This is a genomic window from Streptomyces sp. NBC_01176 (assembly GCF_045039825.1).
GTDB lineage: Bacteria > Actinomycetota > Actinomycetes > Streptomycetales > Streptomycetaceae > Streptomyces.
Genome location: NZ_CP108600.1, coordinates 1,775,009 through 1,830,087, shown reverse-complemented (window position 1 = coordinate 1,830,087; position 55,079 = coordinate 1,775,009). Strand labels below are relative to the sequence as shown.

54 protein-coding genes and 3 pseudogenes (2 of these 57 running past the window's edge) are annotated in these 55,079 nt (G+C 71.5%); 24 read left to right on the top strand and 33 right to left on the bottom strand.

Features of this window, described 5'->3' with window-relative positions; translation table 11 throughout:
- The 3 genes in view from OG199_RS07690 to OG199_RS07680 are tightly spaced (at most 58 nt apart) and all read left to right on the top strand, a layout consistent with a single transcriptional unit that may run on beyond the window.
- On the top strand, window positions 1-661 hold the 3' portion of the coding sequence (locus OG199_RS07690) for a LacI family DNA-binding transcriptional regulator (protein WP_405828726.1). The gene continues 374 nt to the left of window position 1, outside the view; the window shows 661 of its 1,035 coding nt (coding positions 375-1,035); its start codon lies off the left edge, out of view; its stop codon occupies window positions 659-661.
- A gap of 58 nt (window positions 662-719) precedes the next feature.
- Complete coding sequence (locus tag OG199_RS07685; RefSeq protein WP_405828725.1) at window positions 720-1,898, top strand: 4-hydroxybenzoate 3-monooxygenase; 1,179 nt, start codon at window positions 720-722, stop codon at window positions 1,896-1,898.
- A gap of 38 nt (window positions 1,899-1,936) precedes the next feature.
- Window positions 1,937-3,373: an aldehyde dehydrogenase family protein gene (locus OG199_RS07680; RefSeq protein ID WP_356803399.1), complete on the top strand. Its 1,437-nt coding sequence runs from the start codon at window positions 1,937-1,939 to the stop codon at window positions 3,371-3,373.
- A gap of 60 nt (window positions 3,374-3,433) precedes the next feature.
- Here OG199_RS07680 and trxA read toward each other — a convergent pair whose 3' ends face one another.
- Window positions 3,434-3,823: a thioredoxin gene (trxA, locus tag OG199_RS07675; protein WP_356803397.1), complete on the bottom strand. Its 390-nt coding sequence runs from the start codon at window positions 3,821-3,823 to the stop codon at window positions 3,434-3,436.
- A gap of 128 nt (window positions 3,824-3,951) precedes the next feature.
- Between trxA and OG199_RS07670 the strand changes: the two genes are divergently transcribed.
- The gene (locus OG199_RS07670; RefSeq protein WP_356803396.1) at window positions 3,952-5,385 is read left to right on the top strand and encodes an NAD(P)/FAD-dependent oxidoreductase; all 1,434 of its coding nucleotides are present in this window, start codon (window positions 3,952-3,954) and stop codon (window positions 5,383-5,385) included.
- Between the two features lie 288 nt (window positions 5,386-5,673).
- Here OG199_RS07670 and OG199_RS07665 read toward each other — a convergent pair whose 3' ends face one another.
- Both OG199_RS07665 and OG199_RS07660 read right to left on the bottom strand, forming a co-directional pair.
- Window positions 5,674-7,260, bottom strand: coding sequence for an ABC-F family ATP-binding cassette domain-containing protein (locus OG199_RS07665; RefSeq protein ID WP_405828723.1), 1,587 nt, complete (start codon window positions 7,258-7,260; stop codon window positions 5,674-5,676).
- A gap of 323 nt (window positions 7,261-7,583) precedes the next feature.
- The gene (locus OG199_RS07660) at window positions 7,584-8,237 is read right to left on the bottom strand and encodes a peptide deformylase (protein WP_356803390.1); all 654 of its coding nucleotides are present in this window, start codon (window positions 8,235-8,237) and stop codon (window positions 7,584-7,586) included.
- Between the two features lie 203 nt (window positions 8,238-8,440).
- Here OG199_RS07660 and OG199_RS07655 point away from each other — a divergent pair, with 203 nt between their 5' ends.
- From OG199_RS07655 to OG199_RS07645, 3 genes are read left to right on the top strand one after another with little or no spacing between them, the layout of a single operon-like run.
- Window positions 8,441-9,832, top strand: coding sequence for a PepSY-associated TM helix domain-containing protein (locus OG199_RS07655; protein WP_405828720.1), 1,392 nt, complete (start codon window positions 8,441-8,443; stop codon window positions 9,830-9,832).
- 36 nt (window positions 9,833-9,868) lie between these two features.
- Window positions 9,869-10,297, top strand: coding sequence for a BlaI/MecI/CopY family transcriptional regulator (locus OG199_RS07650; RefSeq protein ID WP_168531381.1), 429 nt, complete (start codon window positions 9,869-9,871; stop codon window positions 10,295-10,297).
- 6 nt (window positions 10,298-10,303) lie between these two features.
- Window positions 10,304-11,266: a M56 family metallopeptidase gene (locus tag OG199_RS07645; protein WP_405828719.1), complete on the top strand. Its 963-nt coding sequence runs from the start codon at window positions 10,304-10,306 to the stop codon at window positions 11,264-11,266.
- A gap of 339 nt (window positions 11,267-11,605) precedes the next feature.
- On the opposite strand, the gene OG199_RS07640 is transcribed toward OG199_RS07645, so the two are convergent.
- From OG199_RS07640 to OG199_RS07630, 3 genes and pseudogenes are all read right to left on the bottom strand, one after another.
- Window positions 11,606-11,953: a tetratricopeptide repeat protein gene (locus OG199_RS07640; protein WP_405828717.1), complete on the bottom strand. Its 348-nt coding sequence runs from the start codon at window positions 11,951-11,953 to the stop codon at window positions 11,606-11,608.
- Between the two features lie 114 nt (window positions 11,954-12,067).
- Window positions 12,068-12,508 carry a MarR family winged helix-turn-helix transcriptional regulator gene (locus tag OG199_RS07635; RefSeq protein ID WP_405828715.1) on the bottom strand — a complete coding sequence of 147 codons (441 nt, stop codon included), beginning with the start codon at window positions 12,506-12,508 and terminating at the stop codon, window positions 12,068-12,070.
- 152 nt (window positions 12,509-12,660) lie between these two features.
- Window positions 12,661-13,134: pseudogene (locus OG199_RS07630) on the bottom strand (MarR family winged helix-turn-helix transcriptional regulator); the annotation flags it as partial.
- 188 nt (window positions 13,135-13,322) lie between these two features.
- Between OG199_RS07630 and OG199_RS07625 the strand changes: the two are divergent.
- A complete protein-coding gene (locus tag OG199_RS07625) occupies window positions 13,323-14,288 on the top strand; it encodes a pirin family protein (RefSeq protein ID WP_356803386.1) in 966 nt (321 codons plus the stop codon).
- Between the two features lie 52 nt (window positions 14,289-14,340).
- On the opposite strand, the gene OG199_RS07620 is transcribed toward OG199_RS07625, so the two are convergent.
- From OG199_RS07620 to OG199_RS07595, 6 genes are all read right to left on the bottom strand, one after another.
- Window positions 14,341-15,144 (bottom strand): Cof-type HAD-IIB family hydrolase, encoded by an 804-nt coding sequence (locus OG199_RS07620; RefSeq protein WP_405828713.1) that lies wholly within the window; start codon window positions 15,142-15,144, stop codon window positions 14,341-14,343.
- Between the two features lie 134 nt (window positions 15,145-15,278).
- Window positions 15,279-15,746, bottom strand: a complete 468-nt coding sequence (locus OG199_RS07615) for an MSMEG_6728 family protein (protein WP_401805372.1) — start codon at window positions 15,744-15,746, stop codon at window positions 15,279-15,281.
- 77 nt (window positions 15,747-15,823) lie between these two features.
- A complete protein-coding gene (locus OG199_RS07610; protein WP_356803380.1) occupies window positions 15,824-16,171 on the bottom strand; it encodes a hypothetical protein in 348 nt (115 codons plus the stop codon).
- 174 nt (window positions 16,172-16,345) lie between these two features.
- Complete coding sequence (locus OG199_RS07605; RefSeq protein ID WP_356803414.1) at window positions 16,346-16,819, bottom strand: hemerythrin domain-containing protein; 474 nt, start codon at window positions 16,817-16,819, stop codon at window positions 16,346-16,348.
- Window positions 16,820-17,118: 299 nt separating this feature from the next.
- On the bottom strand, window positions 17,119-17,568 hold the full coding sequence (locus OG199_RS07600; RefSeq protein WP_356803379.1) for an ATP-binding protein: 450 nt from the start codon (window positions 17,566-17,568) through the stop codon (window positions 17,119-17,121).
- 221 nt (window positions 17,569-17,789) lie between these two features.
- Window positions 17,790-18,359 carry a TetR family transcriptional regulator gene (locus tag OG199_RS07595; RefSeq protein ID WP_356803377.1) on the bottom strand — a complete coding sequence of 190 codons (570 nt, stop codon included), beginning with the start codon at window positions 18,357-18,359 and terminating at the stop codon, window positions 17,790-17,792.
- A gap of 449 nt (window positions 18,360-18,808) precedes the next feature.
- On the opposite strand from OG199_RS07595, the gene OG199_RS07590 reads away from it, so the two are divergent.
- From OG199_RS07590 to OG199_RS07580, 3 genes are all read left to right on the top strand, one after another.
- Window positions 18,809-19,276 carry a lamin tail domain-containing protein gene (locus OG199_RS07590; RefSeq protein ID WP_405828692.1) on the top strand — a complete coding sequence of 156 codons (468 nt, stop codon included), beginning with the start codon at window positions 18,809-18,811 and terminating at the stop codon, window positions 19,274-19,276.
- Between the two features lie 332 nt (window positions 19,277-19,608).
- Window positions 19,609-20,397: an acetoacetate decarboxylase family protein gene (locus OG199_RS07585; protein ID WP_405828711.1), complete on the top strand. Its 789-nt coding sequence runs from the start codon at window positions 19,609-19,611 to the stop codon at window positions 20,395-20,397.
- 220 nt (window positions 20,398-20,617) lie between these two features.
- Window positions 20,618-21,103 carry a hypothetical protein gene (locus OG199_RS07580; protein ID WP_405828709.1) on the top strand — a complete coding sequence of 162 codons (486 nt, stop codon included), beginning with the start codon at window positions 20,618-20,620 and terminating at the stop codon, window positions 21,101-21,103.
- Between the two features lie 109 nt (window positions 21,104-21,212).
- Here OG199_RS07580 and OG199_RS07575 read toward each other — a convergent pair whose 3' ends face one another.
- The 4 genes from OG199_RS07575 to OG199_RS07560 all read right to left on the bottom strand — a co-directional run bounded on the left by OG199_RS07575 (window position 21,213) and on the right by OG199_RS07560 (window position 24,549).
- Window positions 21,213-21,809 carry a cysteine hydrolase gene (locus tag OG199_RS07575; RefSeq protein WP_356809649.1) on the bottom strand — a complete coding sequence of 199 codons (597 nt, stop codon included), beginning with the start codon at window positions 21,807-21,809 and terminating at the stop codon, window positions 21,213-21,215.
- The gene (locus OG199_RS07570) at window positions 21,806-23,284 is read right to left on the bottom strand and encodes an MFS transporter (protein WP_405828707.1); all 1,479 of its coding nucleotides are present in this window, start codon (window positions 23,282-23,284) and stop codon (window positions 21,806-21,808) included. The genes OG199_RS07575 and OG199_RS07570 overlap by 4 nt, the downstream gene beginning before the upstream one ends.
- On the bottom strand, window positions 23,281-23,751 hold the full coding sequence (locus OG199_RS07565; RefSeq protein WP_356809647.1) for a MarR family transcriptional regulator: 471 nt from the start codon (window positions 23,749-23,751) through the stop codon (window positions 23,281-23,283). Before OG199_RS07565 ends, OG199_RS07570 begins: the two co-directional genes overlap by 4 nt.
- A gap of 183 nt (window positions 23,752-23,934) precedes the next feature.
- On the bottom strand, window positions 23,935-24,549 hold the full coding sequence (locus OG199_RS07560; protein WP_405828705.1) for a TetR/AcrR family transcriptional regulator: 615 nt from the start codon (window positions 24,547-24,549) through the stop codon (window positions 23,935-23,937).
- Window positions 24,550-25,262: 713 nt separating this feature from the next.
- On the opposite strand from OG199_RS07560, the gene OG199_RS07555 reads away from it, so the two are divergent.
- Window positions 25,263-26,147, top strand: a complete 885-nt coding sequence (locus tag OG199_RS07555; RefSeq protein WP_405828703.1) for an MBL fold metallo-hydrolase — start codon at window positions 25,263-25,265, stop codon at window positions 26,145-26,147.
- A 122-nt stretch (window positions 26,148-26,269) separates the two neighbouring features.
- Complete coding sequence (locus OG199_RS07550; RefSeq protein WP_405828702.1) at window positions 26,270-27,226, top strand: SDR family NAD(P)-dependent oxidoreductase; 957 nt, start codon at window positions 26,270-26,272, stop codon at window positions 27,224-27,226.
- 101 nt (window positions 27,227-27,327) lie between these two features.
- Here the strand turns inward: OG199_RS07550 and fumC are convergent, their stop codons facing one another.
- The 4 genes from fumC to OG199_RS07530 form a co-directional block, all read right to left on the bottom strand.
- Complete coding sequence (fumC, locus tag OG199_RS07545) at window positions 27,328-28,788, bottom strand: class II fumarate hydratase (protein WP_401810551.1); 1,461 nt, start codon at window positions 28,786-28,788, stop codon at window positions 27,328-27,330.
- Window positions 28,785-30,458 (bottom strand): NAD-dependent malic enzyme, encoded by a 1,674-nt coding sequence (locus tag OG199_RS07540; protein ID WP_356808237.1) that lies wholly within the window; start codon window positions 30,456-30,458, stop codon window positions 28,785-28,787. The genes fumC and OG199_RS07540 overlap by 4 nt, the downstream gene beginning before the upstream one ends.
- A 328-nt stretch (window positions 30,459-30,786) precedes the next feature.
- Window positions 30,787-31,626 (bottom strand): RNA polymerase sigma factor SigF, encoded by an 840-nt coding sequence (locus OG199_RS07535; RefSeq protein WP_401810549.1) that lies wholly within the window; start codon window positions 31,624-31,626, stop codon window positions 30,787-30,789.
- A 206-nt stretch (window positions 31,627-31,832) separates the two neighbouring features.
- Window positions 31,833-32,414 carry a DUF2231 domain-containing protein gene (locus tag OG199_RS07530; RefSeq protein WP_405828700.1) on the bottom strand — a complete coding sequence of 194 codons (582 nt, stop codon included), beginning with the start codon at window positions 32,412-32,414 and terminating at the stop codon, window positions 31,833-31,835.
- A gap of 412 nt (window positions 32,415-32,826) precedes the next feature.
- Here OG199_RS07530 and OG199_RS07525 point away from each other — a divergent pair, with 412 nt between their 5' ends.
- The gene (locus OG199_RS07525) at window positions 32,827-32,982 is read left to right on the top strand and encodes a DUF6131 family protein (protein ID WP_248002543.1); all 156 of its coding nucleotides are present in this window, start codon (window positions 32,827-32,829) and stop codon (window positions 32,980-32,982) included.
- Window positions 32,983-33,270: 288 nt separating this feature from the next.
- On the opposite strand, the gene OG199_RS07520 is transcribed toward OG199_RS07525, so the two are convergent.
- The 6 genes from OG199_RS07520 to OG199_RS07495 form a co-directional block, all read right to left on the bottom strand.
- Window positions 33,271-34,011: a glycosyltransferase gene (locus tag OG199_RS07520; RefSeq protein WP_401810544.1), complete on the bottom strand. Its 741-nt coding sequence runs from the start codon at window positions 34,009-34,011 to the stop codon at window positions 33,271-33,273.
- Window positions 34,008-34,625 carry a class I SAM-dependent methyltransferase gene (locus OG199_RS07515; RefSeq protein WP_356809095.1) on the bottom strand — a complete coding sequence of 206 codons (618 nt, stop codon included), beginning with the start codon at window positions 34,623-34,625 and terminating at the stop codon, window positions 34,008-34,010. Before OG199_RS07515 ends, OG199_RS07520 begins: the two co-directional genes overlap by 4 nt.
- Window positions 34,622-35,386, bottom strand: a complete 765-nt coding sequence (locus tag OG199_RS07510) for a PIG-L family deacetylase (RefSeq protein WP_356809096.1) — start codon at window positions 35,384-35,386, stop codon at window positions 34,622-34,624. Before OG199_RS07510 ends, OG199_RS07515 begins: the two co-directional genes overlap by 4 nt.
- Window positions 35,383-36,444 carry an acyl-CoA dehydrogenase family protein gene (locus tag OG199_RS07505; RefSeq protein ID WP_405828697.1) on the bottom strand — a complete coding sequence of 354 codons (1,062 nt, stop codon included), beginning with the start codon at window positions 36,442-36,444 and terminating at the stop codon, window positions 35,383-35,385. Before OG199_RS07505 ends, OG199_RS07510 begins: the two co-directional genes overlap by 4 nt.
- Window positions 36,445-36,690: 246 nt before the next feature.
- On the bottom strand, window positions 36,691-36,957 hold the full coding sequence (locus OG199_RS07500) for a DUF5133 domain-containing protein (RefSeq protein WP_356809098.1): 267 nt from the start codon (window positions 36,955-36,957) through the stop codon (window positions 36,691-36,693).
- Window positions 36,958-37,178: 221 nt separating this feature from the next.
- Window positions 37,179-37,532: a PRC-barrel domain-containing protein gene (locus OG199_RS07495; protein WP_356809099.1), complete on the bottom strand. Its 354-nt coding sequence runs from the start codon at window positions 37,530-37,532 to the stop codon at window positions 37,179-37,181.
- Window positions 37,533-38,211: 679 nt separating this feature from the next.
- Between OG199_RS07495 and OG199_RS07490 the strand changes: the two are divergent.
- Window positions 38,212-38,399: pseudogene (locus OG199_RS07490) on the top strand (alcohol dehydrogenase catalytic domain-containing protein); the annotation flags it as partial.
- A gap of 38 nt (window positions 38,400-38,437) precedes the next feature.
- Here OG199_RS07490 and OG199_RS07485 read toward each other — a convergent pair.
- Window positions 38,438-38,720: pseudogene (locus OG199_RS07485) on the bottom strand (aldehyde dehydrogenase); the annotation flags it as partial.
- Window positions 38,721-38,805: 85 nt separating this feature from the next.
- On the opposite strand from OG199_RS07485, the gene OG199_RS07480 reads away from it, so the two are divergent.
- From OG199_RS07480 to OG199_RS07450, 7 genes are all read left to right on the top strand, one after another.
- Window positions 38,806-39,294: a DUF5709 domain-containing protein gene (locus OG199_RS07480; protein WP_405828694.1), complete on the top strand. Its 489-nt coding sequence runs from the start codon at window positions 38,806-38,808 to the stop codon at window positions 39,292-39,294.
- 249 nt (window positions 39,295-39,543) lie between these two features.
- Complete coding sequence (locus OG199_RS07475) at window positions 39,544-39,870, top strand: plasmid stabilization protein (protein WP_356809394.1); 327 nt, start codon at window positions 39,544-39,546, stop codon at window positions 39,868-39,870.
- A 431-nt stretch (window positions 39,871-40,301) separates the two neighbouring features.
- Window positions 40,302-40,769, top strand: coding sequence for a lamin tail domain-containing protein (locus OG199_RS07470; protein WP_405828692.1), 468 nt, complete (start codon window positions 40,302-40,304; stop codon window positions 40,767-40,769).
- A gap of 729 nt (window positions 40,770-41,498) precedes the next feature.
- Window positions 41,499-41,684 (top strand): DUF5808 domain-containing protein, encoded by a 186-nt coding sequence (locus OG199_RS07465; protein ID WP_356809325.1) that lies wholly within the window; start codon window positions 41,499-41,501, stop codon window positions 41,682-41,684.
- 181 nt (window positions 41,685-41,865) lie between these two features.
- Window positions 41,866-42,168, top strand: coding sequence for a hypothetical protein (locus OG199_RS07460; RefSeq protein ID WP_401810537.1), 303 nt, complete (start codon window positions 41,866-41,868; stop codon window positions 42,166-42,168).
- A gap of 289 nt (window positions 42,169-42,457) precedes the next feature.
- Entirely contained in the window at window positions 42,458-43,189 is a 732-nt protein-coding gene (locus tag OG199_RS07455; protein ID WP_405828690.1) for a dienelactone hydrolase family protein, read from the top strand.
- A gap of 201 nt (window positions 43,190-43,390) precedes the next feature.
- Window positions 43,391-47,236, top strand: a complete 3,846-nt coding sequence (locus tag OG199_RS07450) for a S8 family peptidase (RefSeq protein ID WP_405828688.1) — start codon at window positions 43,391-43,393, stop codon at window positions 47,234-47,236.
- A gap of 78 nt (window positions 47,237-47,314) precedes the next feature.
- Here the strand turns inward: OG199_RS07450 and OG199_RS07445 are convergent, their stop codons facing one another.
- From OG199_RS07445 to OG199_RS07435, 3 genes are read right to left on the bottom strand one after another with little or no spacing between them, the layout of a single operon-like run.
- Entirely contained in the window at window positions 47,315-48,112 is a 798-nt protein-coding gene (locus OG199_RS07445; RefSeq protein ID WP_401810533.1) for a phosphatase PAP2 family protein, read from the bottom strand.
- Window positions 48,113-49,066, bottom strand: coding sequence for a YihY/virulence factor BrkB family protein (locus OG199_RS07440; RefSeq protein ID WP_356809446.1), 954 nt, complete (start codon window positions 49,064-49,066; stop codon window positions 48,113-48,115).
- Window positions 49,067-50,809 (bottom strand): diacylglycerol kinase family protein, encoded by a 1,743-nt coding sequence (locus tag OG199_RS07435; protein WP_405828685.1) that lies wholly within the window; start codon window positions 50,807-50,809, stop codon window positions 49,067-49,069.
- A gap of 329 nt (window positions 50,810-51,138) precedes the next feature.
- On the opposite strand from OG199_RS07435, the gene OG199_RS07430 reads away from it, so the two are divergent.
- Window positions 51,139-51,309, top strand: coding sequence for a hypothetical protein (locus tag OG199_RS07430; protein WP_054229772.1), 171 nt, complete (start codon window positions 51,139-51,141; stop codon window positions 51,307-51,309).
- A gap of 281 nt (window positions 51,310-51,590) precedes the next feature.
- On the opposite strand, the gene OG199_RS07425 is transcribed toward OG199_RS07430, so the two are convergent.
- Both OG199_RS07425 and OG199_RS07420 read right to left on the bottom strand, forming a co-directional pair.
- Entirely contained in the window at window positions 51,591-52,016 is a 426-nt protein-coding gene (locus tag OG199_RS07425; protein WP_356804454.1) for an SRPBCC family protein, read from the bottom strand.
- Between the two features lie 32 nt (window positions 52,017-52,048).
- Window positions 52,049-53,062, bottom strand: a complete 1,014-nt coding sequence (locus OG199_RS07420; protein WP_356804455.1) for an aldo/keto reductase — start codon at window positions 53,060-53,062, stop codon at window positions 52,049-52,051.
- A gap of 141 nt (window positions 53,063-53,203) precedes the next feature.
- Between OG199_RS07420 and OG199_RS07415 the strand changes: the two genes are divergently transcribed.
- A complete protein-coding gene (locus tag OG199_RS07415; protein WP_401810384.1) occupies window positions 53,204-54,103 on the top strand; it encodes a LysR substrate-binding domain-containing protein in 900 nt (299 codons plus the stop codon).
- Between the two features lie 278 nt (window positions 54,104-54,381).
- Here the strand turns inward: OG199_RS07415 and OG199_RS07410 are convergent, their stop codons facing one another.
- Window positions 54,382-55,079, bottom strand: partial view of an ABC transporter ATP-binding protein gene (locus OG199_RS07410; RefSeq protein ID WP_356804482.1) — the end only. The gene runs 1,180 nt beyond the window's last position; only the last 698 of its 1,878 coding nucleotides appear in the window; its start codon lies beyond the right edge, outside the window — the gene reads right to left on this strand; it ends in the stop codon at window positions 54,382-54,384.

Sequence of the window (55,079 nt, the reverse complement as noted above, 5' to 3'; positions counted from 1 at the left end):
CGCCCGGGCCTGGGCGGAGCTGCGGCCGGTCGCCGTGCTGGTGCCCGGCAGTGGTCTCGGCCCGCAGGGCGTGGCCGTCCTCAAGCGCTCCGGGGCCCGGGCCGTGGTCACCCTGGGCCCCGAGCGGGTCGAGGGCGCGCACGCGCTCCTGATGGACCACGAACGGGTCGGCCACAGCGCGGGGGCCCATCTGGTGGCCCGCGGCCGGCACCGCGTCGGCGTCGTGGTGCCCGAGGAACCCGGCCTGGAGATCTTCTCCAGGCCCCGCCTCGAAGGCGTACGCCGCGCCCTGCGCGGCACCGGCGCCACGGTGACCGAGTTGCCGCTCGCCTACGAGGAGGAGGCCGCGACGCGGCTCGCGGACCGCTGGCGCGCGCTCGGCCTGGACGGGGTGTTCGCCTACAACGACGAGTACGCCATGCTGCTGATGAGGGCGCTCCAGGACGCGGGCATCGTGGTCCCGGACGAAACGGCCGTCGTCGGCGCGGACGACCTGATGCTCGGGCGGTTGCTGCGGCCCCGGCTCAGCACCGTCCACCTCGAACTGCCGTCCGGTCGGGACCTCGCGGAGCTGGTCGACCGCGCGGTGCGCGAACCCGGCGCGGCGCCCGAGACCCACGAGGTGCTGGGAGCCAGGATCGTGCACCGCGACTCGAGCTGAGAGAGGCTGTAGCTGGTCGCCGCCCGAAGCGGACCAGACCGGAGACGGGAGGCGCGTCATGCGGACCACGGTCGGCATCGTGGGCGGCGGCCCCGCCGGGCTCCTGCTGGCCCGGCTGCTGCACCGCGCGGGCATCGGCTGCGTCGTCCTGGAAGGCAGGTCGCGCGCCTACGTCGAACGCCGCCAGCGTGCCGGGATGCTGGAGCAGGGCACGGTCGACGCGCTGCGGGAATGCGGCGCCGGCGACCGTCTCGACGTCGAGGGCCTGCCCCACAGCGGCATCGAGCTGCGCTTCGAGCGCGAGCGCCACCACATCGACTTCCCCCGACTCACCGGCGGCCGCGGCGTAATGATCTACCCGCAGACGGAGATCGTGAAGGACCTGATCGCTCTCCAACTGGCCGACGGGCCACCGCTGTTGTTCGAGGCCGAGGCGCTCGCCGTCGAGAGTCCGCTGAGCGACTCACCCGTCGTGCGTTTTGCGCACGGGGGCCGCGAACAGACCCTGGACTGCGCCTACGTGGTGGGCTGCGACGGTGGTCACAGTGTCGCCCGCGAGGCCTTCCCCGCCGGGACGCTCCACACCTACGCCCGCGACTACCCGTACTCCTGGCTCGGGATCCTCGCCGATGCGCCGCCCTCCGGACAGGATCTGGTCTACGCGCGCGGCGCGACCGGTTTCGCCCTGCAGAGCATGCGCTCGCCCACGGTCTCGCGGCTCTACTTGCAGGTCCCGAACGGCACCGATCCCGACGACTGGTCGGACGAGCGCATCTGGGACGAGCTCGCCGCGCGCTTCGCGGTCGACGGCGACTGGCGGCTGAACCGCGGCCCCATCACGGCCAAGTCCGTGACGCCGTTGCGCAGTCGTGTCCACGAGCCGCTGCGCCACGGCCGGCTCCTCCTCGCCGGGGACGCCGCCCACACCGTGCCGCCGACCGGCGCCAAGGGACTCAACCTGGCCGTCTCCGACGTAGGGGTGCTGGCCGACGGCCTCATCGAGCTGCATCGCACGGGTTCCACCCAACTCCTCGACCGGTACTCGCAGTTGTGTCTCGACCGGGTCTGGCAGGCCACACGGTTCTCGTACGACATGACTAGGATGTTGCATGCTCAACCAGATGGGGATGTCTTCGACCACCGGATCCAGCTCGCCCGGCTCCGGCGGATCACGACTTCCCGCGCCGCGGCCGCCGAACTGGCCGCGAACTACACGGGACTGCCATTGGGACGGTGAGCCCCGCGTGCTGATCAGCGAACGATCGGAGCCCCGACATGCCGCTGCTCGACCCCCGGACCTGGCAGTCCCGCACCCTGGCGGGCGGTGAGCACGCCGTCACCGAGCCCGCCACCGGCGAGACGCTCGCCACCGTCACCCTCGCCGCCGCCGAGGACGTCACGACGGCCGCGCGGGAGGCACACGCGGCCCGGTCCGCCTGGGCCGCCGCACCGCACTTCGTCCGCGCCGCGGTCCTGCGCAGGGCCGGCGACCTCTTCGCCGCGCACGCCGACGAACTCCGCGAATGGATCGTGCGGGAGTCCGGCTCCATTCCGGGCAAGGCCGACTTCGAGCTGCACGTCGCCGCCCAGGAGTGCTACGAGGCCGCCGCCCTCGCCTCCCGCCCCACGGGCCAGATCCTGCCCTCGGAGGCGCCGCGGCTGTCGTACACACGGCGCGTCCCGGTCGGCGTCGTCGGCGTGATCGCCCCCTTCAACGCCCCGCTCATCCTCTCCATCCGCTCCGTGGCCCCGGCGCTCGCGCTCGGCAACGCCGTGGTGCTGAAGCCGGACCCGCGCACCGCGGTCTGCGGAGGCCTCGCGCTCGCGGCCGTCTTCGCCGAGGCGGGCCTCCCGGAAGGACTGCTGCACGTCCTGCCCGGCGGCGTCGAGGCGGGCCGGGCGCTGGTGGCCGACCCGCTGGTCCCGGTGATCTCCTTCACCGGCTCGACGGCCGCCGGACGCGCGGTGGGCGAGGCGGCCGGCCGGCTCCTCAAGCGCGCCCACCTGGAACTGGGCGGCAACTCGGCCCTCGTCGTGCTGGAGGACGCCGACATCGACGCGGTCATCTCGACGGCGGCCTGGGGCTCGTTCTTCCACCAGGGCCAGATCTGCATGACGACGGGCCGCCACCTCGTCCACGCGTCGCTGTACGAGGAGTACGTCGAGCGGCTCGCCGCCAAGGCCGACTCGCTCGCCGTGGGCGACCCGCACCGTGCGCGGGTACACCTCGGGCCCGTCATCGACAGCGCCCAACTCGCCAAGATCCAGGGGCTGGTGGAGTCCAGTACGGCGCGCGGGGCGAAGCTGGCGGCGGGCGGCACGCACGAGGGGCTGTTCTACCGGCCGACCGTGCTCGCCGGGGTCGACGACACGACCCCCGCGTACGCCGAGGAGGTCTTCGGCCCGGTCGCGCCGGTACGGTCCTTCGCGGACGCCGACGAGGCCGTGGCCCTCGCCTCGGCGGGACCGTACGGCCTCTCGCTCGGCATCGTCACCCGGGACACCGCGCGCGGCCTGGACCTGGCCGAGCGGATCCCGACCGGGATCGCCCACATCAACGACCAGACCGTCAACGACGAGGCGGTCGCCCCGTTCGGCGGCACGGGCGCCTCCGGCACCGGCGCCCGCTTCGGTGGCGAGGCCAACCTGGAGGCCTTCACCGAGGTGCGCTGGACGACCGTGCGCGGGGACGTGGCGCCGTACCCGTTCTGATCCGTACGAGGGCCCCGGCCGGAAAGGTACCGACCGGGGCCCGAGGGGCCTGCCCCGAGCTCACTCGCCCTGCTGGGCCTGCTGTCCCTGCTGCTGGTCCGCGATGGACTTGCGGACCTCGTCCATGTCCAGCTTCCGGGCCTGTCCGATGACGTCCTCCAGAGCGGCCTCGGGCAGCGCTCCGGGCTGGGAGAAGATCGCGACCTGGTCGCGGACGATCATCAGGGTCGGGATGGACTGGATCTCGAAGGCCGCGGCCAGCTCCGGCTGCGCCTCCGTGTCCACCTTGGCGAAGACCAGGTCGGGGTTGGCCTCGGCGGCCTTCTCGTAGACCGGGGCGAACTGACGGCACGGCCCGCACCACGAGGCCCAGAAGTCGATCAGGACGAACTCGTTGTCCGTGACCGTCTGGTCGAAGTTCTCCTTGGTCAGCTCCATCGTCCTGCTCATGGCGTGACTACCTCTCCCTGCTCTCGGGCCTCGGGGCGAAGCCGGTGTCCACAACACCGTCTCCCAGCGGCGTATTCCGCGCACGTACCCGTGTGGCCACGGCGCACACCAACAACCAGACTGGGCGCATGACGGAAACGGAATCCATCGCCTACGACGTAGTGGTGCTCGGCGCCGGCCCCGTGGGGGAGAACGTCGCCGACCGCGCCCGCGCGGCCGGCCTCTCCGCCGCGATCGTGGAGAACGAGCTGGTCGGAGGCGAGTGCTCGTACTGGGCCTGCATGCCCAGCAAGGCCCTCCTGCGCCCGGCCATCGCCCGCGCCGACGCCCGCCGCGTGCCCGGCCTGAGCGGAGCCGTGCAGGGCCCGCTCGACGCCCCCGCGGTGCTCGCCCACCGTGACTACTACACCTCCAACTGGAAGGACGACGGACAGGTCGCCTGGCTCGACGGCATCGGAGCCGATCTCTACCGCGGACACGGACGTCTCGCCGGGCCGCGCCGGGTGAGCGTCGAAGGCCCGGACGGCGAGCTGCGGTTCCTCACCGCGCGGCACGCGGTCGCCGTGTGCACCGGCACCCGCGCGCTGCTGCCCGGCCTGCCCGGACTCGCCGAGGTCAAGCCCTGGACCAGCCGCGAGGCCACCAGCGCCCACGAGGTGCCGGACCGGCTCATCGTGGTCGGCGGCGGGGTGGTCGCCGTCGAGATGGCCACGGCCTGGCAGGCGCTCGGCTCCCGGGTCACCGTCCTCGTCCGCGGCCACGCGCTGCTGCCCAGGATGGAGCCCTTCGCCGGTGAGCTGGTCGCCGACGCGCTCAAGGAGGCGGGCGCCGACGTCCGCACCGGAACCTCGGTGACCGGGGTGACGCGCGAGGGCTCGACCGTGGTGGCCCTGACGGACACCGGCGACCGCATCGAGGCGGACGAGATCCTGTTCGCCACCGGGCGGGTGCCCCACACCGAGGACATCGGCCTCGACACGGTCGGCCTGGAGCCGGGCTCGTGGCTCGACGTCGACGACAGCCTGCGGGTGACCGGCAGCGAGTGGCTGTACGCCGTCGGAGACGTCAACCACCGCGCGCTCCTCACCCACCAGGGCAAGTACCAGGCGAGGATCGCGGGCGCCGCCATCGCCGCCCGCGCCGCCGGCGTCCCGCTCCTGGAGAGCGATCCCTGGGGCGCGCACGCCGCGACCGCCGACCACGCGGCCGTCCCCCAGGTCGTCTTCACCGACCCGGAGGCCGCGGCCGTGGGTCTCTCCCTCGCCGAGGCCGAGAGCGCCGGCCTGCGGGTCCGCGCCGTCGACGTCGACATGTCCTCCGTGGCGGGGGCGGGCCTGTACGCCGACGGCTACCGCGGCAAGGCCCGCATGGTCGTCGACGTCAACCGCGAGATCGTGGTCGGCCTCACCCTCGTCGGACCCGGCGTGGGCGAACTCATCCACTCGGCGACGGTCGCGGTCGCCGGCGAGGTGCCGGTCAGCCGCCTGTGGCACGCCGTGCCCTCCTATCCGACGGTGAGCGAGGTGTGGCTGCGGCTGCTGGAGGCGTACCGGGACGCGTAGGACCGGTCGTTCGGACCAGGCGGCGGGACGCGGGCCTGGGCACGCGCACCGCGGCGTTGTCGTCGGTCGCCGACTCCCCCCCCGCTCGGCTTCGCTCGAGCGGGGGGACCCCCATCGCCTCGTCGCCCTCCGGCGCCTCGCAGCCGTACGCACCCTGCCCCGCTGGGCGGCCGGCATAGCCGTACGCACCCTGCCCCGCCCGGCCGGGCCGACGAGGGACCGCGCGCCGGAGCCACCTGATCCGGCCGCCGCACCCGGGCCCCGGCCGGCACGCCGGTGGCACCGGCATCACGCCGGCGCCACCAGCTCCAGGTACTCCTCGCTCCACAGGTCCTCGTCCGCGTCCGGGAGCAGCAGCACCCGGTCGGGGCGCAGGGCCCGGAGCGCGCCCTCGTCGTGGGTGACCATGACGATCGCGCCCGGATACGTGCCCACCGCGGCAAGCACCTCGGCGCGGGAGGCCGGGTCCAGGTTGTTGGTGGGCTCGTCGAGCAGCAGGACGTTGGCGCCGGAGTGCACCAGCCCCGCCAGGGCGAGGCGGGTCTTCTCACCGCCGGACAGGACGTCGACGCGTTTGCCGGCGTCGTCCCCGGTGAACAGGAACGCGCCGAGCACGCGCCGCACCTCCCCGTCGGTGAGGTGCGGGGCGGCCGCGGCCAGATGACCGCGGACCGTGTCCGTCGGGTCGAGCGTGTCGTGCTCCTGCGCGAAGTAGCCGATCCGCAGCCCGTGACCGTGGACCACGCGGCCGTCGTCCGGGGTCTCCCGGCCGGCGAGCAGCCTCAGCAGTGTCGTCTTGCCCGCGCCGTTGGGACCGAGGACCACCAGCCGGCTGCCCCGGTCGACCGCCAGGTCGACGCCGCGCAGGACGCGGTGCTCGCCGTACGACTTGGTGAGGGCGACCGTGCCGAGCGGCATCCGCCCGCAGGGGGCGGGCTCCGGCAGCCGGATCCGGGCGACCTTGTCCCGCCTCCTGACCGGTTCGAGCCCGTCCAGCAGGCGGTCGGCGCGCCGGGCCATGTTCTTCGCCGCCACGGCGGTCGCGACGTTCGCGCGCATCCGGTCCGCCTGGGCGTGCAGGGCCGAGGCCTTGCGCTCGGCGCCGGCCCGCTCCCGCGCCCGGCGCCGCTCCTCGGCGTCCCGTTGGGCGAGGTAGGTGTGCCAGCCCGTGTTGTGGACGTCGAGCGTGGCGCGGTGCGGGTCCAGGTGGAAGACGCGGTTGACCACGGCCGCCAGCAGCGAGGTGTCGTGACTGATCAGGACGAGACCTGCCTGATGACTCGTCAGGAAGCCGCGCAGCCAGCCGATCGAGCTGGCGTCCAGGTGGTTCGTCGGCTCGTCCAGGAGCAGGGTGCCGTGGTCCGCGAAGAGGATGCGGGCCAGTTCGACCCGGCGGCGCTGCCCACCGGACAGGGCACCGAGCGGCCGGGCCATCACCCGCGTCGGCAGCCCGAGGCCCGCGGCGACCCGGGCCGCCTCCGCCTCGGCCGCGTAGCCTCCGCGTGCCTGGAACTCCGCCTCGGCGCGCACATAGGCGTTCATCGCGCGCTCGGTCCCGTCGGCCAGCGCGGTCTCCGCCGCGCGCAGTGCGCGGACGGCACGGTCGAGGCCGCGCGCCGACAGGATCCGGTCGGTGACCGTCACCCGCGGGTCGGCGGCCCGGGAGTCCTGGGCGAGGTGGCCGACCTGCCCGGTGACGGCGACGGACCCGGCCGCGGGGCGTACGCGTCCCGTGAGGGTGTTCAGCAGGGTGGTCTTGCCCGCGCCGTTGCGGCCGACCAGGCCGATGCGGTCGCCGGGGGAGACGTGGAAGGAGAGGTCGGACAGCAGCAGTCGTGCGCCGACGCGCACGTCGACACCGCGCACGGTGATCATGGGAGATGCTCCGGGAATCAATCGGCAGAAGGACACACGTGTGGCGTGGAAGCGGGTCCTGGAGCTAAGAGATTCGGGGCGTGGACATGCGGTCAGGCTAGCGGGGCGTTCGGATCGGCGCCTTTGAATTTCGGGGCGGGGGAGGGGCTTTCGGTCGGCGTCGGGGTGGACCCTGAGGGGGGGGCGAGTCCGACGGGGGTGAACTCCGGGGCGTGGGAACGCCGGGGTGCCCGAGCTCCGCAAGACCGGCCTCGGAGCGTCGGAGCCTCGGAGCCTCGGAGCCCTGGGGCCCCGGACTCCCGGACTCCCGGAGTCGCGGGGCCTCAGTCCGGCAGCGTGAAGCCCAGGGCCGCCGCCGCCTCCGCCGGGGTCGGCTGTGCCCAGCGTTCCGCCATCTCCTGGTTCGAGGACAGCGAGCGCACCTCCGCGCGGTCGAGATACAGCACACCGTCCAGATGGTCCGTCTCGTGCTGCACGATCCGGGCCGGCCAGCCCGTGAACACCTCGTCGACCCCGCGGCCCAGCTCGTCGAGCGCCGTCAGCCGCACCTCGGCGTGCCGGGCCACCACGGCCTGCCACCCCGGCACGCTCAGGCACCCCTCGAAGAACACCGCCCGACCCGCGCCGACCCCCTCGTACACCGGATTCACCAGCACCCGGAACGGCTGCGGGACCCGTCCGCGTACCACCCGCACCTCCTCGGACACCGGCGCCGGATCCTCGATGACCGCGAGCCGCAGCGGTACGCCGACCTGGGGCGCCGCGAGGCCCACCCCCGGCGCCGCGTGCATGGTCGCGCGCAACGCGGCGACGAAACGGCTCAGCAGCCCCGGGTCCAGCTGACCGTCGAACGGCTCGGCGGGGCGGCGCAGCACCGGGTTCCCGGCGGCCACGATCGGCAACGGGCCTTCCCGGTCCAGCAGTTCCTCGACCAGGTCGTTCAGCGGGCGGGAGGCGAGATCACGTTCGGATGCCATCGCGCCAGCATGCCAAGAGGGAACGCGCCGTGCGAGGCGGCGCAAGCCGCACCGCACGGATCCTCATCTGTGACCCACACCACATCGTCGCCCGGGAACTCGGCGCACCCCTGTCCCGACTTCTGGACCACCACCGGCCGGGAAGCCCAACTCCCCGGCCCACGGCCCGAGTCCGTCCCCACCCCCACCGGAGAAGCCCGCCGATGCCCACCGCTCCCACGATCACGACGGACGACACTCCGCGCCCTGTCGCCCCGGTCCCCGCCCGAAAAGCCGCCCTGCGCCCCCTGATACTGCGCCTGCACTTCTACGCGGGAGTGCTCGTCGCCCCGTTCCTCCTGGTCGCCGCCGTGACCGGACTGCTCTACGCCGCCTCGTTCCAGGCCGAGAAGATCGTCTACGCGCACGAGCTGACCGCTCCGGTGGGCGACCGTGCACTGCCGCTCTCCGAGCAGGTGGCCGCCGCCCGCAAGGCCCACCCGCAGGGCACGGTCTCCGCCGTACGCCCCTCGCCCGCGGCGGACGCGACGACCCGGGTGCTTCTCTCCGGCGTACCGGGCGTCGACCCGGACCACACCCTCGCGGTGTTCGTCGACCCGTACACCGCCCAGGTGCGCGGAGCCCTCGAACAGTACGGCTCCACCGGCGGGCTCCCGCTGCGCACCTGGATCGACGGGCTGCACGCCAACCTCCTGCTCGGCCAGACCGGGCGCCTGTACAGCGAACTCGCGGCCAGCTGGCTGTGGGTGATCTCGGGCGGCGGCCTCGTGCTGTGGTTCGGACGCAGGCGCGCCCGGCGCAAGGTGCGCGGCACGTCCGGGCGCCGTCGCACGCTGGGCCTGCACGGCACCGTCGGCGTCTGGGCGGCCGCCGGGCTCTTCTTCCTCTCCGCGACCGGGCTGACCTGGTCGACGTACGCCGGCGCCACCATCGACGAGCTGAGGACCTCCCTCGGGCAGGCGACGCCCTCCGTGTCGGCGGCGGGCGCCGGTGAGCACGCGGGCCACGGCGGCACGGAGGCCGGCGGGAGTGTCACGCCCCGGCCCGCCGACATCGACAGGATCCTCGGGGCCGCCCGTTCCGAGGGCCTCGGAGACCCCGTCGAGATCGTCCCGCCCGCCGACGCCTCCTCCGCGTACGTGGTGCGGCAGATCCAGCGCAGCTGGCCCGAGAAACAGGACGCGGTCGCCGTGGACCCGGCCACCGGCGAGGTCACCGACGTGCTGCGGTTCGCCGACCACCCGGTGCTCGCCAAGCTGACCCGCTGGGGCATCGACGCCCACACCGGTGTCCTCTTCGGCCTCGCCAACCAGATCGCCCTGACGGCGCTCGCACTCTGCCTGATCCTGCTCATCGTGTGGGGCTACCGCATGTGGTGGCAGCGCGGTCGCGCCGCCGCGTTCGGCCGGCCCATCCCGCGCGGTGCCTGGCAGCAGGTGCCGCCCACGGTCCTCGTCCCGCTGATGGCGGCCGTCGCCGTTCTCGGCTACTTCGTTCCGCTGCTCGGCATCCCGCTCGTGGCGTTCGTCGCCGTCGACGTCCTGCTCGGCGAGATCGCCCACCGGCGGGGCCGGGGCACGCCCGCGGCCAGGTAGCGTGATCGTGGACGCGAACGGCGGAGGGAGACGGACATGGCGCAGCGCAACCGCGAGGTCCCGGACCGGCCTTCCAGACGGCGCGGGCAGGGCGAGCTGGAGGGCCAGGTCCTCGGCGCGCTGCGCGAGGCGGACGCCCCGGTGACCGCCGCCTGGGTGCAGGAGAGCCTCGGCGGCGACCTCGCCTACACGACCGTCGTCACCATCCTGACCCGGTTGCTCGCCAAGGACGCGGTGGCCCGTGAACGCCGGGGACGCTCCTTCGTATGGCGTCCCACCGCCGATGTCGCGAGTCTGGCCGCGCTCAAGATGCGCCGGCTCCTCGACGGCGAGAGCGACCGCGAGGCCGTCCTCGCCAGCTTCGTCACCGCGCTGCCGCCGGACGACGAACAGGTGCTGCGCGCGCTCCTGGAGTCGGCGCACGCGACCGACGCGACAGGAGCGGCCGGCGGTACGGAAGACTGACGTCTCATGGGGGTCTTCGTCTTTCTGCCGCTGGTCCTGCCGCTCACCGCCTGGCCGGTCGCACGCCTCGCCGCACTGCACCTGCACCCGCGTACGGCCACCCGCCTGCTGACGGCCTTCGCCGCCGTCATGGCCGTGTGCAGCACACTCTGCCTGGCGTTGCTGATGGTCGTCGGCACCGCGCAACTGCCCGGCAACCCGCTGCCGGACGGCTGGTCGGATCCCGAGGTGCGCGCGGCCGTGCCGTACGACGAGATCGCGGGCAAGGCGGCGATCCCGGCCCTGGTGGTCGTCCTGGCGGTGTGTGCGCGGACCCTGTGGCGTCACCACCGGATCGCCCGCCGGGCCCGCCGGGCACTCGCCGGACTGCCCGCCTCGACCGTGGTCGTGCTCCCGGAGGAGAAGCCCTACGCCTACGCCCTGCCCGGCAGGCCCCGCGGGCGGGTCGTGGTCACCACGGCCCTGCTGCGGGGCCTGATCCCGCCCGAGCGCCGCGCCCTCTTCGCGCACGAGAGGGCCCACCTGACCGCCCGTCACCACCGGTATCTGCTCGCCGTACGACTCGCGGCACGCGCCAACCCGTTCCTGCGCCCGCTGCGTACGGCCGTCGCCTACACCACGGAGCGATGGGCGGACGAGGACGCGGCACGGTCGGTGGGAAGCCGCAGGGTGGTGGCGCGGGCGATCGGCAAGGCCGCCCTGCTGTCGGGTGCGGCGCCGGCTTTCGCCGGGATCTCGGGGTCCTCCGCGTTCTCGGGGTTCTCGGGGTTCGCGTCCGCGGGTCCCGTGCCGCGCAGGGTCGCCGCGCTGCTGGGGCCGGCGCCCGTGGCCCGCAGCTGGCCGTCGGTGTTCACCTCGGTGGGGCTGGCCGCCTGGGGTGCCGCGGTCGGCACGCTGGTCTCCGCGATGTCCTCCGCGAACTCGGCCGTGACGATGTTCCTGATCCTCCACGCGGCCACGCCGCTCTAGCCGTCCCGCCCAGGTCGCGGGTGCGCATGGCCCATGGCCATGGCCGCATCGCCGCTTGGCCACCGGGGCGCTGGGGCGCCGGGTGCGAGACCGCCGGGCCGTCCCGGCTCCCGCGTCCGGGTGGAAACACGGTGCCGGCGAGGTACTCGACCACGAGTGCGGCAACGGGCCGTACACCGCGGGACGGAGGCCGCACACCACGACGCGGGCCGGACACCGTGGTGTCCGGCCCGCGCGCTTCGGGCTCGGCCTCTTCCGTCCGCGCGGCGGAGGGCGTTGCCCGCAAGGAACTCCGGAGGTGTCCCGGACCCCACGGTGTTCCGGTCCTTCAGACGGCGATCACACCCGCTCGAAGTCGCCCGCGAGCGCCGAGGCGATCCGCAGGTGCGACTCGGCCTCGTCCTCGCGGCCTTGGCGCTGGAGCGTGCGTCCCAGCATCAGCCGGGCGTAGTGCTCCACCGGGTCGAGCTCCACGAGCGTGCGCAACTCCGCCTCGGCGCGGCGCAGTTGGGCGGAGTGGTAGTACGAACGTGCCAGCAGCAGCCGGGGTCCCACCTGCTCCGGCACCTCCTCCACCAGCCCGTCCAGGACCCGCGCGGCCCCGGCGTAGTCCTTGGCGTCGAAGAACAACCGCGCCCGCTCCCAGCGCTCCGCGGCCGTCCCGTGGGCGTAGTACTCCATGTCCACTGCTGACCTCCTTCGAGCGCCTCAACCGAGAGGATTGGTTGAATATTCCACGAACGCGGATGCTGCCGGTCCTCGGGGTGTCCGAGGCCCGTGTCGGGACCCGGGCCGGCGGCCCTACGCCCCCGCGAGCTCCGCGTCGGCCCGTTGCGTGACCAGGGCCAGCACCCGGCCCGCGGTCGCCAGATCCTCGGCCGGGATGCCGGCGTAGATCCGGGCCGCGATCTCGTTCCCGCCGGTGCGGATGCGCTCGTACAGCTCGCCGCCGTGCTCGGTCAGCGACACCTGACCGGCGGTCGGCTCGGCCAGCAGCCCGCGAGCCGTCATCTCGTCGACGGTCCGGCGGGCCGTCGCCTCCTCGATCTTCAGTGCGCCGGTCAGGCGGGCCACGAGCCGTGCGCGCTCGACTGCTCCGCCCTGGTCCGAGACGACCCGCAGGGCCACTGACTGGTTGAAGGTGGTCCCGGTGCGGGCGAGCAGGGTCTCCAGGACCGCGCGGCTCGCGTAGTGGGCCAGGCCTATGACCTGGCCGTTGACCGGGGGAGTGGTGGTGGTCATGAGTGCTCCTCAGAACGTCGCTGATCGGAATGCTGCTGAGTGGCATCCGCCTGATCGGAAGGTGTGCGGCTGGAAGGGGCGTGGCTGGAAGGTGCCTGATCGGACGGTGCCGGTGCGTGGCTGGAACGCGTCCGGTCGGCGTCGGAATCGGGGTCGGTGGACTGGTCAGGGCGGGGATCGAGCGATACGCCGAGCAGGGCCGCCAGCTCGCCGCTGAACGCTCGCGTGCGCTCGCCGTCGAAGCCGCCGAGGGGTTCGAGGAGCTGGTCGAGCACCCCGTGGACCACCCTGATCGCGCGGTGGGCGACCGCCTGCCCGTCCTGTGTGAGCGACAGCCGGACGGCCCGGGGGTCGGCCGGATCCCGTGTGCGGTCGACGATGCCCGCCGTCTCCAGCGAGCGGGCCAGCTTCGAGACGTAGAGCGGTTCGAGTCCGGTGTGGTCGGCGAGCTGCCGCTGGCTGGGCCGCTGCCCTGCGTGGTGCATCCCGTACAGTGACGCGACCAGCGAGTACTGGGCGTGGGTCAGACCCAGCGGCGCGACCGCCCGGTCGACGGCCACCCGCCACTTCATCGACAGGCGCCAGACGAGGAAACCGGGGGTCGCGTGCTCGAACACCGAACTCATGCAAAAAACAGTACATGGCTACTATATCCATGGCTACTATTTTTCGGACGCTCGGACCAATGGCGTAGTTCCCTCCGACCGCGGCCCTAGGACCGCCCGGCGCCCCCATCGGTTCTGAGCCATGCGCCGGTCCCGCCGGAGGGACGATGACCTGACGGACGGTCCTCGACGGGGCTAGGTTGTGCGCCATGAGCAATCTTGATCGCGACGCAGTTCCCGCCCTGTGCGGTGGCCGCGGGTTCGTGGTGGCCGAGCCGGTGCGTGAACTCCTCAGTCCCCGCCGGGTCAAGCTCGGCGAGTCCACCGAAGTCCGGCGCCTGCTGCCCAACCTGGGTCGGCGCATGATCGGCGCGTGGTGCTTCGTCGATCACTACGGCCCCGACGACATCGCCGACGAGCCGGGCATGCAGGTCCCGCCGCACCCGCACATGGGGCTCCAGACCGTCAGCTGGCTGCACGAGGGCGAGGTGCTGCACCGCGACTCCACGGGCAGCCTGCAGACGATCCGCCCGCGCGAACTGGGCCTCATGACCTCCGGCCGCGCCATCAGCCACTCCGAGGAGAGCCCCAAGTCGCACGCCCGCCTCCTGCACGGGGCGCAGCTGTGGGTGGCCCTTCCCGACGGCCACCGGCACACGGACCCGCACTTCGAGCACCACGCCGAACTGCCCCTCGTCACGGCGCCCGGTGTCAAGGCCACGCTCATCCTGGGCACCGTCGACGGCACGACCTCGCCCGGCACGACGTACAGCCCGATCGTCGGTGCCGACCTGGCCCTCGCGAACGGCGCCGACGTGCGTCTGCCGCTGGAGCCCGACTTCGAGTACGCCGTGCTGTCCATGTCGGGCGAGGCCCACGTCGACGGCGTGCCGGTCCTCCCGGGCTCGATGCTCTACCTCGGCTGCGGCCGCACCGAACTGCCCCTGCGCGCCGCGTCGGACGCGTCCCTCATGCTCCTCGGCGGCGAGCCGTTCGAGGAGGAGCTGGTCATGTGGTGGAACTTCATCGGGCGTTCCCAGCAGGAGATCGAAGAGGGCCGGAAGGACTGGATGGAAGGGTCCCGTTTCGGGGAGGTGCACGGCTACGACGGCGACCGGCTGTCGGCGCCCGAACTCCCGCCGGTGGCCTTGAAACCGCGGGGCCGGGTGCGTTGACCTGGCGATGTGTCCGCCGGGGGGTGGGTGACGGTCGAGCCGGAGCCGTGGGTCACAGGATGAACTGCTCGACCGCGTTCGCGAAACCCTCCTCCTCGTTGCTGGTCGTCACCCGTCTCGCCGCGCGCTGGACCTCGTCGCCGGCGTTGCCCATCGCGATGGACAGTCCCGAGTGGGCGAACATCAGCACGTCGTTGGGCATGTCGCCGATCGTGGCGATCTCTTCCGGGGAGATCCGGAGCTTGGCGGACCAGTACTTCACGACGCCGCCCTTGTTGGCCTGCGGATGGGTCACGTCGAGGTAGTAGGGCTGCGAGCGGGCGGCCGAGACATGCTCGCCGAACTGTGCGCGCGCTGCGACCGCGGCCGCCTCCACGACCTGGTGGTCGTCGCTGACCCCGACGACCTTGGCGGTGCCCTGCTCGAGCCCGTCGAATCCGGGAACGAGGGTGGGCGCGAACTGCACCGTCCAGCTCTCGCGATCGACGTGCGGCCCCTTGAGGTCGCGGACGTACCAGTCGGCGCCCCGGTAGATCCAGACGCCGAGTCCGTACGACTCCATCAGGGCGACGACCGGGGCCACCACCTCCTCGGGAATGACCTGCTGTTCGACAACGGTCATGTCCGGCTTGACGATGAGACCACCGTTGAAAGCGGCGAGTTCGGTGGTCAGCGCCAGCGGATCGATGATCATGGACATGCCGCGGGGTGGTCTCCCGCTGGTCACCGCGAAGAGGATGCCGGCGTCGTGGAGTCTGTGGACCGCCTGGACGGCGCGGTCGGTGAGGAGCTTCTCGTTCGTGACCAGAGTGCCGTCGACGTCGGCAAGAAGCAGGCGGATCGGTCGGGTCGGCATCACGCCTCCGTGAGCTCTGGTCGCGGCAGATGGGTCCGGGCAGAGAGGGCGATATGTCGGACCTTAGGCATATGTGCGAATTCAGATTATAGGGCGCAGCCTTTGCGGGGGCCCGACGACGGGCCACGCGCAAGCTAAGCGACCCGGTCGGACGTCGGCCAGACGTACGGCAGATCGTCCGGGACGTCCGGGAAGAACGGGGTGTAGATCTCCGGTGCCTTGCGTACCAGTGCCGACTGGTGGCTGCGGTGGAAGGCGGCGTCTCCCAGCCAGGGTGGTAGCTCGTCGTCGTCGGCGAGCTGTTCCTGGACACGTACGGTGGCACCGGGACGGTATCGGGCGAAGTCGGTGGTGAGGGTGGCAGCGCAGGTGTCGGCGCGTGCTTCCGCCGCCCACATGGCGCATACGTCGAGGCCGTAGCGGACCAGGGCCTCCTCGTAGCCGATCCACATGCGTACCGCGGGATGGTGCCGCCATCCGTAGCCGGGCACGGTCAGGCCGCGCAGTACCTGGAGGGCCTCGACTCTCTGTTTGCCCAGACGCGCCTGGTCCAGGACCGCGGCGGATTGCATGAAGTCGGGATACGGGAGAAAGGTCTGCACGCAGGATGACTACCGCGGCGGCCCGGTTCCCAGACGGCCGATTCGGGTGCCGATCCCTGTACCGGTTCCGATCCCGGTCACGCGGCGGTGGCGAATGCCGTGTCGATGGCTGTTTCGGTGCGGGCGTGCACGACCAGACGCGTGCCGCGGGGAGTGACCTGGGCTTCGAACGCGCGACGGGCGGCAGCGCTGGGGGTGGCCACCGACATGAGAACGTCGAGCCGGCCGCACATGCGGTGGGCGTGCAGGACCGCACCGATCACGGCCGCGGTCGCGGCGGCGCTGAGCACGATCACGACGGGCGCGGGGCTGTGAGCGTGGATGAGATCGCTGATGTAGTGGGGAAGGAGGTCCCGGCTGTCGCCGGCCGGGTCGTCGTTCAGCGTGAGGACAAGTACGCCCCGCTCGAGCGAGTGGGTCAGCATGTGCTTCACGCTTCTTCCGCTGGACCCGGGTGTCTGCTGGACCCGGGTGTCTGCTCCGCGAGTACCCCGTACCGCTCGTGCGATGCGCCAGGTCGCCGTAGCGCCTGCCGCCGACCCCGTCGCGCGAGTCGGGCCGGGCGGCGCTGCAAGGAAGTGCGGTGAGGTGTGCGGGGGTTACTGGTCCGCACTGGGTACGGCCAGGGGGTCACCCGGCGCCCTGTTCTTCGCCTTCTCCATCTGGTCACCGAGTTCGGTGAGGCGGTTGCGGCCCATGGCCTTGCGGACCTCGGGAAACCACTCCTTCTCCTCTTCCTCGACGTGGTGGCGGACGTTCTCCATGAGGACGGTCATCTTGGCGTCGAACCGCTCGTCGCTCGCGTCGAGGTCCTTGAGCTCGGAGAGCATCCACAGCACGACGTGATGTTCCTCGACGCTTTCCAGGACGTGATCCCTGGTGTCGGGGGCCGCCTCGCGGGCGGCCGGGTAGAAGATCTTCTCCTCGATCCAGGTGTGGGTGGTGAGTTCCTCGATCACCTGGTCGGCGATCCTCCGTTTCTCGGCGTGGGCGTCGGCGCCGGCCTTCTCGAACTGTTTGAACAGCTTCTCCACCGTCTTGTGGTCATCCTTGAGCAGCACGATCCCGTCCACGGGGCTCTCCTTCATGTCGCTTCATTCCGGTCGCCGGGCGGTTTGGCCGGCCACCCTGACGCCGTGTACCCGGAGCAGGGGCGGGGACACCGTTCGCCGGAGAGGGATGGCCCGGACAGGCGACCCACCTACGCCGAACGCTCACGCTCCGCGCGCCGGCCGCCCGGTCGGGTGCCGGTCCCGAAGGGGCTTCCGGGGCCGCTTCGGGCGCGGAGAGACACCGTCCCGACGACTGCTCGTCCGCTCCCTGATCGGTCACCGGTCCGGGAACACGGCGGGGGAGAGCGCATCCGCTTCGGTCACGGGGTGGCGAGGACGACGTCGGCTGTGATGCGTTTGCCGACGGAGGTCTGCTCCACGGTGACGCTGCGGGCGAGGGCCGCGACGATCTCCAGTCCGTGCTGGCGGATGCGTGACGGATCCGTGGCCTTGGCGGCCGGCAGCACGGGGTTGCTGTCCCAGAGCTCGACCCGCAGTACGGGGCCGGTGGTGCGCAGGCGCAGGAGGGCCGGCCCGGGGGCGTACTTGCGGGCGTTGGTGACGAGTTCACTGACGATCAGCTGAACGATCTGCACCGTGTCCGCCGCCACCGGGGTGCCGTACTCGACCCTCACCTTCGTGAGGAAAGCCGCTGCGAGGTGGCGGGCCTGGGCGATGCGGGATCCGTCGCCGTCCAAGGTGAGTGAGGCCTTCAGTTCCGGGGCAGCGCCGGGCTGTCCCGAGCCCGGGTCCCCGGATGTTGCGTCCATGCGTGCCCGCTTCCGTCTCCCGCCGGTTACCCCACCAGGCGCCGCGTACCCCAGTCCGGCACGTCACCTGTGATGAGCCGCCCACAGGCGCCACCCATGGGGCGGTGCGGTTCCGGCGACGCCTGCGTGGGGCAGGCGGCCCTGCCCGGCGGGGCTGGTGGATTTCCGCGTGGTCACCCACGCGGTACCGCCGTCCTTCGACGGCACGGCCTCCGCCGGTGTCAACCGGCCACGACGACGACTGCTTCGATCAGTTGCAGGGCCGCCGCGTCGGTACGGGCCGTGTCGTGGGTGACCAGGCGGTCCTGGCACAGTCCGCGCAGGCCGGACACCAGCAGGGTCGCACCCGCCTGCGCTGCTCGCGGTTGATGGCCCACCCGGAGGAAGGCGGCTTCGATCGGGTCGACCAGGGCTTCGATGGACTCGGTGGCGAGGCTGCCGTACTGGTTCGGGTCGGTGGTGGCGAGGCTGAGCAGCTCCAGCAGCAGGCGCACCGGTCCGGACTGTTCCCCGACGGTGATCGCCTCCCACAGGGCGACGGCGGCACGGCGCAGGCCGTCGGTGTCGTCGACGTCGTCGAAGAGCGCGTGGGCGTCGGGATGGCGCGCTGCCCAGACCTGGGCGAGCAGGTTCTCGCGGCTGCCGAAGTAGTACAGCAGCATTCGCTTGCTGGTTCCGATCGCCTGTGCGAGCGGACTGAGCGACATCTGCGCGAGTCCGTGGAGCTGGAGGTACTGCACGACCTGTTCCAGCAGTTCGGCGCGCTTTTCGACGTTGAGGGGGCGGGCCACACTTTGACTGTACCGGTCGGAACGTTTCGGTGAGCCGCGGAGAACCATGGTGAGCCACGGCGAAGGTGCCCACGCGCCGATCGTCGTGCCGGCGCGGGGCGGTGGCGGGTGGTGGCCGGGATCCACTTTCGGGTGATGGGTTGGTCGGGGGTGGGGTGGCGGGGTGTGGCGGGTGTGGGGTGGGGGCGGGTGTGGGCAAGGGGTGTGGGTGTTTTGGTGCGTCAACTTGGTGCGTTCGGTGGGTGAATGGTCGTTACATGTGAGTGTTACGGCGGTATGGATGATCCGTAACGTGCCTCCAGGTATCGCCCACATCGGGTCGGGGTGGGGGCATGGTGTGGGTGTCGGCCAGTAAGGGCCGGTCGTACCACTCGCACACGCAGTCCCGCTCGTCCGGTCTGGATCAGGCCGGTGGGGGTGGGGGTGCCAGCACCATGTAGGGGGACTTCATGTCCGCATCTGTGACTGTCCGTCGTCTTGCCGCTGCCGCGGTGACCGTGGCCGCGGTGGCCGGGGCGTCGGCGCTGCCGGCCGCCGCCGCCGACCATGCGCCCCGGCCGCGTGCGGCGGTGCAGATCAGCCACGTGCACTACGACTCCCCGAGCCGTCACCACCGTCCGAACCTGAACGACGAGTGGGTGGACATCACCAACACCACCCGTCAGGCGGTGAACCTGGACCGGTGGACGCTGTCGGACCGTGACGGGCGCACGTACACCTTCCACCACTACCGTCTGGGCGGCCGTGCCACCGTCCGGGTCCACACCGGTATCGGCCGCGACACCTTCCGCGACCTCTACCAGGACCGTCGTTCCTCGGTGTGGGACAAGCGCGCCGACACCGCGACCCTGCGCAACGACCACCGTCGCCTCGTCGACACCGTCACCTGGGGCGGCCACCGCGGCGGCCGCCACTGACCCCGCCCCACCCCTGACCGACCCTGACTGACCCAGGTCGACCCTGACTGACCCGGACTGACCCGGACTGACCCGGGTCGACCCGGACACGGTCAGTCGACCACCAGCGGCGCGCCCGGCCCACCCGGCCCGGGCGCGCCGTCGGCATGTCCGCACCGTCGGCATGTCCGCGCCGGGCGCGACGGCCGATCGGCTGCGTGCGGCCGCCGCGCGAATTGACTGTACCGGTCGGTACGCATACTCTTCCTGGAGTAAACGTACCAATCGGTACATCGACGGATTCGGGCTGGAAACGCCTGTGCGGGCCCGACCTTCGATGCGAGGAGGAACCCATGCTCCAGGGCTACACCTATCCGCTGTCGCCGCGCGGAGAGGCGAATCTCGCCTCGGCTCCGCCGTGGAACTACGCCGGGGACATCGTCGGCGTCGAATTCTGGACCGATCCGGCGGCCGCTGAGGCGACGCTCCCGGAGGGGCTGAGCCCCGACCCGGAGTCGAGCGGTCGCGTGGTGGCTCTCTTCGTCGACTGGCAGTTCTCCGGGCGGAACAACGAGTACCTCGACCCGGTTCGCAGTCAGTACCGCGAGTTCATGGTGCTGGTGGACGCGCGGTGGAAGGACCAGCCGGTCTCGTGGTGCCCGTACATCTACGTCGACAACGACCTGGCCCTGGCTCGCGGATGGGTACAGGGCTTTCCGAAGAAGCTGGGAGCGGTCGCTCAGACTCGGGTCTTCGCGGCTCCTGGCAACGCGTCACCGACGCTCGCGGCGGGCGGCCGGTTCGGGGCGTCCCTGTCGGCGGCCGGGCGCTTGCTGGCGGAGGCTCGGGTGACCCTGCGGCAGCCGGCCGGTGACCCCGCCGGCCTGCTGCGGCCCACGGTCAACCTGCGGCATTTCCCGCGCCTGGCCGTAGGCGAGTACGACAAGCCCGCCGTGCACGAGTTGGTGACGGCCGAGTTCCTCGACCAGCGGATCGCCGACCTGTGGACCGGGTCCGCGGAGCTCGGCCTGTTCGCGGCGCCCGGTGAGGAGTTGGCGGATCTGGCTCCCGTCCGTACCGGTACCGGCTTCCGCGCCTCCATGTCGTACACCGTGACGGGCGTGCGCCGGCTGGAGGCATAGCGGCCGGGGCGCGCCGCTCCCGTCGAGGGGGTGGCACACGCGGGTGCTGTTGCTGCGTGCGAGTGGTGGATCTCCCGGCTGGGTCGTAGCGTCGTGGGAGGAGGCATCCTCCGCGTGGGAAGGCAGCCGGTCGGCGCCCGCCGTGCAGGCGGGGCCCGGCGGGTGGGCCGGACGGACGTGGGGGCCAGGGAGTCCAAGGAGAATGCGGCCGGGAGCGGACATGCGAAAACTCACCGTCAGGGCGGCAGTCACGTTCTGTGCCGCGGTATCGCTCGCCACTGTCATGGGAACGGCGGATGCCGCTCCGGTGACGTCGCCGCGGTCCGCGCACACCCTCGCGCAGGAGTCGACGCAGCCCTCGGTGCCGACGCAGCCCGTCATCGTCGACTGCTTCTGGCATCCGCAGGTGGAACCCGGCAACTTCGTGCTCGCCTGCGGTGACGGCAACAGCCGCCTCACCTCGTTGCAGTGGTCGCGCTGGGACGCCAACTCCGCGGTGGCCAGCGGCGTCAACGTGGTCAACGACTGCAAGCCGTACTGCGCCGCGGGGACCTTCCGCAAATACCCCGTCACCGTACGGCTCGACCGCCCGCAGACATGGAAGAAGAACCCCCAGATCTCGCAGTACACCCGGTTGAGCCTCGTCTACACCGACAGCAAGCCCGCCGGATACGGGCAGACGGTCGCCTACCCCCTGTGGAACTGACCGAGGGCGGCCGGTCCGGCCGCCCTCGGGTGAACAGGGTGCGTGACGACCGCGCCGCGGTGAAGGCCACGCGGATCCGTCGGCCATCCCCCGCCGACGCGATGAGGTGTCAGGCGGACCGCAGCAGCTCGCGCAGCCCGGCGGTGTCGAGGAGGTGGGCCCGGGTCGGGAACACCTTGTCGAGCAGCACCCGATGGGTCTCGGGATCGGGGTCGGCGACGCCGTCGGTCAGCACGAAGACGCGGTAGTCGCGGTCGGCGGCGTCGATGAGCGTGGACAGGACGACGCCGCTGGTGCTGATCCCGGTGAGCACCAGGGTGTCGATGCCGCGGTCGCTCAGCTGCTGGTGGAGATCGGTGGTGGAACCCGAGCCGAAGCGGATCTTGCGTACGACGATGTCCCCGTCCTCCGGCGTGATCCGCTGGTCGATCTGGGCCGCGGCGTCCTCGTGGTGCAACATCTTCGCCGCGGCGACGGCCGTGAAGGCCTTGTTGGTCTCAGGAATCCGTGCCCAGTCGTCCTCGGTGAAGCCGACGCGGACGTAGCCGATGGTGCCGCCCGCGGCGCGGACGTCGGCGATGGCGCCCTTGACCCGCTCGAGGAGCGCGTCGGCGTCGGGGGCGAGGGGGACGATCCCGTTCTGGAAGTCCATCGCCAGCAGGGCGGTCCGCTCGGGGGTGAGGGTGTGCGGGGTGGTGGTGCTCACGCGGAGTGCTCCTCAGTGGGGTTCTCGGATGTGCCGAGGTGGCCGGAAGTGTCCGGACGTCGGCTTGTGTTGCGGTACATCAGCCGGCGGTCGAGGACGGTCAGCAGAAGGACCGCGAGACCGGCCGCGACCAGCACGAGCCCGAGGCTGTGCAGGCCGTGGTCGCTCGCGCCGTGCCGGAAGACGATGCTGCCGATCACGGCGGAGGTGATGGTTCCGAGGTATCCGAAGGTGCGGAACAACCCGGAAGCGGTGCCGATCTGGTCGGGCGGCGCCGCGAGGTAGAGCGCGGTCTGGTTTCCGACCGTGGTGGTGGCGGACGTGACGCCGAAGACGAGGGAGACCAGGACGATCGCGATCGCCGGACCGTGCGAGGTGAGCAGCATGACGCCGGCGGAGCCGAGCAGCATGGTCACCGCCGAGACGATCAGCGGTCCGCGCACCAGGTTGCGGCTGGCGAGCGGGCGCGAGAGCAGTGCGGAGACGGCGCCCATCGGCAGGAGCAGCAGCCCGGCCTCCACGGTGGAGATGCCGTGCGCGGCCTCCATCCACTGGGTCATTCCGTACATCACGGAGTAGACGCCGAGCAGCGTGAGCGCCTGCCGCAGATAGGTCCGGGCGAGGGCGCCGTTGGCGGCGAGGCCGCGGAAGTCGAAGAACGGCGCTGTCTTCCGCAGCTCCCACACCACCGTGGGTACGCCGGTCAGGACCAGGACGGCGAGCGCGACCCATCCGACGTCGGGAAGGCCCATCAGGAAGATGACCAGGGCGCTCATCGACACGGCGAAGCCGAGGATGCCGAGCAGATCGATCTGGGCCGCGACCTTGCGGAACGTGTGGTGCTCGCGGTCGGGTACGGCGTCCCTGGGCAGCCCGCGCACGGCCATCGCCATCGCGATCGCGGTGACCGGGATGTTGATCAGGAAGGCCCAGCGCCAGCCCGCGGAGCCCACCAGCAGTCCGCCGATCGGCGGGCCGACGGCGACCGTGGCCATGCCCGCCATCGCGATGCCACCGAGCACGCCGCCCGGCGGGGCGTCCGCTCCGGCCTCCTGAGCGCGGCGCCGGATCATCACCATCGCGCACGGGAATGCGGCCGAGGTGCCGATGCCGATCAGTACCCGGGCCACGGTCAGCATCGCCAGGTTCTGACCGAGGCCGCCGACCAGGCCGCCGAGCAGCACCAGCACGATGCCGTACAGGAAGATCCGGCGCGGTCCGAGTACTTCCGCCAGTTTGCCCGCAGTGGGCTGGGCGACGGCGCTGGCCAGGTACAGCGAGGAGACCAGTACGGCGGTGCTGCCCACCGGGACGTGCAGATCGGTGGCCATGGGCACCAGCGCGGTCGCGATGATGGAGCTGTTGATCGGGTTGAGGCTGGAGCCGACGTACAGCGGCGTGGTGAACGTCCAGGCGAACGGCTTGTCCGGCACGTCGCGCGACGTGGTGCGGGCCCGGGTGGGGGCGGCTTTCATATGCTGCCGTCGCTCAGGTCGGCCGCGGCGAGACGCTCCAGCAGGTCGATGGCCTTCTCCACGTCCTTGCGCTCCTCCGGAGGGACCACCCGTTCGATGGCCCGGGCCAGGAAGGAGGCGCGTCCGGTGAGCAGTTTGTCGACCAGCTCGGTCGCGGACGGGGCGGCGCTCATCAGCTTCTTGCGGCCGTCCCGCGGGTCAGGGGTGCTGTGGATCAGCTCCGCGGCCTTGAGCACCGCCAGGCTCTGCGCGATGGACTGCGCGCTGACGTGCTCGAGCGAGGCGAGCCGGGCCGCGGTGACCGGGCCTTCCCGCACCACGCTTGCCAGCACGGCCAGTTGTGTGGCGGTCAGGCCGGTCGCATGCTGTCCCGACTCCACGCGCAGGCGAGCGCGCAGCCGCTTGATCGCGTCGTTGAGGCGCTGCGCGTTCACAGCGGACTCCTGGGGTCCGGGCTTCGAGGTCATGACGCCACCCTAGAACTACACAAGCTACTTTGCCAAGTTACTTGTGTAGTTTGCCGGCCGTGGGCGCGGGCGATCAAGCCGGAACGCGCAGGTCGTCCGATGTCGTCGGTCGCCCGGACGGGCCCCCGGCTTCCGCCCTCGCGCGGCTTCCGGGCGGCGTGCGGGCTGTCCGGGGAGGGTGGGTCAGTGGGGGGTCGGGTGGTCGGGTGCGCAGCCGCGGAGTGTGTGGGCGATGACGTCGTCGAGGTCGGTGTCGAGGGTGTCGGGGGGCAGGGTGCCGCTGACGGCGAGGCTGGCGAAGCCGTGGAGGGTGCTGAACATCGGGACGGCGATGGCTTCGAGCGGGGCGTCGCGGACCTCGCCGGTGCGGCGGCCTTCCTCGATGAGTCGGGCGGCGAGTGCGGCCATGCCCTGGGAGGCCTGGACGAGGGCTTCGGAGGCGGCGGGGTCGTGCTTGATGGAGAACATGAGGTCGAGGAGTTCGGCGTTGGCGGTGGCGAAGCCGACGTAGGCGCGGGCGAGGGCGCCGAGGCGGTCGGCGAAGGAGTCGCCCGCGGTCTCCTGTGAGGCGGCCAGGGTGGTGCTCAGGCGTTCGAAGCCGGTCAGGGCCAGCGCGTCCAGCAGGGCCTGTTTGTCCTTGAAGTGGCGGCTCGGTGCGGCGTGGCTGACGCCCAGGTCGCGGGCGAGCTCGCGCAGCGAGAGTGCGGCGGGCCCCTTCTCCCTGAGGGTCTCCTCGGCGCGGGCCAGCAGGGCGGCGCGCAGGTCGCCGTGGTGGTAGGGGCGGGGGCGGGTCTGCATGGGCGGCAGTCTATCCGGTATGTGACCGGCGACTACATTGTTGGCATCGCCACCATTGTTGTCGTTGACAACATGCCCTCCGGTGCGTCTCCGGTGCCGTCGAACCGGGTGACGTGCGGGTGGCCAGCGAAAATAGTAGTGGCCTGTCATGTGCGTTCTCTGTGCCGGCCTGAACCGTGGTCACTATGCGGAGGGCGGCAGGGGCGCGGCGTGGGTACGCGGTCGCCGAGCTGCTGCGGATGACCACGGCGGAGGTGGGGGACCGCCTTGAGCGGTTCCGGGCGGTCGACGCACTCTCCCGCGGGGATCCGGCGGGTAGTGATCCAGCGGACAGTGGTGACTCTATGAGTCGGCTCGTGCGGCACTTCAGTGACGGTGTGCCCTGCCGAGGCGACCGCGGGCTGTATGGAGTCACCCGCCCTGGTAAGTAACTATCCAGTTATTGACACTCGCAACATGCGTGACTACGTTGTCCCTAACTGGTTAGTTTCCAATATGAGGAGGCTTACCGCCGGCGACATAGCCGCGACAGAGGCGGTCGCCCCGCACGGCGCGGTCACCGGCGAACGTTGCGCACTCGCGTACATGGGGACGCTCGACGGCTGACTTCCCACCGGCGCGCGGCACTGCGCCGTCGACGCCCGGAAACCCGTACGTCGCGGACGGGACCTGTTTCCGCAGGTGCGCCCGCATCACGAAGAGGACTTCTCCGCATGGCTCGACCGGCCGACCGCATCACCATCGGCGAAACGTCGATCACCTATCTCGCCGACGGCTTCGGCGCGCACAACCCCGACACGATGATGCCGGGAGTCGACTGGACGGCACATCCCGGCGTCCTCGACGACGGGCAACTCGTGCTCACCTTCGGATCCTTCCTGGTCCGCGCCGGGAACCGGAACATCCTTGTCGATCTCGCTCTTGGTGACATGGACGTGGAGATCCCCGGTCTCGCCCATGTGAAGGGGGGCGAGCTGCTGCGGAGCCTGGCCGCGGAAGGGCTGTCCCCGGACGACATCGACACCGTGGTGTACACCCATCTGCACCTCGATCACATCGGCTGGACCAGCGATGTGGCGCCGGTTCCGAACGAGCCCGGGAAGCGGACACCGAGCGGGCTCACCTTCTCCCGGGCACGGCACCTCATGGCGCGAGCCGAGTGGGAGTACTGGACCAGGACGGCGGTCGGCGAGATGGGCGGCCCGGACGCCGAAGCCACCATCGAACCTCTCGACGGAGTCGTCGAGTTCGTCCGCGACGGCGACACCATCGCCCCGGGCGTCACCGTCGCGGACACGTCGGGGCACACCCCTGGACACCTGGCGGTCGTCGTCCGTGACCCCTCGGGCGCCGGTGACGAATCGGTGTTCATCGCGGGGGACATCTTCCACGCTCCCGTGGAGATCGCCGACTCGACCTGCGTGTTCTCCTCGGACGTCGACCCGGACCAGGCCCGAGCGGTGCGCGACCGCGTGCTCCGGCGGCCGGACACCGTGATCGCCGCCGGGCACTTCACCACCGGAGTGTTCGGCCGCGTGACGCCCGCGGGCGGCGGCTACGCGTGGACTCCCGTCGGCCAGGCGCCGCCTGCCGCATGACGATGCCCGCCACGCCGGGCCCACCTCCAACCCCCCATTCCCGCGCCGGAGAAGCCGACCCCCGTCGGCATCCGATCCGAAGGTCCGGACACCCGGCGCACCCAAGTCGGGAGACCCACCCCATGTCTGTATCGCACACGACCCACCCCTTCGGGGCGAACACCACCGCCTCCGAGATCATCGACGGCGTCGACCTGCACGGCCGCCGGGCCGTGGTGACCGGAGCCAGTTCCGGAATCGGGGTGGAGACCGCCCGGGCGCTGGCCACCGCCGGCGCCGAGGTCACCCTGGCCGTGCGGAGCACGGACGCGGGCGCCCGTGTGGCGGCCCGTCTGGAGGCCGAACTTCCCGCCGGTTCAGCTGAGTTGAGCGTCAAGCGGCTCGATCTGGCCGACCGTTCGACGGTCGGGGCGTTCGTGGCCGACTGGTCGGGCCCGTTGCACATTCTCGTCAACAACGCCGGGGTGATGGCCCTTCCCGAACTCAGGCGTACCCCGGACGGTCGGGAGACGCAGTTCGGCGTCAACCACCTGGGTCACTTCGCGCTGGCGCTCGGGCTGCGTCCGGCGCTCGCGGCGGCGGAAGGTGCCCGGGTGGTGTCGGTCGCCTCGATCGGTCACCTCTTCTCGCCGGTGGTCTTCGACGACCTGGACTACCGTTTCCGTCCCTACGACCCGTGGACGTCGTACGGGCAGTCGAAGACCGCCAACGTGCTGTTCGCCGTCGGTGCTGCCGAACGGTGGGCCGATGACGGCATCACGGCCAACGCGCTGATGCCGGGGAACATCGCGGACACGTCACTGGCCCGGCACATGGACCCCGAGCAGCTGGCCGGGTTCATCGACACCACCGGGCTGACGCTGCCCCCGGGGAAGACCGTCGAGCAGGGGGCCGCGACCTCGGTGCTGCTGGCCGCTTCACCCACGGTGGAGGGCGTCACCGGCCGTTACTTCGAGGACTGCGCACCGTCCCGCACGGTCGCCGAACGAGCCGACGCCATCGCCGGCGTGGCGCCCTACGCCCTGGACCGGGCGAACGCGGAACGGCTGTGGGCCGTGTCCGACGCCCTCGTCCGCTAGGTCGTGACGGCCGCCTCGGTGGGCCGGGCCGAGGGGGAGTGGCACCTCGGGGCGACCGCATCGGGCCCCGGGGGCACGCGCCCGCGACCGGCGGGACGTGGTCACCGGTGCCCGGACGGTCCCACCATGGCCGCCGGATCGACGATGCGGTCGAATTCGGCCGCACTGACGAATCCGCTCGCCACGGCGGCTTCGCGCAGGGTCGTGCCCTCGTCGTCGGCCTTGTGGGCGATCGCGGAGGCCTTGTCGTAGCCGATCTCCGGCGACAGGGCGGTCACCAGCATCAGGGAGCGGTCGACGTAGTCGGCGACCTGCTCACTGTGCAGTTCGGCGCCCTCGACGCAGTACTCGCGCAGCTTCTCGCAGGCATCGGCGAGGATCGTGGCCGCGTGCAGGAAGTTGCTGATGATCACCGGGCGCATCGCGTTGAGTTCGAAGTTGCCCTGGGAACCGGCGAAGGCGATCGCGGAGTCCTCCGACAGGACCTGGATGCAGACCATCACCATGGCCTCGCACTGGGTCGGGTTGACCTTGCCGGGCATGATCGAGCTTCCCGGCTCGTTGGCGGGAAGGACCAGTTCGCCCAGCCCGCAACGGGGCCCGGAGGCCAGCCAGCGGATGTCGTTCGCGATCTTCATCAGCGGCACCGCCAGAGCCCGCAGGCCCGCCGACGCGTTGACCATGGCATCCAGGCCGCCCTGCGCGGCGAACTTGTTCGCGGCGGTGACGAACGGGTACCCGGTGGCCTCCGCGATCTCGTGGGCGATCTCGCCGGCGAAGCCCTCCGGAGCGTTCAGTCCGGTACCCACCGCCGTACCGCCGGCGGCGAGTTCGAACAGGCCCCGGGTGGACGCGGTCGCCACGGACATGGCCTGCTCGAGCTGGTGGGCGTAGCCGGACCATTCCTGCCCGACGGTCAACGGGACCGCGTCCTCCAGGTGGGTACGGCCGATCTTCACCACGTTCTGCCATCGCTCGGCCTTGGCCTCGATGGAGCGTTGCAGCGCCTGAACGGCCGGCAGCAGGTGTTCGTGAACCTCCCTGACGGCGGCGATGTGCATCGCGGTGGGGAAGGTGTCGTTGGACGACTGCCCCATGTTCACATGGTCGTTGGGGTGCACCGGGGCCTTGCTGCCCAGCCGGCCGCCGGTCAGCTGGATGGCACGGTTGCTGATCACCTCGTTGGTGTTCATGTTGGACTGCGTACCCGAACCGGTCTGCCAGACGTAGAGCGGGAAGTTCTCGTCGAGCGCCCCGCCGATCACCTCGTCGCTGACCCGCTCGATCAGGTCTGCCATCCAGCCCGGCAGCCGTCCGGCGCGCCCGTTGACGATCGCGGCGGCCTTCTTGACGTGGCCATAGGCGTGGTAGACCGCCTTGGGCATGCGGTCGTCACCGATCGAGAAATGGATCAGTGACCGCTGGGTCTGCGCACCCCAGTACCGGTCGGCGGGCACGTCGACGGCGCCCATGGAGTCGGTCTCGTGCCGTGTCCCGGTCGCCGACAGACCGATCGGCAGATCCAGGATCGTCGGCGCGGGCTCCCCGTCCGCGCCGCTCACGCCGCGCCGCCGTCGGAGTACGTGGGCTGCCACATGGCGTCCTGCACCGCCTGCACCACGTTGTCGATCTTCGCGGTGGCGACGCCCTCCGCCTGGGCGGCACGCACGACGGCGACCGCGGTGGTGGCGGTGGAGGCCCGCAGGTTCTCGACCTCGGGCAGCAGCGAAGCGCCCGGGGCGCTGACGTCCACCTGGCCGGCGACCGCTTCGGCGGCCGCGATCAGCATGGCCGGAGTCACCCTGTCCGCGCCGGAGACGATGGTGCCCAGCCCCAGTCCGGGGTACACGAGCGCGTTGTTGGCCTGGCCGAAGTGGTAGTCCACGCCCTCGTACCGCATCGGCCCGAACGGCAGCCCGGTCGCGACCAGCGCCTTGCCGTCCGTCCACGCGATCACGTCCTGCGGCTCGGCCTCGATCTTCGAGGTGGGGTTGGAGATCGGCAGGATGATCGGCCGCTCGACCCCCCGCGCCATCGCCTTGACGACCGCCTCGGTGAACGCGCCGTGCGCCGTCGAGGTCCCCAGCAGGATCGTCGGAGCCGCCTGGCCGACCGTCTCCAGCAGCGAGACCGCTCCGTCGCCGCCCCATCCGTCGACCTCCTCGGGCCTGCGGGCATACGGCTTCTGGAAGTCGCGAAGGTCGGTCATGTCGCTGGTCAACAGCCCCTGCTTGTCCACCAGCCAGATCCGGGAGGTGGCCTCCTCCGCCGTGGCGCCGTCCCGCACCATCGCCGCGTGGATCTGGTCGGCGATGCCCACGCCCGCGGTGCCGGCGCCGAACACCACGAGCCTCTGGCTCCGCATCGGCACGCCCGTCACCTTCACCGCGGACAGCACCGAGGCCAGGGTGATCGCACCGGTTCCCTGCAAGTCGTCGTTGAAGATGCGGTATTGGTGACCGTAGGTCTCCAGGATCCGGCGGGCGTTCTCCGGTCCGAAGTCCTCGAAGTGCAGCAGCGCGTTCGGGAACAGCCGGGACGCGGTCTCCAGGTACTTCTTGATGAACGCGTCGTACGCGGCGCCGCGGACCCGCGCATGCCGGTTGCCCAGGTACAGCGGGTCGTTGAGCAGGCCCTCGTTGTCGGTTCCGACATCCAGCGACACCGGGATCACCCGGCGCGGGTCGATCCCCGCGGCCGCCGTGTAGATGGCGAGCTTGCCGATCGCGATCTCGATGCCGCCCACGCCCCAGTCGCCGATACCCAGGATCTCCTCGGCATCGGTGCACACCAGCAGTTCGACGTCCTCGGACCTGAGCCCCAGGGTGCCGAAGGCCGCCTCGATGTCGTCCGGCGCGTCGATCGACAGAAAGATCCCCCGCGGGCTGCGGAACTCCTCGGAGTACTGCTCGATGGCATCGCCGACCGTCGGGTCGTAGACGACCGGGAGCAGTTCGGCGAGGTGGTCGGCGAGCACCCGGTAGTACAGGGTCTCGTTGCGGTCGTGCAACTGCTCCAGGTACACGTACTTGGCCAGGTCGTCGCGCTGGCGCCGCAGTTGCCGGTACGCGCGCTGTGCCTGCTGGCCCAACGTCAGTACGGTGGACGGCAGTCGGCCGGTCAGCCCGTACTCGTCCCGTTCGGAGGCGTTGAACGCGACCCCGTGATTGCTCATCGGGTCCTGCAGGATGCCTGGTGTCGCCGGCGTCCGGAGCGAATGCGTGGTGCTCATGTCATTCCCCTCGCCATGGCTGGTTCACGAACCAATCGGAGGCCGAACGCCGCGGTCGCGCCGGACGGCGCGCTCCTGGCACACACATCACAACCCGTCGCACGTCACGTGCGGAACGCGATGAGCGGCGCGCTCAGGGCCTCGCTCATGACTTCAGGCTACGCCCGGCCACCATGGCCGACACCTGCGACGAGGTCGTCCTGCAAGGTGGCGAACCCGTCGCGCACAGCCACTGACCTGCGTGTGCGCGATCAGTACCGGTCCCCGCACCGGCGAGACAGGCTCGCCGGTGCGAGGCGGCAACGGAACGGGAAGAGGCGCTGTGGGGTCAGCGAGTGGTGAGCATGCCCGTGCGGAGCTTGGCGAGGGTGCGGTTGAGCAGGCGGGAGACGTGCATCTGGGAGACGCCGAGGTGCTCGCCGATCTGGGCCTGGGTGAGTTCGTCGACGAACCGCATGTGGATGATGCGCCGTTCACGGTCGTCGAGTTCGGCGATCAGCGGGGCCAGGGCGTTGAAGTCCTCGACGAGTTCGAGGGCGCTGTCGTCGGCGCCGATGAAGTCCGCCAGCGCGGCTTCACCCTCCTCGCCGGAGTTGATGGCGGCGTCGAGGGAGGAGGAGGCGTAACCGTTGGAGGCGAGGCGAGCCTCGTTGACCTCCTCCTCGCTGAGGCACATCAGCTGGGAGAGTTCCTTGACGGTGGGGGTGCGGCCCAGCCGGCTGCTCAGTTCCTCGGTGGCCTTGGCGAGCTGGATGCGGGCTTCCTGCAGGCGGCGGGGGACGTGGACCGCCCAGGAGGTGTCGCGGAAGAAGCGCTTGATCTCACCGACGATGTAGGGGACGGCGAAGGAGGTGAACTCGACCTCACGGGTGAGCTCGAACCGGTCGATCGCCTTGATCAGTCCGATCGTGCCGACCTGGACGATGTCCTCCATCTCGTCCTGGCTGCGGCTGCGGAAGCGGGCGGCCGCGAAGCGGACGAGGGAGACGTTCATCTCGATGAGCGTGTTGCGCGCGTACTGGTACTCGGGCGTGCCCTCTTCCAGGACGCCGAGCTGGTCGAAGAACAGCCTGGACAGCTGCCGGGCGTCCTTGGGTGCGACTCGCGACGGGTCGGCGATCTCCGGCAGTACCGTCGGCCGTGCCTCTGTCGTCTCGGTCACTGTCATGCCTGGCCCCTCCCATGTGATCCAGCCCCCGTGCCGCCGGCTGATGGAGGCCGACGAATGTTCGCGTACCCGCCGCGGGGGAATGCATACCCATCGATTCGAAAGTGAGCCCGAGAGCCCGCCGAGGGGCGGTACCCGGGCCGGGAACAGCCGAAAACACTACCCGCCCGGCGGGCGGAGTTCGAACGCGGGTGACGGTACGGCCCTCAGGCCGCGGGATGCGCTCCGACGGCCTGCCGATAGGCCACGTGCCCGCCCAGCGCACCGCTCACGGCGACCGCCGCCAGCCCGCCCAACGACCACAGCCGGCCCTTCGCCGAGCGACCGCGCAGTCGCGCCGTCAGGGACGCGGTGAAACAGGCCACCGCGGCCACGTTCGAGACCGCGTGGGCCAGTCCGACCCGGGCCTGCTCGGGCGGCAGGTCCGCCCAGTCGGCCCAGCCGGCGACCGCTGCCGGGGCGGCCCCGGCCAGACCGACGGCCGTGAGGGTGGTCGGCGCGCGGTGCCCTGTCGGCGCGATGTCCAGTACGGCGGCCGACAGCCAGCAGCCGATCGGTACCTGGACCAGAACGGGATGCACCGGATGGCCCAGCGGCCTGCCGCGCAGCAGATCGCGCACCTCGCCCAGCGGGAGTGAGCGGATTCCCCGCTGGAGAAGCCGGATCGCCGGATCCGCGGCCCCCGACCGCTCGATACGGTCCAGGGCCGTCAGCCACCATGCCGACGCGGTGTCCAGGGCCGAGGGTGTCCAGGTACGGGTGGAGGTGCCGGGGACGTGAGTGTTCATGCACAACGACTACCCGGCAGCACGCCGCCGTCCCGCTGTGGCCCCGACTGCACCCGAACGGTCTGCCCACCGACGGGGGAGCCGGGCCGGGTGCGTTCACCGGCCTCGGGCACGTCTTCCCACGGGGAGGAACCCGCCCGGACCTGTGCCCCGACGCCGGACCACCGCTTCACCGGGCACGTCAGGCACCGCGAGCACCTCACGTCCGCCCGCTGACGATCTCCGCGGAAGGGGCGGCATGAGCGGCCGAGAGCGGGGCACACGGACGTTGCACGACAGGGATCCAGTGGCCGCCGACCAGGTGGCCGACCGGATTTCACCTGTCCCGGGCTACGCAGCGGGCGGGAAGAGGGTGCTGTGAGCCCGGACGAGGGCCCGCACGCACCGAAGAGACTTGAAGATCGGAATCGACATGATTGTCCTTGGCGCCATCCTGCTCGTCATCGGCCTGCTGGTCGGTGTGTCACTGCTGACGACCGTGGGCGGTGTGCTCGTCGTGGTCGGCGCGGTCCTGTGGATCCTGGGTGCGAGCGGTCGCTCGGTCGGCGGCCGCAAACACTACTTCTAGACCGGCACTTCCGGATCCGCGCCCCGCGCGGGTACGGCGACGCGAACCCGCTGCCGGGGACGGACCCCGGCAGACGCGCCGCAGGCTGAGTCGAAAACCCGTCCTGCCGACCGACGTTCCCTTTGCACAGCCCCGGGGCCTGCGGAGAAGTACCTTCCGCCGGCCCCGTCGGCATGCCCCGGCCCGGACGCACGGTCACGGGCTCCGGGGGACATCGTCCCCCGGTCGAAGCCACCTCTGCCGCACGTCCTCCCGTTCCTCGCCCGCTGACCGACGTCGCGCCGGATCTCAGGCGGTTTCCTGTGCGGCCAGGCGGGCCAGGTACTCGCCGAACCCGCCGCGAGCGCGGGGGTGGAGCCGGCCCGACGTCGTGACGGGGCAGTCGGGGGTGCGCAGGATCCGGTGGCCCGTCCGCTGGAGGGCACGGACCAGGGCGTGGTCCTCACCGACCGGCAGGGGAGGGAAGCCGCCCGCGTGGGTGTAGGACCGGGCGGTGAGCCCGAGGTTCGCGCCGTGGACGTGCGGGTGGTGCCACGGCAGCCCCCCGGGCGGCCGGGACTTCTCGTACAGCCGCTGGTGGACGGCCGTCAGCCGGCGCGCGTCCGCGGGGTGACGGTCCAGGACCACCGTGCCGACGAGAGCGTCCCAGCCCCGCGCCGCGTACGACAGGTGGAAGTCGAGCCAGTCCGCCGGCACGACGCTGTCCGCGTCCGTGGAGGCGATCCACACGCCGTCGCCGCCACCCAGTACTCCCAGGGCGGCGCGGGCCGCCGCCGCGCGGGCCGCTCCCGCTCCCCGGCCGCGGACGGCGACGGTGAGCGCACCCGCCCGCCGCGCCACCTCGGGCGTCGCATCGGTGCAGCTGTCCGCGGCGACCACGACGAGGACCCGGGTTCCCTCCAGGCCCGGATGGCCCGCCGCGGTGTGGACCGCGGCGAGCGAAGCGGGGAGCAGTCCCTCCTCGTTGTGGGCCGGGATGATGACCGCCACCGATCCGGGGCGGCCGACGGGTCTGCGACGACGCGTCATACGAGACGCTCGGCGGCGGCGGGAGACGGCGGCGGCGTTCCGTCCGGTGCCGTCCGGCCGAAGGTCTGGAGGACGAAGTCGACCTCACGGTGATCGGCCGCCGGCGACAGCCCGGGTACGGAGGCGAGAACCCCGGCCAGCTCGTCCCCGGTCCGCAGATGCTCCGGGACGGGATGGTTCCAGTGCACCGTGACCAGCGTTCCTCCGGGTTCCAGGGCGGCCGTCGTGCGCCTCAGGACGTCGTCGAGGGTGTCCTCGTCGAAGTAGTAGAGGACTTCCGACAGCACGACGAGGTCGAAGGTGCCGGGAGGCCATTCCGCGGGCAGGGTGAGCCGGCGGACCGTCACCTGGGGCAGGTGTGCGGTACGGGCGGCGGCCGTCGCCACCGCCGAGTCCACCCGGTCGCACGCCAGGACCTCGTCGCAGCGCTCCGCGAGACGGAGCGTCAGCTCGCCCACCGAGCAGGCGGGCTCCAGAGCCCGTCGATAACGCCTGCGGGGGAGAGAGGCGACCGTCAGGTCGTACTTCCGCCGTTCGTACCAGCGTTCGGCGAGATGCCAGGGGTCGGCGGAGTGGCGGTACATGTCCTCGAAGTACGACGCCGGGGTGTTCACCGGAAGACCACCTCACGCTCGCGCAGATGGTGGGCGATCTCCTCGGGCGGCAGGATCGCGGCGTCCTCCGGGTCCGGTCCCAGGGGCCTGATCTGGCTGGCGTACCGCGCGACCGCGGCACGTTTCCGGGCCCGAACGGGCTCGGTCAGGGTGACGCGCGCGGCCCTGTGCCACGGAACCCTCGGATCGTCCGGGCGTGCCCAGTGCCACATCCACACGGGGTAGAGCCAACAGGGGGTCGCCGCGTCCCCGGCCGCCGCGAGCGCGGCCCGGCCCGCGGCCTCGTGGTCGCTGTGCACGTCCCCCGTCCAGGGGGCGACGACGAGAGCCGCGCCGGTGACCAGCGGGTGAAGGCGCTCGGTGATGCGGCGCTCGTGCTTCGCGACCTCGGTGTCGGCGACCCCCCAGCGGACGACTTGGACGTGCGCGGCGCCCAGTTCCGCCAACGCGGCCCGCGTCTCCGCCGCCCGCAGCCGTACCAGCTCTTCGGGAGTGACGGTTCTGCTGTGCGGATGAGAGCCCTCGCCGTCCGTGAGGACCACCACCGTCACCTCGGCCTCCGAGGCGGCCAGCAGCGCGAGGGACCCGCCGAAGCCCAGTACCTCGTCGTCCGGGTGGGCGGCCACGACGACCACCCGGCCGGACCGGGGCAGTGTGATCTCCGGCAGGCCGGCCCAGCCGGACCACTCGCGCCACAGACGCTCTTCGGTGCCGGGGGCCTGGATGGGGTCGTCGAAGCGACCCGTGAGGGGCGCGCTCATCGCTGGTCGCCCCGCTCGTCCTCCGGCCGGGCGAGCAGCGCACCGAGTTCGGCCAGATCCCGTTCGGCGTGGTGCTGACGGATGTAGACCGTGAGGTCGGCGACGTTCCGGGCGTGCCGGAGGTCGTGGCAGAGCGGTCCCGCCCCGGTGGCCCGGCCCACCCGGGCGAGGACCTGGGCGCAGACGGACTCGACGAAGGCACGTACGCGGAGGCTGCGCACCCGGGCCTCGCCCCTCGTGTCCTGCGGGTCCCGGTCGATCTCGGCGGCGGCCTGCTCCAACATGGCCCACGCGGCGTGCAGTTGGACGTCGACCGTACCGAGGTGCGCGTCGGTGTGGGGTTCGGCGCGGTGCCGTGCCGCTTCGCGAAGAATCCTCGCCACGGCGATCGCACCGCCGTACCAGCACGCGGCCACACCGATGCCGCCGTGCTGGAAGCCGGGCCGGTCGACGTAGGAACCGACACCGCCCACCCGTATCGCGGGCACCTCGGCGAAGCGCACGTCAGGGGTGTCGCTGCCGGCCATACCGACCGCCTGCCACGTGCCCGCGAGCGGACTGTATCCGGCGGCGCCCGTCTCCACGGCGAAGAGGCCCTTGCCCTGCGCGGTCCGCGCGGTGACCAGGGCATGCGTACACGTGTGCGCTCCCGAGCAGTACTGCTTGAGGCCGCTGAGCTCCCATCCGGCTCCCGTGGCCGTCGCCGTGAGGCCCTCGCCCGGAGGTTCGGCGGCCCAGACCCCCCAGCGTTCGCCGGACGCCGGAGGCGGTGCGCCCAACTCGTCGAGGATGGCGACCGCGTCGACGTGCCCCTCCACGAGGCGTGCCGCGCTCAGATCCTGTTCCGCCACGGCCCGCAGAGCCGCGAACCGGCGTGCTGTCCGGCCGGAGCCCGGCAGGGGGAACTCGGCCTTCCCCGACGCGATCTCCTCGACCACGGTGGTGAACACGGTGGCAGCCTCACGACGAGCCGAGGCCGGGAGGAGCGCCCCGCTGTCGTCCGGGTGCGGATCCGCGGGCGGCTCGACCTCGGCCGAGGGCAGCAGACCACCGGACATCAGCACACACCTCCTGGACATCGGCTCTCTTCCACTGTGCTGCGAACCGGCGCGTCCCGCCCGCTGTCGGCTCGTCGTGCAGGACCGCCGCGCCGCGATTCCGGGCCGGCGTGCCGCTGTTCGGCGCCGAGCAGACCCGTGCGGGTCCGGTCAGGGCGAGGGCGCGGAGGAAGGAGACGCGCATCCGGGAGAGGAACGGACGCCGTGCCGCGTCCTGGACGCACGTCGTGGATCTACGTTCTGGTTCTACGCCGCGAGCTCCGCCTGCGCCGTGTCGTCCGGTGCACCGCTGTCGTCCGGGGCACCGGGGCCGCTACGGGATCGTTCGAGGAGGACGTCCGCGGCGGCGATGGCGTCCTCCACCGTTGCCGTCCCGGTCGTCACACACAGGGTGTAGGCGACATCGGCAAGGACCCTTGCCGTGCGTGCGTCCTCGGCGTGCGCATGAGCGAAGCGCGCCTCCGCATAGCGCGCGAGGAGTGTACGCACGACCTTGGGGTGAGGTTCGAGCATCGCGGCAACGCCTCTCGTCCTGTGTGGTTTACGACCGGTTTCCCGCTCACCATGTCCGCACACGTGCCGGTTTCGGCCCGGGGCCGCGGTGAACGTCGCGCGCCGGCGATCCGGGACACCGGTCCGGGGACTCCGGTCCTGTCACCGCGCCGTCAGCTGTGAAGTGGGGGCCGGCCGGAAAGGATGCGGCGGGCCCCCACTCGTGGGGTGGTGCGGTGGGGTCAGGCGCGTCGTTGGCCCTGGTAGTAGGTGCCGACCTGCTCGTGGTAGCCGGCGTCGCCGACGTGCTTGTCCTTGTCGAACTCGGGGGAGTCCTTGATCTGGTCCTTGGTGAGAGCGACGTAGATCTTCTGTTCGGCCTGGTCGATCGTCGTCACGGTGCCGGCGGGCAGCAGGACGTGCTTGCCGAAGATCCATACGCCGGTGTCGACCACGAGGTAGGAGGAGTGGACGTCGTCCGAGTGCTTGTCGACCTTGCCAATGCTGCCGTCGGTGGCCTCGACCTTGTAGCCGATCAGGTCGGTGCCCGCGGTGTGGCCGGTGGTCGGCTGGTAGCCCCAGATGTTGTCGCTCATAAAAACGGCTCCTTCTTCGATATTTTTCGCTTCCCCGCTGTCAGAAAATGCGGGGTTGTACAGGCGCCATCGAATTCGGTGACGTTTTCCCGGAACGCCGGGTGCCCTGCGTCCCGGGTGCTACACATCGAATGTCTCAGGACGTCGGGACGCGGCTGGGCCGAAGTCTTCCGGGTGGGAAGTGCCGCCCCGCCGCATCCGCGACAGCCGCAACGCGGGTATACATCGGCAACGACGATGGCTCTGTCGTCGCCCCCATGCCCGAGGAGCAGCACGCCATGACCCCAGCAGCCCGCCCCGAACCCTCTACCGCCGACCCGCGTGTGGACGTCGCCCGGGCCCGGGACTGCGATCAATGCCGTGGATGGGGGACTGTCGTCTCACCGGATCCGGACGGCCGCCTCGTCCTGTGCCCGGCCTGCCGACGTCCGGCCGACCGCTGAGCCCGAGCGCCGTCGCCATTTGACATCGAACGGCCCGGTGGGACGCTGGAAGGGCCGAGGAAGAGACACGAGCGCGTCATGTCGTACCGTGTCGAACCCCTTGTAGCGACGAAGCAATCGTGGCTCATTCGAGCCTTTTCATGAGCCGATCCCGCGTTTCGCGTCCGTCGTCAGGTCGTCGTGGAGGTGCGCGGTATTGCCCTGCGTTCGACTGGCGAGATTGAGGTGGGTATCTCATGAAGGCGGCCGTATACGAGGGACCGCGGACGCTGTCGGGAAGGATGTGCCGGACGCGAGGATCGAGCATCCCTGCGACATTCTGGTGAGGATCACCACCACCAACATCTGCGGCTCCGACCGGCACATGTACGAAGGACGCACGTCGTTCGAGACGGGCCGCACCCTCGGCCACGAGAACCTGGGCGTTCGCGGTTCGCTGTGACAGGGCTCGACCGACTCGGCTCAGCCGATGCCGTCGGGGTGGCGGACGACCTTGGTCCAGCCGTCGTCGCGGTTGTCGAAGTGCTCGCAGGCCGAGGGCGCTTCGCTCAGATCCAGCTCGTGAGAGACGATGAAACTCGGTTCTGCCCTCCCGCCGGCGATCAGGTCGCGCAGGGCGCGGTTGTAGCGCTTGACGGGGGCCTGGCCCGTGCCGACCTTCTGGGCCGATCTTCTGGCCCTTGAACCACATCATGCCGAAGTCGATCGGGACCTTGCCGTGGGCTTCGCTTTCTCCGCGACGCTGATCCGGCGCGCCGGAAAGTGTGGTGTGCCGCAGCCTGGATACGCGGGCCGCAGAGCACGCATCCGTCCCGGAGGTCACACACATCATGGGCAGTCAGGACAACGAGGAAGTCATGGGCGACGAGGTCTACCAGCCCGATGGCCCCGAGGGGCGCGAGGACGAGGGCATCCTCGACCCGGAGGACACGCTCAACGACCGCGGTTCGGCCCCGTACGACGAGGGCTGGTCGCCGCCCGAGCGCCCGCTCGGAGTGGAGCACCAGGGCACGACCGCGCGGGAGCAGCGGGAGGGCGAGACCCTGGACCAGCGGCTGGCGGAGGAGGTGGCGGACCCGGCCTTGGCCGAACTGGAGGGCGACGACGGTCTCGGTGACCTCCCGGACGGTGAGGGTGAGCCGCTGGACGACGAGGTGGGCCAGGACCGCGCGGGCCGTCTCGTGGCGCGGGACGGGGGCGCCCACGAGGACGCCGACAAGGACATGTTCGCCGAGGACGTGGGCATCGACGGCGGCGCGGCCTCGGCGGAGGAGGCCGCCGTCCACCGCATCCCGGACGACGACACCGACGTCCCCTGAGCCGGCTCGGCAGGTGGGCATCGGCACGACGTGCGCATTGATCGGCCGTCCGGCCGTCCGGCTGACCTTCCGCCGGCGACCGCGCTCGGTCGGCGTTCCTGGCTCGCGGGCGGAGCGGTCTTCGGCTGGAGTGGTGGGGGCGGGCGCCCGTCGCATGCCTTCCCCCGCCTTGGGAAGGCGCTCTGGGGGATCGGGCATGTGGTCGGCCCGCTCGGTCTGTCACGTCACCGGACGGTAAGGAGAAGGGTCATGCCGGCAGGTTCCAGTCCCAAGCGCGAGCGTCAGTACGAACACATCAAGGAGGGTGCCGAGAAACGCGGTGTCTCCACCGGAAGGGCGAAGGAGATCGCCGCGCGGACGGTGAACAAGGAGCGGGCCAGGTCGGGCGAGGCGAAGACGGCCTCCAAGACCTCCCTGCGCGACAAGAAGTCCGCACCTCAGCGCGGCGGCGAGCGTTCCCACACCGGTGCTCAGGGGCCCACGAGGGATCAGCTCTACGAAGAGGCCAGGAAGAAGGGCGTCGAGGGGCGCTCCACGATGAACAAGCAGCAGCTGCGCAACGCGCTGGGCCGCTGAGCGCGCCGAGCACGGGCGTGTTCTGGTTCACGGGCCGGCGGATCTCCACGGGACGCGCACCGGAGTGCGTTCCGAGGCCGGCCCGCGCCGCCAAGGTCTGTGATCCACTTTCGGGTGATGGGTTGGTCGGGGGTGGGGTGGCGGGGTGTGGCGGGTGTGGGGTGGGGGCGGGTGTGGGCAAGGGGTGTGGGGGTTTTGGTGCGTCAACTTGGTGCGTTCGGCGGGTGAATGGTCGGTACATGTGAGTGTTACGGCGGTATGGATGATCCGTAACGCACCTCCAGGTATCGCCCACATCGGGTCGGGGTGGGGGCATGGTGTGGGTGTCGGCCAGTAAGGGCCGGTCGTACCACTCGCACACGCAGTCCCGCTCGTCCGGTCTGGATCAGGCCGGTGGGGGTGGGGGTGCCAGCACCATGTAGGGGGACTTCATGTCCGCATCTGTGACTGTCCGTCGTCTTGCCGCTGCCGCGGTGACCGTGGCCGCGGTGGCCGGGGCGTCGGCGCTGCCGGCCGCCGCCGCCGACCATGCGCCCCGGCCGCGTGCGGCGGTGCAGATCAGCCACGTGCACTACGACTCCCCGAGCCGTCACCACCGTCCGAACCTGAACGACGAGTGGGTGGACATCACCAACACCACCCGTCAGGCGGTGAACCTGGACCGGTGGACGCTGTCGGACCGTGACGGGCGCACGTACACCTTCCACCACTACCGTCTGGGCGGCCGTGCCACCGTCCGGGTCCACACCGGTATCGGCCGCGACACCTTCCGCGACCTCTACCAGGACCGTCGTTCCTCGGTGTGGGACAAGCGCGCCGACACCGCGACCCTGCGCAACGACCACCGTCGCCTCGTCGACACCGTCACCTGGGGCGGCCACCGCGGCGGCCGCCACTGACCCCGCCCCACCCCTGACCGACCCTGACTGACCCAGGTCGACCCGGGTCGACCCGGACACGGTCAGTCGACCACCAGCGGCGCGCCCGGCCCACCCGGCCCGGGCGCGCCAACGGCATGTCTCCGGCCGTGTCAGCCGGCGTTGGCGTCCCCGTGGTCGGCGGAGGCATTCGGGGCGTACCCGCCGGGGGAGCGCGGTTCGTGTGCTCGCCCGCGGGAGCCGCGCTGCCCGGACGCCCGGTCCGTTCGGGCTGTCGACGGAGTAGCGTGGTGTCACCGAGGGCCTTCCGTGCACCGACTTCCCTGTCCGTGTCACTTTCGGCGAGTAGCTGCACCGGGTCGGTTCGGCGGGCCCGGAGCCGGGTTCGCGTCACGACTGCGATCGTTTCCCTCACGTCCGTTCCTGCATGCCGGCCCTCCTCTCCGTTCCCCGGGACGCTTGCGCTTTCTCTGCCACCTCGGCGCTGTACGGCCGTCACGATCACGGACCGTACGCGGCCCGTCGTGGCCGCCGGCCAGTTCACGTGGGCGGCGGGCTGCCGCCCCAGCCCCTCGCCACCTGGCGGACCCGCGCAGCGTGGCTCGCGGAGGCGGGTGGGGACCGGCCTGGCGGCCAGAGGTGAGTGGCCCGACCGGCTCCCGCGGCGCCAAGGGGTAGGCCGACCCCGGGACTTCGCGCCTCCATGCGAGGTACTTTCGTTCCGTCAGGGGGGAGTCCGGGGAGGCGGTCATGGACCAGGACGTTGATCACCACTGGTTCGGGTTCATCTACTGGAACCGGGACGACCAGCGCCTCACCGTGCCCAAGCGCTATGGCTGGGGTCGGACCTTGAACTTCGCTCGCCCGATGGCGTGGTTCTGGATTCTCGCCGTTCCCGCGGTCGCGAGCCTGACCGCTTACCTGAGCGGGCGTTGACGCCGATGCCTGGGATCCGGGCCTGTGTTCTCCGCCGCACCTTCCCGCGAATCCGTGGCTGAGGCATTCGCCAGCCGGATTCCGGCCAGGCACTGCCCAATTCGGCCGACATGAGGGGAGGTTCGGCGTCAAGGCGTCATCCAGAGACCACAGACGGAGACACAGGGAAAAGGATCGAGTGATGGCCCGACTGGACATCGAGATTCGGCCTTCGTGGGTGGCCCGTCCCTTCCATCTGGCTTTCACCCGCCCGTTCTTGGACGTCGACGGGACCGAATCGGCGGCGCGGTGGGGGACGACGGAAATCCCGGTCACCACAGGTCCGCACGAAATAGCCGTCTACTTCCGCTATCGCGGACAGAGATCCGCCCGACTGGGCATCGGGAGGGCCGAGTTCGTCGTGGACGGTTCCTCCGAACCACTGGCGGTGAGGGCGGTCCTGGGTGTCCGCAACGGAAGCCCCTTCAAGGTCACGGTCGGCTGACGCCGCACACGGCGAGGTGGTGGCGCGGGCCGATGCGGGACCGCCTTCCCCGCAGCGAAGCGAGGGCCACGCGGGGTCCACGCGACGCGGTGCCGCAGCCGGCGCCGTTCGTCCTGGCGGCGTCGTGGCCCTGACGCGGATGAGGGTCTGCGTGATACCTTCGGCGCCGCCGTGCTGCTACCGCGCCCCAGGGAGGTGAGACCGATCAACGCTGTGACAGGTCGGGTCTCCCTCCTTCGTATGGCCTAGGGAGTGCCCGCGGAAGGCATCCCGAAAGGCTTGAAACGCCATGCGCTTCACCTCTCGGACGTCGCTCGACGGCGTCCTTGAACAGCTCTTCACCCTCGACGGGGTTCCTGGCGCGCTGTGGACGCCTGAAGGCGCCACCGGTCCGCGGCCGCTGGTCCTGATGGGACACGGCGGGGGACAGCACAAGAAGGCGCCCGACATCCTGGCGCTCGCGCGCCGCATCGTGGCCGAGTGCGGATTCGCGGCCGTGGCCGTCGACGTGCCCGGCCACGGCGACCGGCCGGTCGACGAGGAGTTCGACCGGATCGCGACCGAGAACCAGGCTCGGGTGGCCGCGGGCGAGGAGTTGGCCCCGCTGATCGCCGGCTTCCAGGCGCTCGTGGCCCGCCGGACCGTCCCGGAATGGCGGGCGGTCCTGGACGCGGTCCAGCGGCTCGAGCACGTCGGTGCCGGCCCGGTGGGCTACTGGGGCGTCTCGCTGGGGTGCGGACTCGGCGTTCCGTTCGTCGCCGCCGAACCCCGGGTCCGCGCCGCTGTACTTGGGCTGGGCGGTGCGTCGGCGTCGGCCGCGGACGCCGCGCGCATCACCGTGCCGGTGGAGTTCCTGCTGCAGTGGGACGACGAGCGGGTGCCTCGGGCCCAAGGCCTGGCGCTTTTCGACGCGTTGGCCTCGGCCGAGAAGACGCTCCACGCCAACGCCGGCAGGCACGGGGAGATCCCGGCCTACGAACCGGACAGCACGCTGAGGTTCTTCACCCGGCACCTCGCCTGACGCCCGCCGACCACGCTGCGGCCCGTCCGCCACGCTGTCACGGTGCGCGGGGGCGGGCACCGCGCCCGCCTCGCGCCCGCCCCCTGTCGCCGTTGGGACATGTCGCATCCGTGACAGCCGAGAGCAGTGACATGTCCCGTGACACCAGCGGATTCTGTCGAACAGCGCATGACCGCGAGCTGTATGAGAGGTGCTTGACTGATGGCATGGATGCGCCTATCGGCGGCTGTATCGACCGTACTGGTGGCGACGATCGGGGGTGTATCGCCCGTCTCCGCCGGGACGAGCGCGGACGCGACGGCGCGCATCACCGCCCGCGACAAGGCGGTCTCCGCCACCGTGCGGCTCCTGACCGGTGACCGGGTGACCGTGACCACGTTGCCCGGCGGACGCCACACCGCGTCGGTGCAGCCCGGACCGGGGCGCGAGAGCATCCCCTTCCGGACACTGGAGGGGAACGACAAGGCGCTCACCGTGCTGCCGTCCGACGCCGAGGCACTGGTCACCGCGGGCACGCTGGACCGGCGGCTCTTCGACGTGACGGCCCTGATCGCCGAGGGCTACGACGAGGCCCACACCTCCGCCCTTCCACTGATCGTCTCCTCCAGGCCGTCGGCGAACGGAGCCAGGAGCACCGCTCGGGCGACACAGGCCGCCGGGAACACGGCCGACCGGCTGGCGGCCCTCAACACGTCCGCGTCGCCCGTCCGTGACCTCGCGAGCATCGACGCACGGTCGGTACGGATCGCCGACGGCGACCTGGGCACGTTCTGGAAGACGCTGAACACCGGCGCGACGTCGGACGCCGCCCGTGCCGCGGTCACCCCGCGGATCTCGCTGGACGGCAGGGTCGAAGCCGTACTGGACCGCAGCACCGCGCAGATCAACGCCCCCGCCGCCTGGAAGGCGGGCTACGAGGGCCAGGGCGTCAAGGTCGCGATCCTCGACACCGGCGTCGACGCGAACCACCCCGACCTGGCCGGACGCATAGCGGAGGCCAAGGACTTCTCCGGCAGCACGAGCACCGACGACGCCTTCGGGCACGGCACGCACGTCGCCTCGATCGTCGGTGGTACGGGCGCCGCGTCCGGCGGGACCCGGCGCGGTGTCGCGCCCCGCGCCGACCTGCTCATCGGCAAGGTGCTGGGCGACGACGGCTACGGCAGCGAGTCGTCCGTCATCGACGGCATGGAGTGGGCCGCCGCGCAGCACGCCAAGGTCGTCAACATGAGCCTCGGTTCGGGCACCCCCACCGACGGCACCGACTCCATGAGCGAGGCCGTCAACGCCCTGACCGCGTCGTCCGACACGCTCTTCGTCGTCGCCGCGGGCAACGAGGGCCCCAGCATGTCCACCGTCAGCTCGCCGGGCGCGGCCGACGCCGCGCTGACCGTCGGAGCCGTCGACCGCGACGACTCCCTCGCCTCCTTCTCCAGTCGCGGCCCGCGCCTGGTCGACGCGGCGGTCAAGCCCGACGTGACCGCTCCCGGCGTCGGCATCGTCGCCGCCCGGGCCTCCGGTACCACGATGGGCACGCCGGTCGACGCCAACTACACCTCCGCGTCCGGCACTTCGATGGCCACCCCGCATGTCGCCGGAGCCGTCGCGCTGCTGGCCCAGCAACACCCCGGCTGGGGAGCCCAGCAGCTCAAGGACGCCCTGATCAGCACCGCGCACGAGGTGCCCGCGACCAAGGTGACCGAGCAGGGCGGTGGCCGTATCGACCTGGCCACCGCCATGGGTTCCGTCACGGCCACCGGTTCCGTCACCCTCCCGCCGGTTCAGGTGGGTGCTGCCGGGAAGCAGCAGCAGGCGGCCACCGTCCGCTACACCAACACCGGTGACCACGCGGTCACGCTCTCCCTGACCGCCGCCCTCGCCACCAACACGGGTCGCGCGCTCCCGGACGGCGTGGTCGGCGTCGGCAGTGGCAAGGTCCAACTGGCCGCGGGCGGCACGGCCGAGGTGCCGCTGAGCCTCGACGGCACGAAGGCCACTCGGGGCCAGTACTACGGATACGTCACCGCCACCTCCTCCGACGGCACCGTGCTCACCCACACCACCGTCGCCCTGAACGCGCACGGCGCGCTGCACAAGCTCACCGTGGTCGCCCGCGACCGCGACGGCAAGGTCATCGAAGGCGCCGCTCCGACGATCTGGGGTGCCGACGGCTTCGTGAACTACACGAGCCTGGAACCGGCCGTCGCCGAAGTGGAGGAGGGCACCTACCAGGTCAGCTTCAACACGATCGACAAGGCGGCCGACGGTGAGGAACTGCGCGAGGTCGTCAACCCGGAGGTGAAGGTCACCAAGGACACGTCGGTGACACTCGACGCCGCCGACACCGTCCAGGTGCAGATCCGCACACCCCGCCCCGCCGAACAGCGCGGTGTGCTCAGCTACCAGACGTACCGGAAGATCGACGGCAACGGCCTGATCCAGGGCGTGATGTACTTCGACGTCGCCCAGCGCATCTACGTCAGCCCCACGGCACGCGTCACCGACGGCGACTTCGAGTTCGCCTCGCGCTGGCAGATGGTGGCCCCCCAACTGCGGGCGAAGGTCCACGGCACGTCGCTCGCCTTCACCCCGTACTACGTGGACGCCTCCCCGGCCTTCAGCGACAAGGGTGCACGACTGACCGCCGTGGACGCCGGCACCGGCACGGCAGGCGACCTTCGCGCCGCCCACGTGCGCGGCAAACTGGCCGTCGTCCGCTGGCACTTCACCGACGACCGGGCGCTCGCGCGGGCGGCGGCGGACGCCGGCGCCAAGGCACTCGTACTGGTCATGGAGGACGGCTTCTACCCCTGGACGCGGTGGAGCCCGACGGGAGACCGGATGGCGCTGCCCACCATGCGCGCGGGCGCGGCGGAAGGCGCCACGCTGCTCCAGCGCGCCAGGGCGGGGTCCACCACGGTGGAGTTCACCGGCACGGTGCGCAGCCCGTACCTCTACGACGTGATGCAGGTGTCCAAGGGCTCCATCCCCAAGCCGCTGGTGTACACCGTCTCCGAGCGCGAGAGCGCCGTGGTCCGGAGCACCTACACCCGCACGGGTGCCACGTCGTGGGCGGGCGAGCAGCGTTTCGGGTGGCGGCCCTACCAGGACACCGCCTGGAACCAGTACACCCGCTACGTTCCGACGGGCCAGGAGCGCGTCGAGTACGTGACCGGCGGCGACACCCTGTGGCGTCAGACCGTCCGCCACAATGTCGTCGGTGACCCCGACATGCCGCTCATGGCCGGCATGAGCGATCTGCCGCGCACCTACCGCCCCGGCCAGAACGTCACGGAGCGGTGGTTCGGAGCGGTGGTCCGTCCGTCGATCCCGCGTGGCGCGGCCTGGCAGTCGGTGCGCAACGGCGACACCCTGTCCGTGTTCGTCCCGGAGTTCACGGACTCCGGCACGGGCCACTGGGCGTTCGGTGAGGTCCCCAGCGGCGGTGTCGGCAGTGGTATCCGCGCCGGATCTTCGTCCGCGGCGGCGGCCGACCTGCCCGACACGGCCACCGCGACGCTGTACCGGAACGGGAAGCAGATCGCCGCGTCCGACAACGGCGCGTGGGGCGACATCGAGGTGCCCGGGGGCGACGCCGCGTACCGGCTGGACCTGGCCACCGCGCGCGTCTCCGACGACTGGGACTTCGCCACCGGCACGCGCACGTCGTGGACGTTCCGCTCGGACACCGCGGCTCGGACAGCCATGCTGCCGTTGCTCCAGGTCGACTACGCCGTCCCCGTCGACGCGCGGAACGCGGTGGGCCGGGCGCGCAGGTACGGCCTCGGTCTGACCGTCCGCATGCAGGACGGCATGACGGCACCGCGTGGTGTGACTCTCAAGGTCGAGACGTCGTACGACGGCGGGCGGACCTGGACCACCGCGTCCACGGCCCGCAAGGGCGGCGGCTTCAGCGCCACCGTGGAGCGGCCGAACCGCGTGCACGGCGACGCGTACGTGACGCTGCGTGTCACCGCGAAGGACGCGGCCGGCGACACGGTGCAGCAGACGGTGGACCGCGCCTATCTGCACCCCGGCACACGGTGACGGTGACCGGGACGGGGGATCGTCCCTCCTGACGACGGGGTGGGTGCCGGGGAGTTCGTCCCCGGCACCCACCCCGTCTCAGTGGGACACCTCCCGGCCGGCCGGACCCGGTTCCGGGTGGGCGCCGGTGAGCTCCGGCTCCAGGCCGCCGGTCAACTCGGCGTGCCCGCGGCCGGAATCGACGCGCCACGCCTCGAAGGCCCAGGCCGTCAGGGCGACGACCGCGAGCCCCAGCAGCCAGCCGCCCACCACGTCACTGAACCAGTGCACGCCGAGCGCGACACGGGTGAAGCCGACACCGAGCACCGAGACGACGGCCAGGCACCAGCCCAGCGGCCGCCAGGCGCGCGGGACCAGGGGCAGCAGGACGAGCAGCAGCACCGCGAACGAGGTGGTGGCCGTCATCGCGTGCCCGGACGGGAACGAGAACCCCGGGGCGTGCGCGACCGGATCCTCCAGGGACGGTCTGGCCCGCTCGACCACCGTCTTGACGAGCAGTCCGATCAGGCCGCCGGCCACGGCCGTCACGGCGGACCAGGCCGCCAGCCGCCACGCCCTGCGGTACACCAGCCAGATCGTGAGCAGCGTGACGGCCGTACGCAGGGTGACGGGATCCCACACCCGGTCCGAGAGGAAGCGGAGCGTGCTCGTCCAGGCGGGGTGTTCCAGCGCCGTTTCGTGCAGCCGTCGCGCGGTGCCCGCGTCCAGACGGCGGAGGGGCTGCCAGTGGCCCTCCAGGAGGACGAGCAGGAGCCCGAACGGCACGGCGGCGACCGCGGCGACGGCGGCCGACCCGAGCAGGCGGACACCGAACCTGCGGTCTGCCGCCCGGCGTCGCTGCTCACGGAGACGCAGGGCCACGGTTCGCACCGGCATTCACACTCCAGGGTCGGGGTGGATCGGACCGGGCCGCAGGGCCCGTGAGGCCTCCAGCTGCGCGGCGAACGCCAGTCCGAGGAAGAGGGCGATGGAGGTCAGATAGGCCCAGAGCAACAGCGACATGAAGGCGCTGAGCGGGCCGTAGATCGTGTCGAAGGATCCGCTCACCCCGAGGTACAGGCTCAGCAGCCAGGTCAGCGCCGTCCACAGCACGAGGTAGACGGCGGCGCCGAAGGCCAGCCAGGTGTAACCGGGCTGCTGCCGGCGGGGAGAGCGACGGAAGATCGCGCTGGCGGAGATGAGCGCGAGCAGGAACCCGACCGGCCACCGGATGATCTCCCAGGCGGTCCTGGCCGTGCCGTCGAGTCCGTACACCGTCACCGCCGCGGAGGCCAGGTCACCGCCGGCCACCATGACGACGAACCCCAGCCCCAGCGGGATCCCGGCGCTGAGCGACATCACCAGGCCGCGCAGGTACTTCCGGTGGAAGGGGCGGTCCCGCTCGTTCCCGTAGATCCGGTTGGCGCCGCGCTCGATCTGGCACATCGCCGTGGTGACGTTGACCAGGGAGAAGAGCAGACCGAACCAGAGGGCGACCTGCGCGCCGTCGCCCGCCGTCTGGCGGCTGCGCCGCAGGGCGTCGTCGACGACCTGGGCGCTCGGGCCCGCGGCGATCCGGTGGATCGTCAGCTCGGCGAATCTGCCGATGTCCTCCGAGTGCAGTGTCGTGGAGAGTCCGACGAACGCGATGGCGAGCGGGATCACGGCCAGCACCGTCTGCAGGGCGAGCGCCCGGGAGTGACTGAAGCCGTCGGCGTAGCGGAACCGGATGAACGAGTCGCGCAGCAGCGGCCAGCGGCCGTAACGGCGCAGGGACGCCAGCGCCTCGTCCGCGGACAGTTCCTCGCCGGACATGTCACGGGTCTCGGGGACCCTGGTGGCGGTACCCATTCACTTCTCCCGGGACGGCAGGAGCACGGTCAGGGCGCCGGGCCTGACCTCGGCGGTGAGACGGCGCCCCGGGCCGACCGGGTCTCCGTCGAGTTCGCGGGACTGCGGGGAGTCGAAGGTGAGTTCGGCGCGGCGGAAGGTGAAGAACTCCACCGGTACGCCGGCCCGGTCGCCGTCCCGGGTGGCGAGGGTGTCCACGGCGGTGCCCCGGGGCGTCCGGGACCGCCCGCGCAGCAGCGTTCCCACCGCGCGCATCCAGCCGCCGGGGCCCCGCGGGTCGAGGATCAGGAGGTCGAGAAGCCCGTCGTCGGGACGGGCGGACGGCAGGAGCGTCAACCCGCCCTGGACGGTGCCGACATTGGCGACGAGGACCATGCGCGCGGTACGGCGGAGGGCGGGCGCGTCGTCGAGCCGGATGGTCAGGCCCATCCGGGGGGTGCGCAGTGTGCTGATGCCCGCCAGGAGGTATGCGGGCCAGCCCACGGCCGACTTGGCGCGTTCGTCCGTGTGCTCGATCATCGCGGCGTCCAGGCCGGCCCCGGACATCGCGGCGAAGTGGGTGGGGGCGAGGTCGTCGCCCTCGATGTGCCCGAGGTCCAGTGCGTGCGACGTACCGCGCAGCGCGGCCTCCAGGGCCTCGGCGGGGGAGAGCGGCAGGCCGAGGTTGCGGGCCAGCAGATTGCCGGTGCCGCACGGTACGACGGCGAGCGGGACCCCGCTGCCGGCCAGGGCGTCGGCGACCACCCGGACGGTACCGTCCCCGCCGCAGACCACGACCAGCGTCGCACCGTCACGGATCGCGCGGGCTGTCTGCCCGCTGCCCGGGTCCTCGCGGGTCGTCTCGATGAAGACCGGCGCACGGTGGCCGTTGTGGTCCAGGACCCGTCGCAGGGACACCCGGGTGGCTTCGTCGGTCACCGTGGGATTGAAGATCACGGCCGTGGTGCCGTGGTGCTGCTCGGCGCGGGTGCCGTCGGCGGTCGGCGAGCCGGTCGAGGGCGGCGCGGTCACGGACTTGTCGGCCAGCAGGGCGCGCCCGACGATCAGCAGGGACAGGCCGCCGTTGACGAGTCCGCCCACGACGTCCGTGGGGTGGTGCATGCCGCGGTAGAGGCGGGCGATGCCCACCAGCAGCGGTATGAGGAGCAACAGCACCCCCACGACTCTCCGCCAGGGACCGCGCCCGCGTGCCAGCACCACTACGGCGAGGCCCGCGTACAGGGCGGTGGCGGCGCCGGTGTGGCCGGACGTGTAACTGGACGTGGGCGGGGACGCGTCGAGGCGGTCCACGTCCGGACGGTTGCGGTCCACCGACAAGGTGATGGCCAGAAAGACCAGCGACTGGAGGGAGACGGCGACGGCGAGGAAGACCGCCTGCCGCCACATCGGCAGACGGGGCAGCAGGACCAGCACCAGACAGGCCGCCAGGGTGAGCGTGATGACCGTCAGGGTGTTGCCGGCCTCGGAGCTGAGGAAGGACAGAGTGGTGAGGGTGCCGGTGCGGCCCCTCTCGAAGGCTTCGTCGACGCGGTCCTCGACCGTCAGCGGCCACAGACCACGCGCGGGGCCGGTGATCAGGAGGCCGAATCCCACCATCAGCGCGGCCTGGCACGCCGTCAGGGCGGCGATGCGCGCGGCGGTCCGCCCGATGCCTCGGGGCAGGGCCGCCGGCCTTCCGGAGCCGGCCTCCTCCGATGATGTACGAGGCAGTCCGGCAGGTCTTTCCGGCACGGCGGTCGGCATCGGGGCTCCCACGGATCGGTGCCTTTCGGCGGCGTTCGGCCGGGGGCGACTCCCCCGACCCACGCCGTCTGCCCCGGTAGCCGCCGCGCAGGCCTCCCGGACGCGGAATCGTCCGGTGGATCGTCACGCTGGGTGTCCGCCGAGACTCCGGCGCATGGCTGGGGTCTCCGGTGTGAGGTGTCCGGGTCGGCGAAGCCGGCGCCGGGGGAGGGACGTTGCCCCCTGCCGGGGCGGTTCCGTATTGCCGGTCCGAGGGATAAGAAACAAATAAACTTTGGGCGCATGGGCGGTTGTCGGCAGGGCACTCGGTGCTGCGGAGGTTGATAACTATGGTTCCCCTGCTTCTCGTTCTTCTGCTCGCTCTGGTCCTCTTCGGTGCCGGCTTCGCCTTGAAGGCCCTGTGGATCGTCGCCGTGATCGTGCTCGCCGTATGGCTGCTCGGTTTCGTCATGCGCTCCGCCGGAACCGGTGGCAGCCGTGGCCGCTGGTACCGCTGGTAGAGATCACCCAGTTCCCACCCGGTGGTGGTGCGGGCGGCCCCGGACCGATCGGTCCGGGGCCGCCCCGCGTTCGTGTGCCTCTTGCGTGAAGATGTCGGTATTGGTGCGCGCGCGCCGCGGAGCGGGGCAGGAGGACCATGTGGCCGGGAGGTCCGCCGTGCGCGCAGGGAACCCGCGCACCTCCAACACGGCGGGCTTCCCGGACCCGCCCGCCCGTGCGGCACGCGGCCCGCTCGACGGTCTTCGGCGGAGGACCGGTGGTGGCGGACGTCGCCCCCGTGTCAGCTCGCGGACGAGGTCAGGGTCCGGTGCAGCGCGGCCAGACCGTCCGTGTAGATGCCGTGGAACAGGGCGATGGCCTCGTCGTCGCTGATGCCGTCCGGCGTGAAGCTGCCGGACCACTCCACGCGGGCCCTGTCCTGCCGGGCGGTCTCGTGCACCGTGAGGGTGGAGAGATAGCCGGTGACGGGGAAGGGGGCCTGGAGGATGGAGTAACTGTAGGTCCGGGCCCTGTCGTCGAAGGCTTCGAGGCGTTCGACGATCACGCCGCCCTCCTCGTTGGTGAGACTGCGGACGCGTCCGCCGTCGGCGAGTTCGCTGGTGGGGATGTACGGCAGCCAGTCGGGCAGCGAGTCGAAGCCGCCGATGAGCTGCCAGACGAGGTCGGGCGAGGCGGGGATGTCGAGGGATGCGGTGGTCGTGGCCACGGGATTCTCCGTCGGGCTGGGGGTGACAGGGGTCAGGCGGCGGCGGGTACGGGGGCGTCCTGTGCCACCAGCCGCTCCGCGCGCAGATCCGCCCAGAACGCCGCGGGGATCTTCTCCGCCAGAGCGGCGATGTCCTCCGCGATCCGACCGGGCCTGGTGGCTCCGGGGATGGCGGCCGTCGTCGCCGGGTGGGCGAGGGAGAACTGCAGCGCGGCGGCCTTGACACCCACCCCGTGCCGCTCGGCCAGCGCCTTGATGCGCTCCACCTTGTCGATGATGTGCGCGGGCGCCTTCTGGTACTCGAAGTGGGTACCTCCGGCGAGGATTCCGGAGCTGTACGGGCCGCCCACCACGATGTCGACGTTCTGGTCCGCGGCGGCCGGGAGCAGGCGCTGCAGGGCCCGCTCGTGGTCGAGGAGGGTGTACCGGCCCGCGAGGAGGAAGGCGTCGGGCTTCGGTTCGTCCAGGTCGAGGGTGAGCTCCAGGGGTTCCACCCGGTTGACGCCCAGCCCCCATGCCTTGATGACACCTTCCTCGCGAAGCCTCTGCAGGACACGGAAGGCACCGGTGCGCGCGCTCTCGTAGGCCGCCAGCCACTCGTCGCCGTAGAAGTCCTGCGCCACGTCGTGCACCCACACGATGTCGAGACGGTCCGTCCGCAGACGCTCGAGGCTGTCCTCGATGGAGCGGAGCGTGGCGTCGGCCGAGTAGTCGTTGACCATCTTGTTCGGGCGGCCGTGTTCGAAGAGGCCGCCCTTCTCGCCGAGGTCGCGGCCGGACGGGTCCTCGACCTCGTCCAGGATGACCCGGCCGACCTTGGTGCTCAGCACGAACTCGTCACGGGGGTGCCGGGCCAGTACGTCGCCGAGCCGGATCTCGGAGAGGCCGGCGCCGTAGAAGGGCGCGGTGTCGAAGTAGCGGATGCCCTGGTCCCAGGCGGCCTCGACGGTGGCCGCCGCCTCCTCTTCCGGGATGGCGCGGAACATGTTGCCGAGCGGTGCGGTGCCGAAGCCGAGTGAGCCGGGCAGCGGGGGCTTGATGCTCATGGAAGATCCTCGCGGATAGAGATCAGGGACGGATTCGTCACGGTACGGGCGATCCGTCGGGCTTACGTGTTCGAGGTTAGGATCCCTACATGAGACTGTCCAAGACTTGCTTGGACAGAGTTGAGTCCTTTGAGGTCCTACATGCTTGACCTGCGACAACTCCGCTACTTCGTCGCCGTCGCCGAGGCCGAACACGTCGGTCGCGCCGCCGAACGACTGCACATCTCCCAGTCACCCCTCAGCCGGCAGATCGCCCAGCTGGAGAAGAACCTGGGACTCACCCTCTTCGAACGCAGCCAGCAGCGCATCCGGCTGACCTCCGACGGCCGGGTCTTCCTGACCGAGGCGCAGGCCCTGCTGCGCCACGCCGACCGGCTGGAGAACCTCGGCCGACGGCTCGGCCGCGGCGAGGAGGGCGGCCTGTGCATCGGATACGTGGCCGACGCGATGCACACGGGCGTCCTGCCCTCCGCCCTGCGCACGCTGCGTGACCGGCGTCCGGGCATTCACGTCGCGCTGTACGACCAGGAGTCGGCGGAGCAGTTCGAGGGTCTGCGGCAACGCAGCCTGGACATCGCGCTGGTGCGCACCCCGCCGCCCGGGGACGACCCGGACCTGGACTCGGCCCCGTTGCTGCGGGATCCGTTGCTGCTCGTGCTGCCCGCCGGACATCCGCTCGCGGAGCAGCAGGAGTTGACGCCGGACGCCCTCGACGGGCAGCCGTGGATCGCGGTGGGCGATGCCCCGGACCCGGCCTGGCGCGACACGTTCGTCGCGTCGTGCGTCGCCTCCGGCTTCACGCCAGACATCCGCCTCGACGCGGCGGATCCGCTCACCGCGCTGGGCCTGGTCGCTTCCGGCCTCGGCCTCGCACTCATCCAGAAGAGCATGGTGCGCGGTACCTCCGACGGCGTCGCGATACGCGAACTGCCCTGGTACGGAGGGTCTGTTCAGCTGTGGGCGGCATGGCACCGGGTCGATCTCCGACCCGTGGTGGCCGAGTTCCGCGAGACGGTCCTGATGGGACGGGGCGATGCGTGAGTACGGGGACGCGTGCGGGGAGCACCGTTCCTTCGGTTGCGGGTGTCGGGCGACCGGCACCCGGCACCGTGCGGGGAGCGGGGAGCGGGGAGCGGGTACCGGGTAGCGAGGAGCGGGGCGCCGGGCGGGGTGCCCGCGCCGTAAGTCGACTGCCGGGCACGGGTGTTCGCCGCTTCGTATCCGTGCTTCGAGCCGCCCGTGACGCACCCGGCCGGGTGGGCCAACGGGGCCGTGCCCGGGTGCGACACGGCCCCTCGGTGTCGGACTCGGCCCGGGAGTCAGCGGTCCTGGGCGAGGGCGTGAAGTTCGCCGAGGAGACTGCCCTCGGTGGCGACCAGGTCCTCGAAGCGGCCCTGTTCGCGGATGCGGCCCTGATCGAGCACGATGACCCGGTCGGCCATCCGCACGTTGTCGAGCCGGTGCGTGACCACGATCGTGATGCGGTCCGGAGCCATCTCGCGCAGCTCGCGGAAGATCGTGTGTTCGCCTCGCGCGTCCATCTCGCTGGTCGGCTCGTCCAGGACGAGGACGGCCGGCTCCCGGTACATCGCCCGCGCGCAGGCCAGCCGCTGCCACTGGCCGCCGGACAGCTCGTGCCCGCCCCACACGGACCGGGCCAGCAGGGTGTCGAGCCGGCCGGGCAGGCCTCGCAGGGTGGTGTCCATACCGACCCGGTTCGCGACCGCCCAGATCCGGTCGTCGCCGTCCTCGCGCGGCTGGCCGAGGGTGATGTTCTCCCGGGCCGTCAGGGGCCAGCGCCCGGTCCGCTGCGGGACGAGACCCACGTGCCGCCACACCGATTCCGCGTCCGCGGTGGCCAGGTCGGTGTCGTCCCACCGGACTGTGCCCTCGCCGGCCGTGGTCAGTCCGGTGAGCAACCTGATCAGGGTGGACTTGCCGGCACCGTTCTCGCCGACCAGGGCGACGACCTCCCCGCGGTGGAGGGTGAGATCGACCGGGTGCAGGGCCGGCGCGT

Coding starts and splice junctions, on each gene's coding strand:
- OG199_RS07555 (WP_405828703.1), top strand. CDS start 25,263: ATGGCTCGACCGGCCGACCGCATCACCATCGGCGAAACGTCGATCACC.
- OG199_RS07645 (WP_405828719.1), top strand. CDS start 10,304: ATGGGGGTCTTCGTCTTTCTGCCGCTGGTCCTGCCGCTCACCGCCTGG.
- OG199_RS07620 (WP_405828713.1), bottom strand. CDS start 15,144: ATGCCGACCCGACCGATCCGCCTGCTTCTTGCCGACGTCGACGGCACT.
- OG199_RS07525 (WP_248002543.1), top strand. CDS start 32,827: ATGATTGTCCTTGGCGCCATCCTGCTCGTCATCGGCCTGCTGGTCGGT.
- OG199_RS07600 (WP_356803379.1), bottom strand. CDS start 17,568: ATGGACGCAACATCCGGGGACCCGGGCTCGGGACAGCCCGGCGCTGCC.
- trxA (WP_356803397.1), bottom strand. CDS start 3,823: ATGAGCAGGACGATGGAGCTGACCAAGGAGAACTTCGACCAGACGGTC.
- OG199_RS07565 (WP_356809647.1), bottom strand. CDS start 23,751: ATGACCTCGAAGCCCGGACCCCAGGAGTCCGCTGTGAACGCGCAGCGC.
- OG199_RS07650 (WP_168531381.1), top strand. CDS start 9,869: ATGGCGCAGCGCAACCGCGAGGTCCCGGACCGGCCTTCCAGACGGCGC.
- OG199_RS07435 (WP_405828685.1), bottom strand. CDS start 50,809: ATGCCGACCGCCGTGCCGGAAAGACCTGCCGGACTGCCTCGTACATCA.
- OG199_RS07660 (WP_356803390.1), bottom strand. CDS start 8,237: ATGGCATCCGAACGTGATCTCGCCTCCCGCCCGCTGAACGACCTGGTC.
- OG199_RS07445 (WP_401810533.1), bottom strand. CDS start 48,112: ATGCCGGTGCGAACCGTGGCCCTGCGTCTCCGTGAGCAGCGACGCCGG.
- OG199_RS07440 (WP_356809446.1), bottom strand. CDS start 49,066: ATGGGTACCGCCACCAGGGTCCCCGAGACCCGTGACATGTCCGGCGAG.
- OG199_RS07480 (WP_405828694.1), top strand. CDS start 38,806: ATGGGCAGTCAGGACAACGAGGAAGTCATGGGCGACGAGGTCTACCAG.
- OG199_RS07475 (WP_356809394.1), top strand. CDS start 39,544: ATGCCGGCAGGTTCCAGTCCCAAGCGCGAGCGTCAGTACGAACACATC.
- OG199_RS07470 (WP_405828692.1), top strand. CDS start 40,302: ATGTCCGCATCTGTGACTGTCCGTCGTCTTGCCGCTGCCGCGGTGACC.
- OG199_RS07665 (WP_405828723.1), bottom strand. CDS start 7,260: ATGATCACCGTGCGCGGTGTCGACGTGCGCGTCGGCGCACGACTGCTG.
- OG199_RS07520 (WP_401810544.1), bottom strand. CDS start 34,011: ATGACGCGTCGTCGCAGACCCGTCGGCCGCCCCGGATCGGTGGCGGTC.
- OG199_RS07465 (WP_356809325.1), top strand. CDS start 41,499: ATGGACCAGGACGTTGATCACCACTGGTTCGGGTTCATCTACTGGAAC.
- OG199_RS07430 (WP_054229772.1), top strand. CDS start 51,139: ATGGTTCCCCTGCTTCTCGTTCTTCTGCTCGCTCTGGTCCTCTTCGGT.
- OG199_RS07460 (WP_401810537.1), top strand. CDS start 41,866: ATGGCCCGACTGGACATCGAGATTCGGCCTTCGTGGGTGGCCCGTCCC.
- OG199_RS07590 (WP_405828692.1), top strand. CDS start 18,809: ATGTCCGCATCTGTGACTGTCCGTCGTCTTGCCGCTGCCGCGGTGACC.
- OG199_RS07530 (WP_405828700.1), bottom strand. CDS start 32,414: ATGAACACTCACGTCCCCGGCACCTCCACCCGTACCTGGACACCCTCG.
- OG199_RS07495 (WP_356809099.1), bottom strand. CDS start 37,532: ATGAGCGACAACATCTGGGGCTACCAGCCGACCACCGGCCACACCGCG.
- OG199_RS07610 (WP_356803380.1), bottom strand. CDS start 16,171: ATGCTGACCCACTCGCTCGAGCGGGGCGTACTTGTCCTCACGCTGAAC.
- OG199_RS07500 (WP_356809098.1), bottom strand. CDS start 36,957: ATGCTCGAACCTCACCCCAAGGTCGTGCGTACACTCCTCGCGCGCTAT.
- OG199_RS07415 (WP_401810384.1), top strand. CDS start 53,204: ATGCTTGACCTGCGACAACTCCGCTACTTCGTCGCCGTCGCCGAGGCC.
- OG199_RS07685 (WP_405828725.1), top strand. CDS start 720: ATGCGGACCACGGTCGGCATCGTGGGCGGCGGCCCCGCCGGGCTCCTG.
- OG199_RS07680 (WP_356803399.1), top strand. CDS start 1,937: ATGCCGCTGCTCGACCCCCGGACCTGGCAGTCCCGCACCCTGGCGGGC.
- OG199_RS07420 (WP_356804455.1), bottom strand. CDS start 53,062: ATGAGCATCAAGCCCCCGCTGCCCGGCTCACTCGGCTTCGGCACCGCA.
- OG199_RS07535 (WP_401810549.1), bottom strand. CDS start 31,626: ATGACAGTGACCGAGACGACAGAGGCACGGCCGACGGTACTGCCGGAG.
- OG199_RS07510 (WP_356809096.1), bottom strand. CDS start 35,386: ATGAGCGCGCCCCTCACGGGTCGCTTCGACGACCCCATCCAGGCCCCC.
- OG199_RS07655 (WP_405828720.1), top strand. CDS start 8,441: ATGCCCACCGCTCCCACGATCACGACGGACGACACTCCGCGCCCTGTC.
- OG199_RS07570 (WP_405828707.1), bottom strand. CDS start 23,284: ATGAAAGCCGCCCCCACCCGGGCCCGCACCACGTCGCGCGACGTGCCG.
- OG199_RS07585 (WP_405828711.1), top strand. CDS start 19,609: ATGCTCCAGGGCTACACCTATCCGCTGTCGCCGCGCGGAGAGGCGAAT.
- OG199_RS07670 (WP_356803396.1), top strand. CDS start 3,952: ATGACGGAAACGGAATCCATCGCCTACGACGTAGTGGTGCTCGGCGCC.
- OG199_RS07505 (WP_405828697.1), bottom strand. CDS start 36,444: ATGTCCGGTGGTCTGCTGCCCTCGGCCGAGGTCGAGCCGCCCGCGGAT.
- OG199_RS07580 (WP_405828709.1), top strand. CDS start 20,618: ATGCGAAAACTCACCGTCAGGGCGGCAGTCACGTTCTGTGCCGCGGTA.
- OG199_RS07450 (WP_405828688.1), top strand. CDS start 43,391: ATGGCATGGATGCGCCTATCGGCGGCTGTATCGACCGTACTGGTGGCG.
- OG199_RS07560 (WP_405828705.1), bottom strand. CDS start 24,549: ATGCAGACCCGCCCCCGCCCCTACCACCACGGCGACCTGCGCGCCGCC.
- OG199_RS07635 (WP_405828715.1), bottom strand. CDS start 12,508: ATGACCACCACCACTCCCCCGGTCAACGGCCAGGTCATAGGCCTGGCC.
- OG199_RS07550 (WP_405828702.1), top strand. CDS start 26,270: ATGTCTGTATCGCACACGACCCACCCCTTCGGGGCGAACACCACCGCC.
- OG199_RS07625 (WP_356803386.1), top strand. CDS start 13,323: ATGAGCAATCTTGATCGCGACGCAGTTCCCGCCCTGTGCGGTGGCCGC.
- OG199_RS07540 (WP_356808237.1), bottom strand. CDS start 30,458: ATGAGCACCACGCATTCGCTCCGGACGCCGGCGACACCAGGCATCCTG.
- OG199_RS07455 (WP_405828690.1), top strand. CDS start 42,458: ATGCGCTTCACCTCTCGGACGTCGCTCGACGGCGTCCTTGAACAGCTC.